Raw genomic sequence first — 55,723 nt, 5'->3', positions numbered from 1 at the left:
GGATGACGATGATGCTGTTGCCGCCCTCGTCGTCCACGGTGATGTGGGCGGTGCCGCTCGCGCCCTCGACGGTCCGCAGGCCCGCGGTGTCGATCCCGTCGGCGGTGAGCGCGGAGCGCAGCCGTACGCCGAACTCGTCCGTCCCGACCGCGCCGATCATCACCACCTCCCCGCCGGAGCGGGCGGCCGCGACGGCCTGGTTGGCGCCCTTGCCGCCGGGGACCGTGCGGAAGGACCGGCCGGTGACGGTCTCCCCGAGGCGGGGGGCCTTGGGGACGTAGGCGACGAGGTCCATGTTCGTACTGCCGAGCACGGCGATTGCCGTCATGAGCGTGCTGCCTCCTGTGCGGTGAGGTGGGCGAGGGTGTCGAAGCCGATGCCGTCGAAGCCGGGGACGGTGGTGGCGAGACGGTTCTTGAGCGGGGCGGTCCAGCGGTCCGGGAGGGCGCCGGGGGAGCCGGCGAGCAGTGCGGCGAGGGCGCCGGCGGTGGCCCCGTTGGAGTCGGTGTCCCAGCCGCCGGACACGGCGCGGCAGACGGAACGGGTGAAGTCCCCGTCGGCGTGGGTGAGGGCGGCGGCGAGCAGGGCCGTGTTGGGGACGGCGTGCACCCAGTGGTAGTGCCCGTAGCGGGCGTGCAGCCGGTCGACGACGAGGTCGAAGTCCGGTTCGTCCGCGGCCGCCCGGATCCCGAGGCGGACGGCCTCGGCGAGGCGGGAGCGGGGCGGTACGACGGCCAGCCCGGCCCGGAGCGCGGTGTGGACGTCGGCCCGGCCGGTGGCGGCCTCGGCGGTGGCGGCCGCGACGAAGAGGGCGGCGTAGACGCCGTTGCCGGTGTGGGTGAGGGTGGCGTCCCGGTAGGCCTGGGCCGCGGCGGCCGCCGGGTCGCCCGGGTTGGTCCAGCCGTGGACGTCGGCGCGGATGAGGGCGCCGATCCATTCACGGAAGGGGTTGTGGTGGGTGGCGGTGGCGGGCGGCTCCAGTCCGAGCAGGAGGTTGCGGTACGCGACGCGCTCGGCGGTGAAGGTGCGCCCTGCGGGCAGTTCGTCGAGCCAGAGGCGGGCGACGTCGGCGGTGGTGAAGCCCTTGCCGTGGCGCCGGAGGAGGACCAGGCCGAGCAGGGGGTAGTTGAGGTCGTCGTCCTCGGGCATGCCGTCGATGTTCTCGGCGAGCGAGGTGGGGGCGGAGCGGCGGTTCCAGGGGTAGGCGGCCAGTACCTCCGGCGGTACGCCGCGTTCGCTGAACCAGTCGTTCAGCGGCCAGTTGCCGGTGGCGCGGGCCAGCGCCCGGATCCCCTCCAGGGGGAGCTTCTCGACGGGCTTGCCGAGCAGGCAGCCGGCGGCCCGCCCGAGCCAGGCGGCTTCCAGCCGGGTCCGCAGCTCCGGGTCCACCTCCGGGTCCGGGTCCGGGTCGTGCCCGGCCCGGGCGGGGTTCCGCTCTGCCGCCGAGACGCCCGGGCCGCCTCCGCCGGGGGACCGGACCTGTCCGGCGGCCTCCGGCCGGGGCCGTGCGTCACGGGCGGCGGGGGCTGGGTCCCGCTCGGTGGCCGGGGCGCCCGCGCGCGGGGCCGGGCCGTCCGCGCAGGGATGCGCGTCCTGCCCGGCGGGGGCCGGGTCCCGTTCGGTGGGCGGGGTGCCGGGGCGGGTGGCGCCTCGGCGTGTGGGGGTGCGGCGCGGCCAGTCGGGACAGGCGGCGACGATCGCCCGCCAGGGCTGGGGTTCGGCGGCGGACAGGGGGGACTTCTGCGCGGCGAGTTCGTCCAGCAGGCCGACCGCGAGGGCCCGCAGCTCCGGCGGGGCCGGGTTCGGGGAGGCGCCGGCGCGGTCCGGGGCCGGGCTGCCGCCCGCCGCCAGCCAGGCGCGCCGGGCCGGCTCCGGGTTCCGGCCGTCCTCGGCCGCCTGGCGCAGCTCGTGCCCGACGAGGTCCTCGGGCTGGGCCCACGTGAGCCGGACGCAGTCCCGGGCGCAGGCCGCGGACGCCGTCACCGCGGGGCCGAGATCGAGGTGAAGGCCGACTCGTGGGCCCGGCGGCGGTCCCGGTCGAGCGCGAAGACCTCCCGGGCCACGGCGGCCATGGCCAGCGCCGGGGCGTGCAGGTCGAGGCGGCTGGCCTCGGCGACCTGCTTGGCCCACACGGCCGGCACCACGGCCTCGCCGCCGAGGGCCCCGGCGATCGCCCCCGCCATGGTGGCGATGGAGTCGCAGTCGCGGCCGTAGTTGACCGCGCCGAGCACCGAGGGCTCGTACGCGCCGTCCGCGACCAGCAGCATGCCCAGCGCGATCGGCAGTTCCTCGATGGAGTGCAGTCGGGAGGGGCGGCGGGCACCGAGCGAGGGGGCGCGGTAGTCCGGGCCGACCGAGTCGTACGGGGCCACGGCCGCCCGCAGCGGGGCCAGCGCCGACTCGAAGTCCCGGTGGCCGGCGGCCACTTCGCGGACGGCGGCGATCGCGGCGCGCGTGCCGTCCTTGGCCAGGGACAGGGCCGTGTCCACCACCGAGGCGGCCGTCGCGCCGGGCACGCACGCGGCCGCCACCGCCGCCGCGAACACGCCCGCCGCCTCCCGCCCGTACGAGGACTGGTGCGCGCCGGCGATGTCCAGCGCCTCCGCGTACGCGCCCGCCGGGTTGCCCGCGTTGGCGAGGCCCACCGGAGCCATGTACATCGCGGCCCCGCAGTTGACGATGTTCCCGCTGCCGGCCTCGCGGGGGTCGACGTGCGCGTAGTGCAGCCGGGTGACGATCCACTTCTCGGCGAGGAAGATCCGCTGCAACGGCAGTGCCTCGGCCTCCAGTTCGGGGATCCACCGCGGGTTGTTCATGAGGTCCGGGACCAGGTGTTCGGCGATCGCGTGGGAGTCGAGGTGGTCGCGTACGGCCTCGTACACGCGGACCAGCGCGTGCGTCATCAACGTGTCGTCCGTGACGTGCCCGTCACCCTTGTGGTACGGGGCGATGGGGCGGGCCGTGCGCCAGTTCTCGTGCCACGGGCCGACGATGCCGTGCACGCGGCCGCCGTACCGTTCCACGATCTGGTCCGGGGTCCAGCCCTCCACGGGGCCGCCGAGCGCGTCGCCGACGGCGGCTCCGACGAGAGCGCCGCAGGCCCGGTCCTCCAACGTGAGCGTCATGTCCGAATCATCCCCTGAGGTTTGGGTGAGGTGAGTTCCGTGCGCGCGAGGAGCGCGGCGAGTTCCACGAGGTCGGTGCCGGCGAGGCGGGGGAGGGCGCAGCCGGAGAGGGTGCGGCAGGCCTCGCGCCAGGCGGCGGGGATCGAATCGCCGCCGCCGAGCACGCCGGTGAGGGCGCCGGCGAGGGCGGGGGCGGAGTCCGCGACGCGGGACAGGCAGGCGGCCGCCGGGACGGCCTCGGTCACCCTGCCGCGGGCGGCGGTCGCGAGGGCGAGGGCCACGGGGACGGTCTCGGCGGCGGCGATCCCGTAGCTGTAGACGTGGTCCACGATCTCGTGTTCGAGGATGGGGACGATGGCGAAGGCGCCGCCGCCGTCGGTGCGGGTACGGGCGAGGTTGACGGCGTGACGGGCGTTGCGGCCGATCTCGGTGGCCTCGGGGAGCTGGGCGAGGGCGGCCTCCACGGCGGCGTCGACGTCCGCGGTGGTGAGGGCGGTGGCGATGGCAGCGGCCATGGCACGGGCGCCGTGGACGCCGTCGCCGTCCTGGGTGTAGCGGGCGTCGAACTCGGCGAGGTCGGCGGCGGCCGCGGCGTCGCCCGGGTGGACGACGGCGAGCACGCAGGCGCGGACGCAGGCGGCGTCGTCGAAGTAGTGCGGGTTGTCGTGGCCGGTGGCGGGCGGGCGCAGGCCGGTGGCGAGGTTGCCGAGGCCGGCGCGTACGGAGATCCGGGCGCGCAGGGGGAGGACGGCGGACTCGACCTCGGGCGCGCGTTCCGCTGCCGCGGCGACCTCGGAGGCCAGGGCGTTCCACGCGAGGTCGATCGCGGCGCGCATGCGGCGGGACCGGGAGAGGTCGCTGAGCAGGACGCCGGCGGCGGTGAGCACGGACTCGGCGGCGAAGGCGGCCCACTCGGCGTCGTCGGACGGGCCGAGGCGCAGGGGTTCGGGGGGCTGGTTGAGGGCGATGGGGACGGGGAGGGTGGTGGTGGCGTTCTGCTCGGCGAAGGTGTCGAGCTCGCGGGTGAGGCGGCGGGTCCACTCGGGCATCCGGCTGGCGCGGTGGCGGGCGGCGGGCCACCCGGCCGCGTCGCCTGCGGCGAGCCCGAGCAGCAGCCCCTCGATCCGCCGGGCCCCTGCGGGGGGCTCGGCGGGCCTGGCGGGCGCCGGGGGCAGCTCGACGATCCGGACCCCGGCGATCCGGAGCCCGGGCCCTGCGCCGACCACCCCGAAGCCCACCCCCCCACCCCACCCGACGGTGACCGCAGCCCCAACCACCGCCCCACCCCCGCCCAGCGGCCCGCCGCCGGTTGTGGGTACGCCCCCGGCCCCGGCCAGGGGCCCGCCCCCGGTTGTGGCTACGCCTTCGGCCCCGGCCAGGAGCCCGGCCCCGGTTGTGGCTCCGGCTCCGGCTTCGCCCCCGGGCAGGGCACGGGCCCCGGTCGACACCTCGGCTTCGGCCCCGGCGCGGGCTCGGCCCCCGGCCCCGGCCGGGGGTGCCGCGGCTACGCCTCCGGCCCAAGCCAAAGGCCCGGCTCCGGCCCCAGCCTGGAGGCCGCCCCCGGCGAGGGCGCGGGCCTCGGCTCCGGCCGGGGCCCCGGTCAGGGGGCTGCCCCCGGCCCCGGCTCCGGCCCCGGCCAGGGGCCCGGCCCCGGCCGGGGGTGCCGCGGCTACGCCTCCGGCCCAAGCCAAAGGCCCGGCTCCGGCCCCAACCTGGAGGCCGCCCCCGGCGAGGGCGCGGGCCTCGGCTCCGGCCGGGGCCCCGGTCAGGGGGCTGCCCCCGGCCCCGGCTCCGGACACGGTTGCGGCCCCGGCCAGGGGCTCGGCCGCCCGGGTGGCGGCTTTGGCTGCGGTTGGGGGGCGGTCCTCGGGGGCTTCGGGTGGTCCTGGGACAGGAGGCGGGGTGGGGGGCGTCATCGGGGGGCCTCGTATTCGGGGGTGAGGAGGTCCGCGATGTCGAGGACGTGGTAGCCCCGCATCGAGGGGAGGCAGCTGCCGCGGACCGGGCCGATGGCCGAGGACCAGGCGGCGGGGATCTCGGCGGCGCCCGACATCGCGCCGGCGAGGGCGCCCGCCACCGCCGCCGTGGTGTCCGCGTCACGGCCCATGTTGACCGCGGTCAGGACCGAGGACGGGAAGTCGCCCCGGCAGGCGGCGAAGGCGCCGAAGGCGAGGCCGACGGCCTCGGGTGCCAGGTCCGTCCACGGGTAGCCGCCGATGACCACCGCCGAGCGCACGGCCCGTTCCCCGCGCGGGGCGGTGGTGACCGCCCGGCGCAGGGAGCGGGCCGTCCAGGAGTCGGACGGGATCACGGACAGGGCCGCGGAGACGACGGACGCCGGGCTGCCGCCGGCCATGGCCGCCGCCACGCCCGCCGCCACCGCCTGGCCGCCATAGATGCCCTCGCCGTCGTGGCTGACCGAGCCGTCGATGGCGACGAGCCGGGCCGCTTCGGCGGGCCGGCCCGCCGCGAAGACGCCGAAGGGGGCCGCCCGCATCGCGAGACCGTCCGACCACGCGTGCCGGTGCTGGGCGGAGATGGGGGCCGCGAGCCCCCGGCGCAGGTTCTCCAGCGTGCCGCGCTCCGAGAAGCCCGCGCCCCGGAAGGGGCCCTCGTCGAGGTCCGCGATCCAGTGGTGCCAGGCCCGCTCCACGTGGGAGACCGTGAGCGCCGAGCCATGGCGGGCCAGCAGCAGCCCGGAGAAGATCGCGTACTCGGTGTCGTCCGTGCCCGCCGGGTCCTCCGACACGAAGCCCTCGATGCGGCCCCATTTCGCCCGGATCTCCGACGGCTTCATGTTCTCCGCCGGGGCGCCCAGCGCGTCGCCCACCGCGAGCCCGAGGAGAGCGCCCCTGGCCCGTTCGAGGAGGACCTGCGGATCGCATGCAATCAGCTTCACCGGCTCCATGGCGCGCCTCTCCACATTGGATGGGGCTCATCATGAGCCCTTGGGGGATTTGTGCCATGGCATGTGGTTTGTCGCTCGTCGCAAAACACCCCGCGAAGCCGGTCGTCACCCGGTCGCCGACCCGCAAAACCGCAGGTAAGTACGGCCTTCCTTGCTGGCGGGCGGCGGAAATCGTGCGTAGTTTCGAGGTGTTCGGGGGGAGCGGGGTGTCTCGCGGCACCCGTTGGCACAAATGGGGAGGTATCTCAACATGTCCATCATCGACATCGAAGCACCGCTGCACACCGCGCACCGGGACAACCACACCCATCGCGACGTCAATGGCGGATGGCTGCGGCCGGCCGTCTTCGGTGCCATGGACGGGCTCGTCTCCAACCTCGCCCTGATGACCGGCGTGGCCGGCGGCGCCGTCGCCCCGCAGACCATCGTCATCACCGGACTGGCGGGCCTCGCGGCCGGCGCCTTCTCGATGGCGGCCGGCGAGTACACCTCCGTCGCCTCGCAGCGCGAACTGGTCCTCGCCGAACTGGACATAGAGCGCCAGCAGTTGCGCAAGCACCCGGTGGACGAGATGGAGGAGCTGGCCGAGCTCTACGTCTCCCGGGGCGTCGAGCCCGCGCTCGCCCGCGAGGTCGCCAAGCAGCTGTCCCGCGACCCCGAGCAGGCGCTGGAGATCCACGCCCGCGAGGAGCTCGGGATCGACCCCGACGACCTGCCCTCGCCGATCGTCGCCGCGGTCTCGTCCTTCGGCTCCTTCGCGCTGGGCGCGCTGCTCCCCGTACTGCCGTACCTGCTCGGCGCCACCGCCCTGTGGCCCGCGGTGCTGCTCGCGCTGGTCGGCCTCTTCGCCTGCGGCGCGGTCGTCTCCCGGGTCACCGCCCGGTCCTGGTGGTACAGCGGTCTGCGCCAGCTCGTCCTCGGTGGCGCGGCCGCCGGTGTGACGTACATCCTGGGAACCTGGATCGGCGGAGCCATAGGCTGACCGGCCTCGGAGTGAGACACTATGCAGCGCACCACATAAGTAGTCCGTTACTCGGCGGTTTCGATCCCGTGTCCGCCGGGAATCAGTCCAGGACTCCGGGCAACGATGCCCGCCCTGCATCCGGGACCTTCGCCTCGTGCTGCGTCGGTCTGCGTTCGTGGAACGCCGCGAAAGTCCCCTCTTTCTGCTTCGCGCAGTGTCCGCATGCTGGAATGGCATATCCGCTTCTCGGGATTGTCGTCATCATGTAATCTGCACGAAATTTCGCAGAGGGCCAACGTCGTCCCTCGGCTATGCACATATGCCACGACGACGACGGGAGAGCCGATGCGTTCCGCATCCACGCACTCCGCGACCGGCCCCAGCACCAACGCCTGGTCGCCCATGGACGGTCGCCCCGCCCAGCAGGGCATGTACGACCCGCGCAACGAGAAGGACGCCTGTGGCGTCGGATTCGTGGCGAACCTCACCGGCGAGGCCACCCACACTCTCGTTGAGCAGGCCCTGACCGTATTGCGGAACCTCGAGCACCGCGGCGCGACCGGCTCCGAGCCGGACTCGGGCGACGGCGCCGGAATCCTCAGCCAGGTCCCGGACGCGTTCCTGCGCGAGGTGGCCGGCTTCGAGCTCCCCGAGGCCGGCGCGTACGCCGTCGGCATCGCCTTCCTCCCCGCCGACGGCACCGCACAGGCCGTCGCCGTGGAGCAGATCGAGGCCATCGCCGCCCAGGAGAACCTCACGGTCCTCGGCTGGCGCGAGGTCCCGGTCACCCCGGACCTGCTCGGCAACGGCGCCCGCGCCACCATGCCGGCCTTCTCCCAGCTCTTCGTGAGCAACGGGACGACGGGCATCGAGCTGGACCGCAAGGCCTTCGTGCTGCGCAAGCGCGCCGAGCGCGAGGCCGGGGTCTACTTCCCGTCGCTCTCCGCGCGCACCATCGTCTACAAGGGCATGCTGACCACCGGCCAGCTCGAGCCCTTCTTCCCCGACCTCTCCGACCGTCGCTTCGCCTCGACGCTCGCGCTGGTCCACTCGCGGTTCTCCACGAACACCTTCCCGTCCTGGCCGCTCGCCCACCCGTACCGCTTCGTCGCCCACAACGGCGAGATCAACACGGTCAAGGGCAACCGGAACTGGATGAAGGCCCGCGAGTCCCAGCTGGCCTCCGAGGCCTTCGGCGACGGCGTGCTGGACCGGATCTTCCCGATCTGCACCCCGGACGCCTCCGACTCGGCCTCCTTCGACGAGGTCCTGGAGCTGCTCCACCTCGGCGGCCGCTCGCTCCCGCACAGCGTGCTGATGATGATCCCGGAGGCGTGGGAGAACCACACCTCCATGGACCCGGCCCGCCGCGCGTTCTACAAGTACCACTCCACCCAGATGGAGCCCTGGGACGGCCCGGCCTGCGTCACCTTCACCGACGGCACCCAGGTCGGCGCGGTCCTCGACCGCAACGGTCTGCGCCCCGGCCGCTACTGGGTGACCGACGACGGCCTCGTCGTCCTCGGCTCCGAGGTCGGCGTGCTCGACATCGACCCGGCCAAGGTCGTCCGCAAGGGCCGCCTGCAGCCCGGCAAGATGTTCCTCGTCGACACCGCCCAGAAGCGGATCATCGAGGACGACGAGATCAAGAACGAGCTGGCCGCCGCCGCCCCGTACGCGGAGTGGCTGGAGACCGGCGAGATCGAGCTGTCGGACCTGCCCGAGCGTGAGCACATCGTGCACACCCACGCCTCGGTCACCCGCCGCCAGCAGACCTTCGGCTACACCGAGGAAGAGCTGCGCGTCATCCTCGCGCCGATGGCCCGTACGGGCGGCGAGCCGCTCGGCTCCATGGGTACGGACTCCCCGATCGCGGCCCTGTCCGAGCGCCCCCGGCTGCTCTTCGACTACTTCACCCAGCTCTTCGCGCAGGTCACCAACCCGCCGCTGGACGCCATCCGCGAGGAGCTCGTCACCTCGCTGCTGTCCTCGCTCGGCCCGCAGGGCAACCTGCTGGAGTCGACCGCCGCGTCCTGCCGCAGCGTCACCCTGCCCTTCCCGGTGATCGACAACGACGAGCTGGCCAAGCTCATCCACATCAACGCCGACGGCGACATGCCGGGCATGAAGGCCGCCACGCTCTCCGGCCTCTACCGGGTCTCCGGCGGCGGCGAGGCGCTGGCCGCGCGGATCGAGGAGATCCGGGGCGAGGTCGACGCGGCCATCGCGAACGGCGCGCACCTCATCGTCCTCTCGGACCGCCACTCGGACGCCGAGCACGCGCCGATCCCGTCGCTGCTGCTCACCTCCGCCGTGCACCACCACCTCATCGCCACCAAGCAGCGCACCCAGGTGGGCCTGCTGGTCGAGGCCGGTGACGTCCGCGAGGTCCACCACGTCGCGCTGCTGATCGGCTACGGCGCCGCCGCGGTCAACCCGTACCTGGCCATGGAGTCCGTCGAGGACCTCCTGCGCGCCGGTACCTTCCTGACCGGCCTGGAGCCGGAGCAGGCCATCAAGAACCTGATCTACGCGCTCGGCAAGGGCGTCCTGAAGGTCATGTCCAAGATGGGCATCTCCACCGTCGCCTCCTACCGCGGCGCCCAGGTCTTCGAGGCCGTCGGCCTCAACGAGGACTTCGTCGGCACCTACTTCGCGGGCACCGCCACGAAGATCGGCGGCGCCGGCCTGGACGTCATCGCCAAGGAGGTGGCCGCCCGCCACGCCAAGGCCTACCCCGTCTCCGGCATCGCGGCCACGCACCGCGCGCTGGAGATCGGCGGCGAGTACCAGTGGCGCCGTGAGGGCGAGCCGCACCTGTTCGACCCGGAGACGGTCTTCCGCCTCCAGCACGCCACCCGCAACCGCCGGTACGACATCTTCCGGCAGTACACGGACCGCGTGAACGAGCAGTCCGAGCGCCTGATGACGCTCCGCGGCCTGTTCGGCTTCAAGAGCGACCGCCCGTCGATCTCCATCGACGAGGTCGAGCCGGTCTCCGAGATCGTCAAGCGCTTCTCCACCGGCGCGATGTCGTACGGCTCCATCTCCAAGGAGGCGCACGAGACCCTCGCCATCGCCATGAACCAGCTGGGCGCCAAGTCCAACACCGGTGAGGGCGGCGAGGACCCGGACCGCCTGTACGACCCGGCGCGGCGTTCGTCGATCAAGCAGGTCGCCTCCGGCCGCTTCGGCGTCACCTCCGAGTACCTGGTCAACGCGGACGACATCCAGATCAAGATGGCGCAGGGCGCCAAGCCCGGCGAGGGCGGCCAGCTGCCCGGCCACAAGGTCTACCCGTGGGTCGCCAAGACCCGGCACTCCACCCCGGGCGTCGGCCTGATCTCCCCGCCGCCGCACCATGACATCTACTCCATCGAGGACCTGGCTCAGCTGATCCACGACCTCAAGAACGCCAACCCGGTCGCCCGCATCCACGTGAAGCTGGTCTCCGAGGTCGGCGTGGGCACGGTCGCCGCGGGCGTCTCCAAGGCGCACGCGGACGTCGTCCTGATCTCCGGCCACGACGGCGGTACGGGTGCCTCCCCGCTCACCTCGCTCAAGCACGCGGGCGGCCCCTGGGAGCTCGGCCTCGCCGAGACCCAGCAGACCCTGCTGCTCAACGGGCTGCGCGACCGCATCGTCGTCCAGACCGACGGTCAGCTCAAGACCGGCCGCGACGTGGTCATCGCCGCACTGCTCGGCGCCGAGGAGTTCGGTTTCGCGACCGCGCCGCTCGTCGTCTCCGGCTGCGTCATGATGCGCGTCTGCCACCTGGACACCTGCCCGGTGGGCATCGCCACGCAGAACCCGGTCCTGCGCGAGCGCTTCTCCGGCAAGCCCGAGTTCGTCGTCAACTTCTTCGAGTTCATCGCGGAGGAGGTGCGCGAGCTCCTCGCCGAGCTGGGCTTCCGTACGATCGAGGAGGCCGTCGGCCACGCCGAGCTCCTCGACACGACGAAGGCCGTCACGCACTGGAAGGCGCAGGGTCTCGACCTGGAGCCGCTCTTCTACGTGCCGGAGCTGCCCGAGGGCGCGGTCCGCCACGCCCTGATCGAGCAGGACCACGGTCTGGAGAAGGCCCTCGACAACGAGCTGATCGAGCTCGCGGCCGACGCGCTGAACGCCGAGTCCGCCGAGGCCGCCCAGCCGGTCCGCGCCCAGGTCGCGATCCGCAACATCAACCGGACCGTCGGCACCATGCTCGGCCACCACGTCACCAAGAAGTTCGGCGGCGCGGGTCTGCCCGACAACACGATCGACCTGACCTTCACCGGTTCGGCCGGCCAGTCCTTCGGCGCCTTCGTGCCGAAGGGCATCACCCTCCGCCTGGAGGGCGACGCCAACGACTACGTCGGCAAGGGCCTCTCCGGCGGCCGGATCGTGGTCCGCCCGGACCGCGGCGCCGACCACCTCGCCGAGTACTCCACCATCGCCGGCAACACCATCGGCTACGGCGCCACCGGCGGCGAGATGTTCCTGCGCGGCCGCACCGGCGAGCGCTTCTGCGTCCGCAACTCCGGCGCCCTGGTCGTCTCGGAGGGCGTGGGCGACCACGGCTGCGAGTACATGACCGGCGGCACCGCGGTCGTCCTCGGCGAGACGGGCCGCAACTTCGCGGCCGGCATGTCGGGCGGCGTCGCGTACGTCGTCGACCTCGACCCGAACAACGTCAACGTCGGCAACGCGGGCGCGGTCGAGGCCCTGTCCGACACCGACAAGCAGTGGCTGCACGATGTGGTGCGCCGCCACGAGGAGGAGACCGGCTCGACCGTGGCCGCGAAGCTCCTGGCCGACTGGTCCGTCTCGGCGGACCGCTTCAGCAAGATCATCCCCACCACGTACAAGGCAGTGCTCGCCGCCAAGGACGCCGCTGAGCTCGCCGGACTCTCGGAATCCGAGACCACGGAGAAGATGATGGAGGCGGCGACCCATGGCTGACCCGAAGGGCTTCCTCACCACCCCGCGCGAGACCGCCTGCACGCGTCCTGTCGCCGACCGGCTGAAGGACTGGAACGAGGTCTACGTTCCGGGCTCGCTGCTCCCGATCATCAGCAAGCAGGCCGGCCGCTGCATGGACTGCGGCATCCCGTTCTGTCACAACGGGTGCCCGCTCGGGAACCTGATCCCCGAGTGGAACGACTTCGCCTACCGCGACGACTGGTCGGCGGCGAGCGAGCGCCTGCACGCCACGAACAACTTCCCGGAGTTCACGGGCCGTCTGTGCCCCGCTCCGTGTGAGTCGGCGTGCGTGCTGGGCATCAACCAGCCCGCCGTCACGATCAAGAACGTCGAAGTCTCGATCATCGACAAGGCCTGGGACAACGGCAACGTCACCCCGCAGCCGCCGGAGCGCCTCTCCGGCAAGACGGCCGCCGTCATCGGCTCCGGCCCGGCGGGCCTCGCCGCGGCCCAGCAGCTGACCCGGGCCGGGCACACCGTGGTGGTGTACGAGCGCGCCGACCGCGTCGGCGGCCTGCTGCGCTACGGCATCCCCGAGTTCAAGATGGAGAAGGTGCACATCAACCGCCGCATCGAGCAGATGCGCGCGGAGGGCACCAAGTTCCGTACCGGCATCGAGGTCGGCCGCGACATCACCGCCACCGACCTGCGCAAGCGGTTCGACGCGGTGGTCATCGCGGCGGGCGCCACGGTCTCCCGCGACCTCCCGGTCCCGGGCCGCGAGCTGAACGGCATCCACTTCGCGATGGAGTACCTGCCGCTCGCGAACAAGGTGCAGGAGGGCGACTTCATGGCGCCCCCCATCACCGCCGAGGGCAAGCACGTGGTCGTCATCGGCGGCGGCGACACCGGCGCTGACTGCGTCGGCACCGCCCACCGCCAGGGCGCGGCCTCCGTCACGCAGCTGGAGATCATGCCGAAGCCGTCCGAGGACCGCCCCACCGGGCAGCCCTGGCCGACGTTCCCCATGCTCTACAAGGTCACCTCGGCGCACGAGGAGGGCGGCGAGCGGGTCTACTCCGTCTCCACCACCCACTTCGAGGGCGACGAGGACGGCAACGTCCAGGCGCTGCACCTCGTCGAGGTCGAGTTCAAGGACGGCAAGCTGGAGCAGAAGCCGGGCACCGAGCGGGTCCTCCCGGCCCAGCTGGTCACCCTGGCGATGGGCTTCACGGGCACGGACCAGGCCAACGGCCTGGTCGACCAGTTCGGCCTGGCGCTGGACGCCCGCGGCAACATCGAGCGCGACGCCTCCTACGCGACCAACGTCGACGGCGTCTTCGTCGCCGGCGACGCGGGCCGCGGCCAGTCGCTCATCGTCTGGGCCATCGCGGAAGGCCGCTCGGCCGCCCGCGGCGTGGACCGCTTCCTGACCGGCACCAGTGCCCTCCCGTACCCGGTCAAGCCGACGGACCGCTCGCTGACGGTGTAACACCCGCAGCACCCCCGCCCTTCGGGGCGGGACCCCTCATACGGTCCGTACAACGGCGTACGGAACTCCGACACCGCGCCCGCCACGTCCCCGACCAGGGGTGGCGGGCGCGGTGGCGTTCTGTGGTCATATCAATGCGTTCCGTTGTTCCGGCGTCGCGGCGAGGACTACGCTCTTTCGCGGAGTGCGGGCACTGCGGAAGCGGGGAGTTGGCTCATGGCCAAGCCGAAGGACGAGGGTGGCGCGGAGACTCCGGAGGAGTTCGCCCGCGAGGAACTGCGGGGGAAGCGCGAGGCGGCGGGGTTGACCCAGGAGGGACTGGGCGAGCGGATCTTCGCTACAGGGTCGTACGTCGGGATGATGGAGAGCGGGCAGCGTCGACTGCGCCCTGAGATCGCGAAACTGATCGACAGGGAGTTGAACACGGGGGACTACTTCTTCCGCATGGCCAGGGCCTTCAAGTCCAAGCACATCGAGTACTTCGCCGCCGTGGCCGAGTTGGAAGGCGTGGCGACCGCCACCTACGAGTACGCCTGCACGCTGGTTCCCGGTCTGCTTCAGACGGAGGACTACGCCAGGGCCGTGATCCGGGCTGCCAGTCCGACGGCGCTTGCCGAGCGCGTTGAAGCCCTGGTCGCAGCACGTATCGAACGAGCGCGGCTCCTCGCCGATCCGGAGACCCCCGAGATGTGGGTCGTCCTGCACGAGTCGGTGCTGCGGACCGTGGTCGGGGGACCTGCTGTGATGGCCGCCCAGTTGAGGCACATCGCGTCGTACGTCCGGGCCCATCGGATCACCGTGCAGGTGGTGCCGTTCTCGGCCGGCGCCCATGGGGCGCTGAATTCGCTCGTGCGCATCCTGCAGTTCGCCGACGCACCCGACGTCGCCTACACGGAGGGGCCCCACGCGGGGCAGTTGCTCGACTATCCGGCGCTGGTCCAGCGGTACTGGAGGTCATACGATCTTGCCAGGGCCGCTGCGCTGTCGCCGGAGATGTCCCTGACCTTGATCGAGTCGGTGGCGGAGGAGTACGCGACATGCGCGCAGACCTGAACGGTTTGTCCTGGCGGAAGTCCTCGTACAGCAACGGAGAGGGCGGAGACTGCGTGGAGGTGTTCGACGACCTCCCCGGTGTGGTCCCCGTGCGCGACAGCAAGCTCGCGGGCGCGGGCCCGGTGCTGATGTTCCCGGCCGCCGCGTGGGCGCCGTTCATCGAGGCCGTGAAGCACCGAGCCTGATCCGCCGCGACCTATGACTGAGGATCGGCTCGCCTTCCGCGAGGTGTAGCTGCTCTCGTTCGTCGCCGGCCGGCGTCCGCGCGGTCACTTCTCCACGACCCGTACGCCCACGTGCCCGAGCGCGGCCAGGTCGAGCATCCGGGCGAGACCGGTTCACCCCCAAGCCAACGCAACTGGCTTCGGCCGCTACCGGCGTCCCCTCCGGGACGACCCCCGGTGGGCGAGGGCCGTAGCCCGCCGAACGACGGGGCCGAGCCCGATTCGCTCGTGCGGGTGATGCCCGGCGGTGCCGGGACGCCCGGGGGGCGGTGCCCGGCCACGCGGGCCCGCCAAGATCCGGAAGGGACGGTCTAGGCCGGACGGTCCATCTGCGCGCCGCGGAGGTGCAGTTGAGGGACTTCTCGTCTGGTAACCATCTCCAGCATGGCCCCCACCCGAACCCTGCTGAGCGGGCTGCTCGGCGCCGCCGCCCTGCTGCTGTCCGTCCAGTCCTCCGTAGCCGCCGCCGACCGGCAGACCGTCGACTACCACGGGCTGCGCCTCACCGTCCCCGCCGACTGGCGGGTCGTCGACCTCGACCGTGATCCCGCCGCCTGCCTCCGGCTCGACCTGCCCACCCTGTACCTCGGCCACGCCGGCACCCAGAGCGAATGCGCCGGCCGGGCCGTCGCCGACCGCGCCGACACCCTGCACCTCGAACCGCTCGACGGGGCTCCCGAACGCGCCGACGTCCCCACCGTCACCGTCGAGACCGCCCCCGCCCTGCCCGAAGCCCCCCACTCCTCCGCCAGCAACGAGCTGCGCTACGCCCTGCTCCGGCCCGGGGTCATGGCCACCGTCTCCTACGGGGACGCGCCCGACGCCGTACGCAGGGTCCTCACCCGGGCGCGCGCCCTGAGCGCGCACCCGGGCGCGGCCACCCCCGACCCGCGCCCCGCGACGCCCGCCGTGGCCCCCGGCGGGGGGAAGCACCGCGGGGTTCAGGACGCCTACAAGGGCGAGGGCTTCGACGCCTGCACCGCCCCGACGCAGCATGCCATGGACACCTGGCGGGCCGATTCCCCCTTCCGCGCGATCGGCGTCTACATCGGCGGCCGCGCCCGGGCCTGCGCCCAGCCGCGGCTCACGGCCCGCTGGGTCGAGCGGCAGGCCGCCGCGGGCTGGCACCTGATGCCGATCTGGGTGGGCCCGCAGCCCTGGAACAGCTCCAGCACCGGCCTGTCCACCGACCCCTCCGCGGCCAACGGGCAGGGCCGGGAGGCAGCCGAGGGCGCGGTGGACGCCGCCCGGTCCCTCGGCATGCCCGAGGGCACGCTGCTCTACAACGACCTGGAGAACTACACGGACCGCGCCACCTGGGACGCTCCGGTCGTCGCCTACCTGACCGCCTGGACGGAGCGGCTGCACGAGCTGGGCTTCCGCTCCGCCGCCTACGTCTCGGTGAGCTCCGGGGTCAAGGCGCTGAGCGCCCACTACCACCAGGCCCCGCAGGCCATGCCGGACGTGCTGTGGGCCGCCCGCTGGAACCTCTCGGCCTCCGTCGGCGACGCCGACATGGGGCTGCCGGCGGGCACGGCACAGTGGGCCGGGCCGCGCCGGGCCCACCAGTTCCGCGGCGACCACGACGCCACCTACGGCGGGGTCACCATCAACATCGACCGCAACTGGGTGGACGTGGACCCGGCCGCCCTCGGCCCGATCGGCGGCCTGCCCCCGCTCAGCTAGCCGAACCCTCAACCGGTCGAACCCCTCAGCCGGCGCCGAACCGCTCAGCCGGCCGCGCCGCCCGGTGCCGGCTCACCCGGCTCCGGGTCCTCGCGCGGCGGCTCGTCGTCGTTGCCCCGGCGGACGGTGTGCACGCCGCGCGCCGGGGTCCACGACCGCAGCACCAGGTCATCGCCTTCCACGCCGATGTGGACGACCTCCGCCAGGTCGGCGTAGAAGAGGTGGAACGGATGCGGGGTCTCCGTCTCCTCCGCGTACCGGTGCAGCTCGGGCGGGTCCACCAACTCCACCGCCCGCCCGGAGATCCGTACGTCCCCGTCGGGCATGTCCTCGCCCACGCCCGGATTGGTGTGCAGGGCGAAGCGCGGGTCGTGCTGGAGGTCCCTGGCCTTCATCGACCCCGCCATCATGCCGAGCCACAGCTCACCGCCGCGGATGTCGACGTTCAGCCCGGACACCCGGGGGGAGCCGTCCTTGCGGAGGGTGGCCAGGACGTGGTGCGGGTACTGCGCGAAGCGCGCCTGGACGGCCGCCGCGAACTCCGGCTCCGCCTTCTCGAAGACTGCCCAGCTGGTGTGCGTCATACGTCCATGAAAGCGCGTGGCCGGGGCGGTCCCGGGTCAGGCGCGCACGATGCCCGCGCCGCGCGCCGCCGCCAGCCAGGCCGGGAACTCCCCGACCAGCCGGTCGTACAGTTCCGCGTCCGGGACGGTACGAGGATCCAGGCCGGCGTGGAAGTAACCGGCGTTGTCCACCACGCGCCGGGACGGGACGGGCAGTTCGTCCAGCCGGCGCAGGAAGTCGAACTGGGTGCTGCGCGTGTTGCCGAAGCCGACGAACTGCCAGAACAGCGGCAGTCGGGCCGCCTTGCACAGGTACCTCTCCGCCGCGATCTTGCTGAGTGGACCGCCGTCCGTCTGGAAGACGACCAAGGCCGGGTCCGTCGCACCCGAGTCCAGGTAGTGGTCGATCACGGCGTCCATCGCCGCGTCGTAGGCCGTCTTGCCCATGTGGCCGAGACGGGAGGCGATCTCGGTGACCCTCCCCTCGTGCCCGGCCAGGGAGATCTCCTCCACCGCGTCCACCTCCGTGGAGAAGAAGACCACCGGTACGCGGCCGTCGTCGTCCAGGTGCGCGGAGAGTCCCAGCACCCGGTCGGCGAGGGCCTGAACACTGCCGTCGGCGTAGTACGGGCGCATCGACCCGGAGTAGTCCAGCACCAGGTAGACCGCGGCGCGCCCGCCCTCCAGGCCGTACTTGCGCAGGGAGACCCCGGCGCTCTTGTAGAGGTTCACGAGGGCCGGAGCCGTCTGCTCGACCTTGCGGAGGTCTATCGCGCTGCCCGTCATGGGGCGAGGGTACGGCAGAGCGCCCCGCCGAAACCGACGTCTGCGGCAAGCCGGACCCGCTGCGCGGCCGGTGGGCCGCAGGGGAGGGCGGAGCCGTGGGCCCGCCCGTGAGCGGGCCGGCTTGGCGGCGGCCGCGAGCCGCGGCGGGGCGTCGGCGGCGGCCGCTACGTGGGCGAGCCCCCCGGCCGTTCCCACCGCGGTGTGTGTGTCGGCGAGCCGGTGCTTCACCACCTGGAAGGCGCCGATGGGCCGGCCGAACCGGATGCGGTCCTTCGCGTAGCGGACCGACACCTCCAACCGCCCGCACTCCAGGACACGTTCGCGGGCGTGCCCTGGCGTGCGGGCGGCAACAGCACACCCGCGCTCCGCCGCAGCTGTACTTCCGGCGCTCCTACGGCAGCTCGCCGAGCTCCCCCGGCCTGCCGGGCCCGTCGAGCCCTGCGAGCTCGTCGATGTCTTCGAGCATCTTCGCCGCGAGGTCGCGCTCGGAGGTGTAGTACCGCTCCGCCCACTTGAGGGTGAGCGTCGGGTACGCCCACGCCGCCTCCGCCTCCGCGCCCTCCACGTCGGCCACCGCGCGCCGGCGCATCTGCTCCGCGAACTCCTGCTGACGTACGAGCACTTCGCGCATCTGCTCCGGCTCCAGCAGGTGGCCCAGCCACAGCCGCAGCATCGGCCCGTGCTTGAGGACGGGCGGGTCGACGGGGGCCTCGCGGGCCCATTCCCGTACGGCCGTCATGCCCTCGTCGGTGATCCGGTACACCCGCTTGTCGCGGGTCCCGGTGTCCTGGGCGACCATCCGCGAGGAGGCGTAGCCGGCCTTCTCCAGGCGCTTGAGCTCGCTGTAGATCTGGCTGAACGACGGGCTCCAGTAGAAGAACCGCAGCGACGCGTCCGACCACTTCTTCAGGTCGTAGCCGGAGAGCTCCTCTCCGAAGGAGAGCAGTCCGAGCACTGCCCAGCTGGTCGCGGGGAGCGCGCGCTTGTTCGTCTCGTCTGCCACGCAGCGCAGTCTACGACCGGTCCTAGCGGCGGCCTTCCCCCTGCAAGACATGACTGCTAGAAGTATTTCGATTAGAAATACAGCGCTCTGATCCCACGGAGGCCCCGTGAAGTTCTCGATGATCTTCGAGGCGCAGCTCGTCGACCCGACCCCGGCGCGCGAGCGCCAGGTCATCCACGACTGCGTCGAACAGGCCGTCTTCGCCGAGGAGATGGGATTCGACCGCATTTGGGCGGTCGAGCACCACTCCCTGACCCGGTACGCGCACATGAGCGCCTCCGAGATCTTCCTGACCTGGGTGGCCGCCCGTACCCGGCGGATCCGCATCGGCCACGGCGTCGTCACCATGCCCTTCGGCTATCAGCACCCGGTGCGCGTCGCCGAGCGCGCGGCCATGCTCGACGTGCTCTCCGGCGGCCGCGTCGACATCGGCGCCGGCCGCGGGGCCACCCGCCGGGAGATGTCCATGTTCGGGGTCCGGCCCGAGGACACCTACCCGCAGATGGAGGAGGCGCTGCGGATCTTCTCCGCCGCCTGGCGGGAGCCGGAGTTCGAATGGCACGGCTCCCTCGACATCGGGCCGGGCGCGATCCTGCCCCGCCCGGTCCAGGACCCGCACCCGCCGCTCTTCATGGCCTGCTCGAAGCACGACACGCTCAAGCTGGCCGCCGAACTGGGCACCGACGCCCTCGTGATGGGCTTCGCCGGAGCCGACGACGTACGCGCCATGCGCAAGGTCTACGACGAGGCCATCGCCACGCGCACCGGTGAGCGCCTGGTGTCGTCCGAGGTCAACGACCACCTGTCCGCCCTCTGCCCGACCGTCGTCCTCGACGACGCCGAGCGGGCCCTGCGGCTCGGCACCCGCGGCCAGCGCTTCTTCGCCGAGGCCATCGCGCACTGGTACGGCAACGGACCCGTGCCCAGCGCGCACGCCGAGGAGGACGACCACGTGGGGGCGCTGGCCAAGGGCCGCGAGGAGCTCGTCGCCCGCCTGCACGAGGCGAACATCCCGGCCCGCCCGGTCGACACGGGCACCTACAACGCGGACCACGCGTACGGCAGCGCCGAGACCGCCATCGCCTACGTCGAGCAGCTGCGCGGGATCGGCGTCGACGAGGTGATGTGCCTGATCCAGATGGGCACGGTGCCCCAGGAGGCGTGCATGGAGACCATCCGCCAGTGGGGCGAGAAGGTCATCCCGCACTTCCGCGCGCTGGAGGGCTGAGCCGTGGGTGTCTCCCTCGAAGGGAAGGTCGTCGTGGTCACCGGCGCCGGGCGCGGCCAGGGCGCCGCCGGCGCCCGGCTGTTCGCGCAGGCGGGGGCGCGGGTGGTCGTCACGGACGTACGGGAGGACGAGGGCCGGGCGGTGGCCGCGGAACTCGGCGACCAGGGTCTGTACGTCCGCCACGACGTGGCCGACGCGACGAGCTGGGCGACGGTGGTGAGGGAGGCCGTCCGTGCCTTCGGCGCCGTGTCGGCGCTGGTCAACAACGCCGCCCTGTGGCGCACGGCCCACGTGGAGCAGCAGCGGCTCGACGACTTCGAGGCCCTGCTGCGGGTCAACCTGCTGGGGCCGTTCCTCGGCATCCAGGCCGTGGCGCCGGTGCTGCGGGCGGGCGGGGGCGGCTCCGTCGTCAACGTCTCCTCCACCGCCGGACTGGTCGGGATACCGGGCCACGCGGCCTACGGTTCCACCAAGTTCGGGGTGCGCGGACTGACCCGGTCGGCGGCGCTCGACCTGGCCGGGGACCGGATCCGGGTCAACTCGGTGCACCCGGGGGCCATCGACACCCCCATGGTGGCCGAGGCGGTGGCGGGCCGCGACTGGTCGCACCTGCCGCTGGGGCGGATGGGCCGGCCGGAGGAGGTCGGGGAGCTCGTCCTCTTCCTCTGCTCGGACGCGTCCTCGTACGTGACGGGCGCGGAGTTCACCGTCGACGGCGGGATGACGACGGCATGAGCGACGCCCCCACGCACGACGACGGTACGGGTCACGAGGGCGCGGGCGATCCCCTGTCGCCGGCGGCCCGGCTGCTGTGCGACGCGATGACCGCGGGCTTTCCGGGGCCGGGCGACACGGCTGCCCTGCGGGCGGCGGCGGGGGCGGTGTCCGCCCGGCCGGGCCCGACCGTGGCCTCGGTGTCCGACACGGTCGCGGGCGGGGTCCCGGTGCGGATCTACGATCCCGCGCCGGGCGCGCGCGGGCGCCCCCTGGTCGTCTTCCTGCACGGCGGCGGCTGGGTGATGTGCGGCCTGGACACCCACGACGCGACGTGCCGCACGCTCGCGGCGGCCTCGGGCGCGGTGGTCGTCTCCGTCGACTACCGGCTCGCCCCCGAGCAGCCCTGGCCAGCGGCCGTGGACGACGCGCTCGCCGTCCTGCTGTGGGCCCGCGAGGAGGCGCCCGCACTCGGCTGCGACCCGGGCCGGGTGGTGGTGGCGGGGGACTCCAGCGGCGGCAACCTCGCCGCGGTGACCGCGCTGCGCGCGCCCGAACTCCTCGCGGGCCAGCTGCTGTTCTATCCGCCGCTGGACGCCTCGATGGGCCGCGCCTCGGTGGAGACGTACGCGGAGGGCTACTTCCACACCGCCGCCCACATGGCCTGGTACTGGGACGAGTACGGCGGAGACCCGCGGCATCCGCACGTCTCACCGCTGTGCGCCCCCGACCTCGCGGGCCTCCCGCCCGCGCTGGTCGTCCTCGCGGACTGCGACGTGCTGCGGGACGAGGGCCTCGCCTACGCCCGCCGACTCGCGGCGGCCGGCGTCGACTGCACGGTCCAGCTCCACCCGGGCGTCTTCCACGGGTTCCTGGGGCTGCCGCTGCCGGCCGGGCGGGCCGCCCTCGCGGCGGCCGCGGCCTGGCTGACGGCCACCCCTCGGCAAGGGGGCGAATAGGGGGCGGGGCGGCCGGATTCGAACCGGCGTCCTCCTCCATGCTGTGTAGGCGCACTACCTCTGTGCTACGACCCCGCCCTTGCCCCGGATCCTACGGGCGGCCGGGAGCGCAGCGCACCGGAGTTTCGCGGGGCATGATGTGTCCATGGCGGAACTGACACGACGGCTGGTCGGGGCGATCCTGCGCAACGGCCTCCTCCTGGTCGCGGAGTTCGGTGCGGTCCTGCTGCTGCGCGGGCCCGAGTGGGCCTGGGTCCCGGTCCTGCTGGCCGTCTTCGTCCTCGGCGCGGCCGTCCCCCACGGCACCGGTGCGGAGTTCGTCGCCCGCACCGCGGTCGCCCTCTTCGCGGTGGGGATCGTGGCGCTCGCCGGGATCACCTGGGACCGGCACACCCTCCACGAACGCGGCCGGGAGGAGACGGCGGTCGTCGCCTCGCGCACGATGGTGGAGGACGGCTCCGGCTACGCCCCGTCCCTGCGCCTGCGCACGGAGGCGGGCCGCGACCTGCCCGGACCGGTCACCCTGGACCTGCAGGTCGGAGCCCGTCTGACCGTGACGACGGACCCGGACGGCCCGTCCTGGTCCGTGGGCGGGCGCCCGGGCCGCCCGCTCTGGCAGGCGGCCGGCACCGCGGCCCTGCTCCTGCTCCAGAGCGCCACCCTCGGCGTGCTGTGCCTGCGCCGCCCCCGCGCCTGAACCGCGGCTACTCCTTGATGAGGTAGGAGCAGCCCTTCGTGTTCTTGACGCCGTCGCTCTCCGCGACCAGCTTGCCGTCGACCTTGATGGTGCACGGCGCCTGCTGGAGCTTGCCGTCGGCGCCCGTGACCGTGCCCGGGACGACATTCACCAGGTAGCCCACCTTCCGCTCCGCGGCCGTGAGTTCGGCGGTCCCCGACTTCGACCACGGCAGGGTCTGCTGCTCGAAACCGCTTCCGATGCCGCTGTACATGACCGCCGTCTTGCCGGTGCCGCCGACCTCCAGGGTCACCTCGTGCGTCGCGCCCCCGGACTTGGCCGGCGGCGCGGACGACGCGGGCGCCGGAGCGGCGGCAGTGGGCTTGCCGCTGTCGGCGGCCGGCTTCGGGGCGTCGCTGCCGCAGCCCGTCAGGAGAACCGCCGCCGCGCACAGCGTCATCGCGGACAGCGCGGTCTTCGTCCTTCGCATGTTTCCGGTACCTCGTTCTTGTTGCTCGTTTGCGTGATCGAAAACAATGGACGCATGACGACACGCGCCCGTTCCTTCGATTCCGCAGCCGCTCTGTACGCCGCGCACCGGCCGGGCTACCCGCCGGCCCTGTACGACGCCCTGGAGGAGCTCGCCGGGCGGCCCCTCGCCGGGGCGCGCGTGGCCGACGTGGGAGCGGGAACCGGGATCGCCACCGCGCTGCTGTACGAGCGCGGGGCCGAGGTCGTCGCCGTGGAACCCGGGGACGGGATGGCCGCCGAGTTCCGGCGGGCGAACCCCTCGATCCCGCTCGTGCGCGGGGACGGGGACCGGCTGCCGCTGGCGAGCGGCGCCTTCGACCTCCTCACTTACGCCCAGGCCTGGCACTGGACCGACCCGGCCCGCTCGGTCCCCGAGGCCCGCCGGGTCCTGCGTCCGGGCGGGGCGCTCGCCGTCTGGTGGAACGACACGGACTCCGGCGTGCCGTGGATCGCCGAGCAGGAGGAGCGGCTGCGCGTCTTCTTCCGGGTCACCGAGGGGGTGAACGGCTTCCGCACCCTGTTGGAGGGGCTGGGCGGGTTCACCACGCGCACCGTGCGGTGGTCGCGCCGGATCACGCTCGACGGGCACCTCGCCAATCTCGCGAGCCACTCCGCGTTCCTGGTCCTCGGCGAGGCCGGCACCCGCGAGTACTTCGCGGCGGAGCGGGAGCTGCTGGCGCCGCGCTTCCCGGACGGCACCGTCGAGGAGCAGTACGTCGTGACCCTCGCCGTCGCCCGCCCGTAACGCGGGGCCCCGCCCCGCACCCTCCCCCAGGCTCCGTCCGGGGGGACCCCGGGTGCGGCCCGCCTGGCCAGCGCGGCTCAAAGATCGGGGCTCCGCCCTGGACCCCGCTCCTCAATCGCCGGAGGGGCTGAATTGGTGCGGTCCGGCTGGCCAGTGCGGCTCAAAGATCGGGGCTCCGCCCCGGGCCCCGCTCCTCAAACGCCGGAGGGGCTGGATTTGCTCGGCTGAGGCTGGAGTGGTGCGGTACGGCTGGAGGGCGCGGCTCAAAGATCGGGGCTCCGCCCCGGGCCCCGCTCCTCAAACGCCGGAGGGGCTGGATTTGCTCGGCTGAGGCTGGATTTGCGCGGCGAGGCCGGATGGTGCGCCAGCACCGGGTGGCGGGGCGGGCCGGGTCGGTTGGGGTGGGGGTGGGTGTGTGTCGGGGTGATCCCCGCAGGGTGCCAAACGCACTCCCGCCGAGCTGTCCGACACCCCGACACGTTTGGCGCCCGAGGAGACGCCCCGGCGCGCGCCCGCCCCCACCCCAACCGACCCCCCTCCCGGCTAGGCCGCGCCGTGACAGGCCACCCACACCGCCCCGAGCGGCGCAGCCGACCCCCGCCCCCGCCCAAGTGGCACAGCCGACCGGCCCCCTACCCTTCCCGCCGCAAGACCTCCGCCCGGCAGGTCGACGGTGTGCCCCACGCGTCGCGTAGGGGGCGGGCCTTGCGGAGCCACAGGGAGAGGTCCAGTTCCTCCGTGTAGCCGACCGCGCCGTGCAGCTGGAGCGCGGTCATCGCGGCCCGGTGGCAGGCCTCGCCCGCCGACAGCTTCGCCGCCGCCACGTCCGGCGCGGCCGGTGACAGGGCCGCCGCCCAGACCAGCGGGCGGGCGAACTCCAGGGCGAGCAGGGTGTCCGCCAGGCGGTGCTTCACCGCCTGGAAGGACCCGATCGGGGTGCCGAACTGCGTGCGCTGCTTCGCGTACTCCACCGTCCTGGCCAGCAGCGCCTCGCCCACGCCCAGGCACTGGGCCGCCGTCAGCAGGCGCGCCCACCGCAGGGCCACCCCCGCCGCCGCCGCCACCGCCGGGCCCGCGGCCAGCAGTTCGCCGTCCGGGGCCGGCCGGTACAGCCGCCGCGCCGGGTCCGTCGAGGTGAGCAGTTCGCCGTGCCCGCCCGCCAGCCGCAGTTCGCCCGCCGGCGACACGGTGAAGCAGTGCGTGGCCGCGTCCGCGTCCAGGGCGTACGGGCCGCCGCCCGGCAGGGTCAGCGTGGCCGAGGACTCGCCCGCGACCAGACCCGGGACGAACCGTTTCGCCAGCCCCTCGTCACCCAGCTCCGACAGGAGGACCGACACGGCCGCGCTCTCCACCAGCGGCCCCGGCACCCCCGCCCGGCCCAGCTCCACGAAACCGAGGGACAGCTCCAGCGGGAGCAGCCCGAGGCCCTCGTAGGGCTCCGGCGCGGCCAGCGCGAACAGGCCCGTCCCCGCGAGCCGGGACCGCAGCTCCCGCCCCGGTCCGTGCTCGCCGCCCGCCCAGGCCCGTACCGCCGCCGGGACCTCCGCCGCGCCCAGCAGGGAGCGCAGCGTACGGGCGAAGTCCGACTGCTCGTCGGTCGGCAGGAAGCGCATCAGCGGCGGCCCTTCGGAAGGCCGAGCAGCCGCTCGGCGATGATGTCGCGCTGGATCTCGTTCGTCCCCGCGTAGATCGGCCCGGCCAGGGAGAACACCCACGGCTCGGCCCACTCGCCCTCCGCGAGCTCGGCGTCCGCGCCCAGCAGGTCCAGCGCCGTCTCGTGCAGGGCGATGTCGTACTCCGACCAGAACACCTTGTTCAGGCTGGACTCGGCCCCGAGGGGCTCGCCCGCCGCGAACCGGGCGGCGCCCGCCCAGGTGAACAGCTCGTAGGCGCGCGCTCCGACCACCGCGTCCGCCACCCGGTCCCGCAGCGCGGTGTCCGAGGGGTCCCCCTGCGCGCGCCACAGCGCGGCCAGCCGGTCCGCCGCCGCCAGGAAGCGGCCGGGGGAGCGCAGGGTCAACCCCCGCTCGTTGCCGGTCGTCGACATCGCGATCCGCCAGCCCTGCCCCGGCTCCCCGATCACGTCCCCGTCCGGTACGAAGACCCCGTCCAGGAAGAGCTCCGCGAAGGCCGGCTTGCCGTCGAGGCGGCCGATGGGCCGCACCGTGACCCCCGGCGCCCGCAGGTCGAACATCAGGTACGTCAGTCCCTGGTGCGGTTTCGGGGTGTCCGGGTCGGTGCGGAAGATCCCGAAGGCGCGGTCGGCGAAGGCCGCCCGCGAGGACCAGGTCTTCTGCCCGAACAGCAGCCAGCCGCCCTCCGTCCGCACCGCCCGCGACTTCAGCGAGGCCAGGTCGGAGCCCGACTCCGGCTCCGACCAGGCCTGCGCCCAGATCACCTCGCCGCTCGCCGTCGACGGCAGCACCCGGGCCCGCTGCTCGGCCGTCGCGTGGTCGAAGAGGGTCGGCGCGAGCAGGTTGATGCCGTTCTGCGAGACGCGGCCGGGCGCGCCCGCAGCCCAGTACTCCTCCTCGAAGACCAGCCACTTCACGAGGTCGACGCCCCGGCCCCCGTACTCCTCGGGCCAGGACACCACCGACCAGCGGTCCGCGTGCAGCAGCGCCTCCCATTCCCGGTGGGCCGCGAACCCCTCCCGCGTCTCGAGCGAGGGCAGCGGCCGCGCCGGTACGTGCTCGGCCAGCCAGGCGCGCGCCTCGGCCCGGAAGGCCTCCGTGTCCGCCGTGTGCACCAGCTCCATCAGCCGTTCGCCTCCTTCACAGACCGGGCCGCGCCACTCGTACAGCAGCACCACCGGGGCTTCGGGTATGCGGGATCCTTCCCTAACAAGTGTTTGGTAGGTTAACGTACGGCCATGAGCAGCGTCGAGGAGTTCCTCGGCCTTCCCCAGGAGGTACGGGCGTGAGCACCCCCGACTACGTCCCCGGGCACGGACTGCTGAAGGACCGCACCGCCGTCATCACCGCGGCCGCCGGGGCCGGGATCGGCGGGGCCACCGCCCGCCGCTTCCTGGAGGAGGGCGCCCGCATCGTCATCGGAGACGCCCACGCCCGCCGCCTCAAGGAGACCGAGGAGGCGCTCGCCGCCGAGTTCGGCGCGGACCGGGTCGCCTCACTGCCCTGCGACGTCACCGACGAGGACCAGGTCGCCGCCCTCTTCGCGCTCGCCGAACAGACCCACGGCCGCCTCGACGTCGTCGTCAACAACGCCGGACTCGGCGGCACCGCCGCCCTCGTCGACATGACCGACGAACAGTGGGGCAAGGTCCTCGACGTCACCCTGAACGGCACCTTCCGCTGCACCCGCGCCGCACTGCGCTCGTTCAAGGCGTCCGGCGCGGGCGGGGTCGTCGTCAACAACGCCTCCGTCGTCGGCTGGCGCGCCCAGACCGGCCAGGCCCACTACGCGGCCGCCAAGGCCGGGGTGATGGCACTGACCCGCTGCGCGGCCCTGGAGGCCGCGGAGTTCGGCGTACGGATCAACGCGGTCGCCCCGAGCCTGGCCATGCACCCGCACCTGGTGAAGGTCACCAGCGCGGAGCTGCTGGCCGAGCTGACCGCCCGCGAGGCCTTCGGCCGGTACGCCGAACCCTGGGAGGTCGCCAACGTCATCGTCTTCCTGGCCAGCGGCTATTCCTCGTACATGACGGGCGAGACCGTCTCGGTCAGCAGCCAGCACGCCTAGCGGATGCCTTGGCCGAGAATGGGCGCGTGCCAACGAACCAGCCGAACCAGCCGACACCCAAGAAGAAGCCGCAGGTGACGGCCTCGCCCGAGCGGCGCCGTGAACTCCTCGACACCGCCGCCGAGGTCTTCGCCGCCCAGGGCTACAACGCCACCACCGTCCGCAAGATCGCCGACGCCGCCGGCATGCTCGCCGGCAGCCTCTACTACCACTTCGATTCCAAGGAATCGATGCTCGACGAGATCCTCTCGGCCTTCCTGACCGAACTGTGGGAGGGGTACGACACCGTCCTCGCCGCCGGTCTCGGCCCCAGGGAGACCATCGAGGCCCTCGTCACCGAGTCCTTCCGGGAGATCGACCGGCACCGCGCCGCCGTCGCGATCTACCAGAAGGAGTCCCGCACCCTCTCCGCGCAGCCCCGCTTCCACTACCTGTCCGACTCGCAGCAGAAGTTCGAGAAGGCCTGGCTGGGGACGCTGGAGCGGGGAGTCGCCGCCAAGGTCTTCCGGGCCGACCTCGACATCCGCCTCACCTACCGCTTCGTGCGCGACACGGTGTGGGTGGCGGCGTCCTGGTACCGGCCGGGCGGACAGCACAGCCCCGAGGAGATCGCCCGCCAGTACCTGTCGATGGTGCTGGACGGGATCGCCCTCCGCCCCACGTGACAGATCCGATCCGAGGAGTCCCGATGCCCGAGGCCTACATAGTCGACGCGGTACGCACCCCCGTGGGGCGCCGCAAGGGCGGACTGTCCGCCGTCCACCCGGCCGACCTGGGTGCGCACGTCCTGAGGGCGCTGGTCGAGCGGTCCGGAGTGGACCCGGCCGCCGTGGAGGACGTGGTGTTCGGCTGCCTCGACACGGTGGGTCCGCAGGCCGGCGACATCGCACGCACGGCCTGGCTGGCCGCGGGCCTCCCGGAGGAGGTCCCCGGGGTCACCGTCGACCGCCAGTGCGGTTCCTCGCAGCAGGCCGTCCACTTCGCGGCGCAGGGAGTGCTCTCCGGCACCCAGGACCTGGTCGTCGCGGGCGGCACCCAGAACATGTCGATGATCCCGATCGCCTTCGCCTCGCGGCAGGCGGCGGAGCCCCTGGGGCTCACGGAGGGCCCGTACGCGGGATCGGCGGGCTGGCGGGCCCGGTACGGCGACGCCCCGGTCAACCAGTTCCACGGCGCCCAGCTGATCGCGCAGAAGTGGGGGATCAGCCGGCAGGACATGGAGGAGTTCGCGCTCCGCTCCCACCGGCGGGCGGTCCGGGCCATCGACGAGGGCCGCTTCGCACGCGAGACGGTGGCGTACGGGGACGTGAGCGTCGACGAGGGCCCGCGTCGGGACACGACGCTGGAGAAGATGGCGACCCTCAAGCCGGTGGTCGAGGGCGGCACCATCACCGCCGCGGTCTCCTCCCAGGTCTCGGACGGCGCGGCGGCCATGCTGATCGCCTCCGAGCGGGCGGTACGGGAACACGGCCTGCGGCCCCGCGCCCGCATCCACCACCTCTCGGTCCGTGGCGAGGACCCGATCCGCATGCTGTCCGCGCCGATCCCGGCGACGGCGTACGCGCTGAAGAAGACCGGGATGTCGCTCGCCGACATCGACCTGGTGGAGATCAACGAGGCCTTCGCCCCGGTGGTGCTGGCCTGGCTCAAGGAGACCGGAGCCGACCCGGAGCGGGTCAACGTGAACGGCGGCGCCATCGCCCTGGGCCACCCCCTCGGAGCGACGGGGGTGAAGCTGATGACCACGCTCCTGCACGAGCTGGAGCGCACCGGGGGCCGCTACGGCCTCCAGACGATGTGCGAGGGCGGCGGCCAGGCCAACGTGACGATCATCGAGCGGCTCTGACCCCGGCCCCGGCGGGCCCTGACACCCCCGGCGGGGCCGGGGCCCCGCCGGCACGATTCACCCGGACGCAGCAGGTCACACGGTCGCGGCCACACCGACGCACGGAGGTGTGCTAGCTTAGAGCTCGTTGCAGTTGTGGTACCCATGAACTTTATGTGCGCCTGACGGGAATGATCCTCAGGCGCTTTTATTGTTTTGCCGGAATCTCCGGATGGGGCCCTTTGCCGCCTATTCAGGAGATTTAAAATGGCACTTGGCACCGTGAAGTGGTTCAACTCGGAAAAGGGCTTCGGCTTCATCGAGCAGGACGGTGGCGGCCCGGACGTCTTCGCCCACTACTCGAACATCGCCACCCAGGGCTTCCGTGAGCTCCAGGAGGGCCAGCGCGTGTCCTTCGACGTCACCCAGGGTCAGAAGGGCCCCCAGGCGGAGAACATCATCCCCGCCTAATTCCTTCAGCATGCCGGGGTCCGCACCGTGAGGTGCGGACCCCGGCTTGTCTGCTGTCTCGACCTAGTTGTACCTGCCGGTTTCAGGAGGGCATTTCCGCATGACCAGCTCCAGCTCCGCACGACCCAGCCGCCGCCCCACCCGGGGCCGAGGCGCGGCCCAGGGACGTCCGAAGGCTGGTGCGGGACGGCAGAAGTCCGCCCCCGTTGCCAGGCCCCAGGAATTCACCATGCCCGAACCGCTGACCCCGGCGCTCCCGCCGGTCGCCGCGTTCGAGGACCTGGACATGCCCGAGGCGCTGCTGAAGACCCTCGCCGCCCAGGGCGTCACCGAGCCGTTCCCGATCCAGGCCGCGACGCTGCCCAACTCGCTCGCCGCCCGTGACCTGCTCGGCCGCGGCCGCACCGGCTCCGGCAAGACCCTGGCCTTCGGCCTGGCGCTGCTGGCCCGTACCGCCGGCCACCGCGCGCAGCCGAAGCAGCCGCTCGCGCTGGTCCTCGTACCGACCCGTGAGCTCGCGCAGCAGGTCACCGACGCCCTGGCCCCCTACGCCACGGCCGTCAACCTGCGCATCGCGACCGTCGTCGGCGGCATGTCGATCAACCGGCAGTCCGGCGCCCTGCGCCGCGGCGCCGAGGTGCTCGTCGCCACCCCCGGCCGTCTGAAGGACCTGATCGACCGCGGTGACGCCGACCTCTCGCAGGTGGGCATCACCGTGCTCGACGAGGCCGACCAGATGACCGACATGGGCTTCATGCCGCAGGTCACCGCGCTGCTCAAGCAGGTGCGGCCCGAGGGCCAGACCATGCTCTTCTCGGCCACGCTCGACAAGAACATCGACAAGCTCGTCAAGATGTTCCTGCACGACCCGGTCGCCTTCTCCGTCGACCCGTCCGCCGGCGCGGTCAGCACGATGGAGCACCACGTCCTGTACGTCATGGACGAGACCGACAAGAAGGCCGTGGCGACGCGTATAGCCGCTCGCGACGGCCGGGTGATCATGTTCGTGGACACCAAGCGCGGGGTCGACCGCATGGTCAAGAAGCTCCTCGCGGACGGCGTCCGCGCCTCCGGCCTGCACGGCGGCCGCTCCCAGCCGCAGCGCAACCGCACCCTGGACTGGTTCAAGACGGGCGAGGTCACCGCGCTGGTGGCGACGAACGTCGCCGCGCGCGGCATCCACATCGACGACCTCGACCTCGTCGTCAACGTGGACCCCCCCACCGACCACAAGGACTACCTGCACCGCGGCGGCCGTACCGCCCGTGCCGGCGAGTCCGGCAGCGTGGTCACCCTGGTGCTGCCCGACCAGAAGCGGGAGATGACCCGTCTGATGTCGGACGCCGGGATCTCCCCGCGCACCGCGCAGATCAAGTCCTCCGACGAGGAGCTGTCCCGGCTGACCGGCGCCAAGGAGCCCTCGGGCATCCCGGTGGTGCTGGACGTGCCGCAGCCGACGCCGCCGAAGCCGCGCAACGGCGCCGGCTCCGGCTCCGGTTCGGGCTCCGGCTCGCGCCGCCGTTCGGGCGGGCCGCGCACCGGCTCCGCCACGGGCGGAGCCCAGCCGGCGGCCGGCGGTCGCGGCCGCCGTTCCGGTGGCGGTGCTTCCGGGCAGGCTCCGGCGGCCTCCGGGACGGGCCAGGCCCGGCGCGGCGGCCAGGGCGGCGGCGCGGCCGCCGGCTCCGGCGAGCGCGGCAGGCGTACCAGTGGGGGCGCCGCCTCCGGCGGTGCGGCCGCGGCCTCGGCGCGCAGCCGCGTCGGATCGGGCGGGCAGGGCCGCCGCCGCGCGGTCTGACGTACAGGTGACCACGACGCCGGGCCGTGCTTCTCGCACGGCCCGGCGTCGTGCCGTCCGCTAGCGGACCATCCTGTTCTGGAGCTTCGCCAGCGTCCGCAGGTCCAGGCCGAGGCCCTCGGTCAGGTAGCCGTAGAAGCTGCCGTAGTCGGCCTCCATCCGCGCCGTCGCCGCGTCCAGATAGTCCTGGCGGACCTCCTGAAGCGGGATCAGCAGGTCGGGGTTCTGCATGCGACCCGACTGCTTGAGGCCCGCCCGCAGCCGGGCGTCGTAGGCGGCGCGGAAGGTGTTCGACGCCAGGTAGTCGCGCTCGGCGGCGTCCTCGGGGACGGCCAGCGCGCGCAGCAGGACGTAACTCATCCAGCCGGTCCGGTCCTTGCCGGACGTGCAGTGGTAGAGGAGCGGGCCCTGGCCGCCGTCCGCGATCTCCCGCAGGGTCGCCGCGAACTGCGCCCGGTTCTCGGGGCCGGTCACGAACGTCCGGTAGATGTCGCGCATGTAGGCCTCGGCGCGGCCGCCGCCGAGCATCTGCTCCTGGGTGGCGGGGTCGCCGCTGGCGATCGCGCCGACGAGGGTTCCGTAGAGGCCCAGGTCGCTGACCGGGCGCGAGGTGGCGGTGAGCCCGGACGGCAGCCGGTCGGCGCCGTCGTACTGGAGCTCCATGGGAATGCGGAAATCGACGACCTTCGTGAGGCCGAGACCGGAGACGGTGGTGACGTCGGCGTCGGTCAGCTTGCTCAGCGCGTCGGAGCGGTAGACGAGTCCCTGGCGGACCTTGCCGCCGGTCCAGGTGCGGTAGCCGCCGAGGTCACGGACGTTGACGGCGCCCTGGAGGGGGATCTGACGAATCGTTTCTTCTTGTGGCTGGACCTGGTGGTGCCGGGCGCTGACCCCGGCTCCGGGCGCCGCCGCCGCGTACGCGGCGGCGGGCAGGGTCCCGATGGCGAGAGCGGCGGCGGCCGCCGCGGTCGCCAGGCGGATTCGGGCACGGCTCATGGAGGCGACTCCTGTGACGGAGAAGGGGGATCACCCTGGTGGTGGCAGGGTGCGGAGCGAGTGCAGTGCTTCGAGTGATTTCAGTGCCTGTTGTGCTTCGGCCATGACGCGGGAGACGAGCTCCGCGCAGGACGGGAGATCGTCGATCACCCCCGCGACCTGACCCGATGCCATGACGCCGAGGTCCGTGCGGCCCTCGACCATGGACGCCTTGAGGAGCATGGGGGTGTTCGCGGCGAGCAGGACCTGGCTCCAGGAGAGGTCCTTGCCGTGTTTCATCGCGAGGCCGTCGCGGACCATCTGCGGCCAGCTCAGCCCCGACAGCTTCCGGAAGCCGGCCGCGTGCCGGACCGCCCGGGCCAGTGCCCGGGTGCGGCCCGCCCGCTCCAGGGAGTCGACCAGCGCGGTGCGCAGCATCCGGTGCGGCAGCCCGTCCACGGCGGTGGTGACGGTGACGTCCTTGACCGTGGCCCTCAGGTACTCGGCCTTCACGGCGTCCGGGACGGTGGAGTCCGAGGTCAGCAGGAACCGGGTGCCCATGGCGATGCCCGCGGCCCCGTACGACAGGGCCGCGACCAGCCCGCGGCCGTCGCAGAAGCCGCCCGCCGCGACCACCGGGATGTCCACGGCGTCCACCACCTGGGGCAGCAGCACGGTCGTGGCCACGTCCCCGGTGTGCCCGCCGCCCTCGCCGCCCTGGACGATCACCGCGTCGGCGCCCCAGGCCGCGACCTTCTCGGCGTGCCGCCGGGCCCCGATCGAGGGGATGACGACCACGCCCGCCTCCTTGAGCCGCCCGATCAGCTCCCTGGAGGGCGCGAGCGCGAAGGAGGCGACCCGCACCCCCTCGTCGATGATCAGCTGGGCGCGCTCGGCCGCGTCCCCGGCGTCCGCGCGCAGGTTGACCCCGAAGGGAGTTCCCTCCGGGACGCGGGACTTGACCTCGTGGACCGCCGACCGCAGCTGGTCCGTGGTCATCGTCGCCGAGGCCAGGATCCCCAGCGCCCCCGCGTTCGCCGCGGCCGACACCAGGCGGGGGCCGGCGACCCAGCCCATGCCGGTCTGCACGATCGGGTGCTCGACGCCGACCAGCTTGGTGAATGCCGTCTCCATCGGATCAGCCCCGCACTTCGCGCTCGCGCAGCCCCTCGGGGTCGATCACCTCGCGGATCAGCCGCAGCTCGTCCGGCGTCGGCTCCCGCGTGTACGGGACCTCCTCGGCGGCGGCCAGCTCGAACCCGGTGGCCGCCCTGACCTCCCGGGCGGTGACCCCGGGGTGCACCGAGACCAGCCGCATCGCGTGGCCGGGGCCGCCGAAGTCGAGGACGCCGAGATCGCTGACCACCCGGGGGAGGTGGTGGAAGCGGGTCACCCCGGCCGCCTCGGCGCGGTCGTAGCCGACCCCGCTGACCATGTCCACGCGCGCGACGAAGACCCGGGGGGAGTGCTTGGGGATCCAGTAACTCACCGGATTGTTGAGGGTGTTGACGGGAGCGCCGCGCACCCCGAGGAGCTGGCGGGCCGGCCGCTCCCAGTCGCCGATGCAGGAGATGTTCTGGTTGCCGAAGCGGTCGATCTGGCTGGCGCCCATCATCACGTGCCGCCTGCCGCCGGTGACCATGGTCAGGTGGCGCCGGTACGGGAGCCAGCCCTCGGCCGTGCCGTCGAGGCCGACGAGCAGGGCCTCGCCGTCGGTCAGGAGCAGGTCGGGGGAGAAGGTCCGTTTCGCGAGCCGGGCCCCGAAGGAGGGGATCAGGCCCATCGGGCTGGCGAGGACCTCGCCGTTGTCGCGCCAGGCCTCGGCGCAGGCGATCACGCAGTACTCGGCGCGGGTGACGGTCGCGGTGGTGGGCGTGGTGGTCACGGCTGCTGCTCCTCGTGCCAGGTCCGGACGGCGGACTGGTAGTCGTGCTCGCCCGCTCCGGAGAGGAAGCGCTCGGCGAACTCGGGCCAGGGGGTGGTCGCGTAGAGCTTCTGGAAGGGCTCGTCGCGGCCGTAGTCGGGGACGCAGGAGGTGAAGTGCGCGCCGTTCGGGGTCTCCACGACCCCGGTGACGGAGTGGCGGCTGACGAGCAGGGACTGCGGGGGGCCGGCCTTGGCGAGCTCGGCGGTCTCGACGAGCTGCTCGCAGGAGACGTAGGCGGCGTCGGCGGCCTCGCAGAACAGGTCGTCGAAGTACGGGTCCGGGCCCAGGTACTGGGCGTTGCCGAGGCGGTCGGCCCGGTTCAGGTGGACCAGGGCGGCGTCCATCCGCAGCGCGGGGACGGCGACGAGCTCCTCGCCGTCGGCGTAGGGGGAGGTGACCGTGCGCAGCTCGGGGTTGACCCGCATCACGTCGGAGCCGAGGCCGGCGCGGACGGGGAGGAAGGGGAGCCGGTTGGCGGCGGCGTGCAGGCCCCACATGAACATGGCCTCGTCGAGCTCGGTGAGGGCGAAGGCGGCACGCTCGCGGGCGGCCCGGAAGTGGGGCTCCAGGGGGATGGAGTCGAGGGTGGCGAAGGGGGCGACGAGCCGGCGGACGCGGCCGGCGGCGGCCAGCAGGCCGACGTCGGGGCCGCCGTACGAGATCACGGTGAGATCGGTGATCTCGGAACGGAGCAGTGCCCGCACCAGGGCCATGGGCTTGCGCCGGGAGCCCCAGCCGCCGATGCCGAGGGTCATCCCGCTGCGCAGCTGTCCGACCACCTCCTCGGGGGTCATGGACTTGTCGGTCATGAGCGCTCTCCCTTCCCGAAGGTGTCGCGGACCCGGTCGGCCACTCCGCTGAGGTTGGCCTCGAAGGTGAAGCCCTGCTCGAAGCGGTAGCTGCGGCGGACGTCCACGGGGTCGATGCCGTTGATGGCCGCCTTGGCCAGCCGGATCAGGTAGCCGTCCTTCCGGGCGATCTCGGCGGCCAGTTCCACGGCGGCGGCGCGCAGTGCGCCCGGCGGGACCACCTTCCAGACCGAGCCGTGCGCGTGCAGTTCGGCGGCGGTGGCGGTGCGCGAGGTGTAGTACAAGGCCCGCATCAGGTGCTGCGGGACCAGGCGGGCCAGGTGGGTGGCGGCGCCGAGCGCACCCCGGTCCAGCTCCGGCAGGCCGAAGACGGCGTCGTCGGAGGCGACGATCGCGTCGGCGTTGCCGACGAGACCGATTCCGCCGCCCAGGCAGAACCCGTTCACGGCCGCGACGACCGGCACCTCGCACTCGTAGACGGCGGCGAAGGCCTCGTAACAGCCCCGGTTGGCACCGATGAGGGCGGCGTGGTCGCTGTCGCGCTGCATCTCCTTGATGTCGACCCCGGCGTTGAAGCCGCGGCCCTCGGCGGCGAGGACGACGCACCGGACCTCGGGGTCGCGGCCGGCGGCGCGGAGGGCGTCGGCGAGGTCGTACCAGCCCCGCACGGGCAGCGCGTTGACGGGCGGGAAGTCGACGGTGACGAGCGCGATGCCCTTGTCCGGGCCGGAGGTGGAGACACCCATGAGCGGATCAGCTACCTTTCCACCAAACATTTGTTAGGTGAGGAAGGTAGCAGCCCATGGAGCTCGACGGGAGGGTCGTCGTCGTCACCGGAGGAACCCGGGGCGTCGGAGCCGGGATCGCCCGCTCGTTCCTCGCGGCCGGCGCGGAGGTCGCCGTCTGCGCCCGGCGGCCGCCGGAGGAACCGGTCTCGGCGGACGGCCGGAAGGCCTCCTTCAGCGCCGTCGACCTGCGCAATCCCGTCGCCGTACAGGACTTCTTCGGCGCCGTCGCCAGGCGGTACGGGCGCCTCGACTGCCTGGTCAACAACGCCGGCGGCACCCCGTACCGGCTGCTGGGAGAGGGGGAGGCGGAACGCCACGCGCGGGTCGTCGAGCTGAACCTGGTGGCGCCCATGACGGCCTCGCTCGCCGCGTACCCGTGGCTGCGCGAGGCCCGCGGCTCGGTGGTGATGATCGGCAGCGTCAGCGGCACCCGGCCCTCACCGGGGACGGCGGCGTACGGGGCGGCGAAGGCGGGCCTGGAGAACCTGGCCCGGTCCATGGCCGTGGAGTGGGCGCCCGAGGTACGGGTGAACTCGCTGGTCCTGGGCATGGTGCGGACCGAGCTGACGCACCTGCACTACGGGGACGAGGCCGGGGTCGCGGCCGTGTCCGCGACCGTCCCGCTCGGGCGGCTGGCCCAGCCCTCGGACGTGGGGGAGGCGGCGGTGTTCCTGGCCTCCGGCCGGGCGGCGTACGTGAGCGGGGCGAGCCTGCTGGTGCACGGCGGCGGGGAGCGCCCGGCGTTTCTGGATGCGGCAACTGTCAACAAGGGGAGCTGAGATGGCGGGACTGTGCGAGGGCCGGGTCGTGATCGTGACGGGCGCGGGGCGGGGGCTGGGCCGGGCCCATGCGCTGGCCTTCGCGGCCGAGGGGGCGCGGGTCGTCGTCAACGACCTGGGCGTCGGTCTGGACGGGCTGCCCGGGCCGGACGGTCCGGCGGCGCGGGTGGTCGCCGAGATCGAGGCGCTCGGCGGGGAGGCGGTGGCGCACGGCGGGGACATCGCGACCTCCCGGGGCGCGACCTCCCTCGTGGAGACGGCGCTCGGCGCGTTCGGGCGGCTGGACACCCTGGTCAACAACGCCGGGTTCCTGCGGGACCGGATGCTGCTCAACCTGGACGAGGACGACTGGGACGCGGTCGTGCGCGTCCACCTGAAGGGGCACTTCCTGCCGCTGAAGGCGGCGGCCCGGTGGTGGCGGGCGGAGGCGAAGGCCGGCCGGCAGGTCGCGGCCCGGGTGGTCAACACCTCCTCGGGGGCCGGACTGCTGGGCTCGGTCGGCCAGGGCAACTACAGCGCGGCCAAGGCCGGCATCCTCGGCCTCACCGCGGTCGCGGCGGCGGAGATGGGCCGGTACGGGGTTCAGGTCAACGCGATCGCCCCGGCGGCCCGGACCCGGATGACGGAGCAGACCTTCGCGCAGACCATGGCCGCCCCCGAGGAGGGCGCCTTCGACGCGATGGCTCCGGAGAATGTGTCCCCGCTGGTGGTGTGGCTGGGCTCGGAGGCCTCGGCCGGGGTCACGGGCCGGGTCTTCGAGGCGGAGGGCGGCCGCATCACGGTCATGGAGGGCTGGCGGCCCGGCCCCACGGCCGACCGCGACTCCCGCTGGACCCCCGCCGAGGCGGGCGAGGCCACGCTGAAACTCCTCGCCGCGGCGCAGGCTCCGCCGCCGGTGTACGGCGCGCGGTAGCGGGAGCCGGTCCGGTCCCGGCACCGGGGGCGGAGGCTAGGGTTCCTGGTCCGGGACACCAGCCGAAGGGACACGAACCGACGATGGCCGTCACGCCGACCCCGCAGAAGATCACCACGTTCCTGATGTTCGAGGGGCGGGCCGAGGAAGCCATGGGCTTCTACGTCTCGCTCTTCGACGACGCGCAGGTGCTCGCCGTCAGCCGCTACGGCCCCGACGAGACCGGACCCGGGGCCGGGCCCGAGGGAACCGTGCGGCACGCGACCTTCTCCCTGGCCGGCCAGCAGTTCATGTGCATCGACAGCCCGGCCAGGCACGCGTTCGGCTTCACGCCCGCGGTGTCGCTGTACGTCCAGTGCGCGGACGAGGCCGAGATCGACCGCCTCTACGGCGCGCTCGCCGAGCAGGGCCAGGAGCTGATGCCCCTCGGCTCGTACGGATTCAGCCACCGGTTCGGCTGGGTCAACGACCGCTTCGGCGTCTCCTGGCAGCTGAACGTCGCGGCCCCGCCCAGCGCGGACGGATGACGGGCCGGGCTCAGGCCCCGGCACCGCCCGGCCCGGGCTGCTCCAGGCCGAGCATCTCCAGGGCCGAGTCCATCTCCGCCTGGAACAGCACGCGGGGATTGGCCTCGGGGCCGAACTGGCCGTAGACCTCCAGCGCGACGGGACCGTACATGCGGCCCCACACGCGCAGCGAGGCCAGCAGCGCCTGCGGCGGGAGGTGGGGGAAGCACTCGCGGGCGAGGGCGGCGAGGGAGGGGACGAAGTCGCTCCACTGCGCCTCGGCCCGCTTGAGCTGCTCGGGAGCGGTGGGCCAGGCGGCATCGACCAGGCCGAGGAGGATCATGCAACATCGGCGGGCGGCCGCCACGACGATGTCGTGCGTCGGGGCGTACCCGGGGGAGCTGTCCCCGTAGGTGAGGCGGAACTCCGCCGGCCGGGTCCGGGCCCACTCCCGGAAGGTGTCCGCGACCGCGAGGAGCCGGGCCGCGGTCGCCTCCTCGGGGAGCGCGTCGCGGGCCAGCTCCTGCTGGTCGGCGAGCCGGTTGTAGGTGTCGGCCGCCAGGGTGGCGAGCAGGTCGTCGCGGGTGTCGAAGTAGCCGTACAGCGCCGCCGCGGTCATGCCCATCTCGCGTGCGATGCCGCGCAGGGTGATCCCGGCGACGTCGCCGGAGGCGAGCAGGGCGAGCGCCACCTCCTTGATCTCGGCGGTGGTCTCGATCCGAAGACGTTCACGGCGCGACAGGGTCTGCATGGCGGGGGCTCCTCCTCAGGGACACGGCGAGAGTGTCTTCTACCCCCGTACAAACACCGTTTACTTACCTTACCGTGTTGACGAACCGCAACTCGGCGGTCCTCCTGCGGCCTCTGGTGAGGGCGCACGCCACCAGCACCACCGCGAGGCTGCCCAGGCTCATCAGCAGCTGGGGCCGGGTCTGCGCGGTGAACAGCATCGAGCACAGGATCGCCGCAAAGGCCGCGATGACCAGCAGCGTCAGGTACGGGAAGCCCCACATGCGGAACGTCAGCAGGCCCGGGGCGGTGCGCTCGGTCCGGATCCGCAGCACGAACTGGGAGACGGCGATCCCCAGGTACATGATGATCAGCACCGCGCCGGTCGAGTTGAGCAGGAACGGGAAGGTCCGCCCGGGGCTGACCGCCTGGGCCGCGACGGCCCCGCCGCCCGCCAGGGTCCCGAGCAGGACCGCACGCCGGGGCACCGCCGCCCACCGGGGCGCGTCGCCGTGCCCGGCGAGGGTGGCCAGCATGCGCGAGGAGGCGTACAGCGTGGAGCCCAGCACCGACAGCAGCGCGGTCAGGATCACCGCGCTCATGGCGGTTCCGGCGAAGGGCACCCCGATCCGGGTCAGGGCCGTCACGTACGGGCTCTCGCCACCGCCGATCTGCGGCCACGGCACGATCGCGAGCACCAGCAGGACCGAGCCGAGGAAGAACACCAGGATCCGCCAGACGATCTGCCGGGTGGCGCGGGCCACGGCCCGGCCCGGGTCGGGGCACTCGGCGGCGGCGACCGCCACGATCTCGGTACCGCCGAAGGCGAAGACGGCGCCGACGGTGGCGGTGAGGACCGCGCCGAAGCCGTGCGGGGCGAAACCCCCGTAAGCCGTGAGGTTCCCCAGCGGCGGACCGGCCGGGCCCCCGCCCAGCAGGTACGCGGTCCCCAGGGCCAGGAAGGCGAGGATCGCGCCGATCTTGACGACCGCGAACCAGAACTCCGCGCTGCCGAAGGACCGGGAGGAGCGCAGGTTCACCGCCGTCAGCCCGCCGAGCAGGAGGAGGCTGCAGGTCCAGGCCGGCACCTGCGGCAGCCAGGCGTGGACGATCTGCCCGCCCGCGATCGCCTCGACGGCCACGATCGCCACGAAGGCGTACCAGTAGAGCCAGCCGACCGTGAAGCCCGCCCAGTCGCCGAGGGCGAGGCGGGCGTAGTCGGCGAAGGACCCGGCCATCGGGCGGGCGGCGACCATCTCCCCGAGCATCCGCATGACCAGCAGCACCAGCAGCCCGGCCAGCGCGTAGCTGACGAGGGCGGCGGGGCCGGCGGTCCGGATGGTCTGCGCCGAACCGACGAAGAGACCGGTGCCGACGGCGCCGCCCATGGCCATCATGGTCAGGTGGCGGCCGCGGAACACCTGCCCGGCGTCCTTGGTCGTCACGGCGCGACCGAGAGCTTGTGCCGGAACACGTCGTGCGGGTCGTAGGCGCGTTTGACCGCCCGCAGCCGCTCGTAGTTCTTCTTGTAGAAGAGCTCGTGCCAGGGGACGCCGGAGGTGTTGACCGCCGGGTCGGCCAGGTCGGTGTCCGGGTAGTTGATGTAGCAGCCGTCGGTCCCGCCGCCGGTCACGGGGACGCCGCCGGTCCCGGCGTAGACGTCGGCGTAGAAGGCGCGCAGCCGGGCCGTCTCCTTCTCGTCGTCCTGCGGGGCCGACCAGATCGACTGATAGAGGACCTTGAAGACGGAGTCGCGCTGGGCGGCGGCGGTGTCCGCCTCGCCGCGCGCGTTGATGGCGCCGCCGAAGGAGAGCAGGACCATGGAGGTGTCCGGGTTGTCGGTCCGCGACAGGTGCCGGTAGGCCGCCTTCAGCTGCTGCTCGGTGAAGTCACGCCGGTGGTAGGCGGACTTGAGGCCGACCCGGGCCAGCGGGTTGGCCCAGACCGGATTGGGCGAGCCGACCATGCGGGCCGCGTCCAGCCAGGGCAGCTCGCGGGGTGTGAACAGGTTCGGCATGGCCGCCAGTTCGCCGCTGGGCCGCTCGACGGGGCGCGGGGTCAGACCGGTGCCGTCCAGCAGGGCGGCCAGGTAGGCGTCGAGGGTGGCCCGGGAGGAGGACTGGGCGTAGTGGGCGAGGGAGCCGAACCGGCGGGAGTTGGCGTTGAAGAGGGTGGACAGGTGGCGGCCCGGCGAGTCGGGGCCGGAGTTGCGCTCGTGCCAGGTGCCGTAGTTCCGCAGGAGCCGTACGAAGCGGTCCTCGGTGAGCTCGCTCCAGGACAGGTCGATCGCCGAGGCGTGCAGCCGGGCCGGCGGGGCGGGCAGCTGCCGCTCCGGGGGCGCGTGTGCGGTGCCGGGGGTGCGGAACCAGTAGCGGGTGATCAGCCCGAAGTTGCCGCCGCCGCCTCCGGTGTGGGCCCACCACAGCTCGCGGTGCGGATCGCCGGCCTCGCGGGTGGCCACGACCGTGCGGGGGCGGCCGCCGCTGCCCGGGACGACCACCTCGACGGCGTACAGGTGGTCCACGACCAGGCCGAAGTCGCGGGAGAGGAGTCCGTAGCCGCCGCCGCTGATGTGGCCGCCGGCGCCGACGGAGTGGCAGACCCCGCCGGGCAGGGTGACCCCCCACCCCTTGTAGAGGGCCTCGTAGACGGCCATGAGGTGGGCGCCGGGCTCGACGAAGAAGGCGCGGCGGCGCTCGTCGTATCCGACGCCGGTCATCTCGGAGAAGTCGAGGAGGACCTCCACCTCCGGGTTGCAGGTGAAGTCGGCCAGGCAGTGGCCGCCGGAGCGGACGGAGACCCGCTTGCGGCCGGCCATCGCCTCGCGGAGCGCGTTCTCGGCGTCGCGGGCCGAGCGGACCAGCTTGACGTGGTCGGGCCGGGCCACGTAGCGGCGGTTGATGCCCGTCTGGAGGGAGGGGTAGCGGGCGTCGGAGGGCAGGACCCTCGGGCCCGCCGCCGCGGGGGCGGGGGCGGCGGCAGCGTCCGTGGCGGTGAGGGGGCCGGCGATCCCGGCGCCCGCGGTGACGGCCGAGGCGGCGAGGAATCCGCGGCGGTCCAGAGGCGGCATGACAGGTTCCCTTGCGTGGCGCGAGAGCGGTACGGGGCTGTGCGATGGAGGTCTGGCGGGGCTGGGCGGGGGCCGGGCCCCGGAGGGGAGCGGGGGGCTCGATGCGCCTCCGGGGCCCGGCGTCCAGGGGGTGGTGCGTCCCGCCGGTCAGGCGTTGGCGCCGCCGTCGACGGTCAGCGTGGTGCCCGTGACGAAGGAGGCCTCGTCGCTCGCCAGGTAGAGGACCGCGCTCGCGATCTCCGCGGCCCGGCCGTAGCGGCCGAAGACGTTCAGGCCGCGCTGGAAGTCGGCGGACGGGCCGTCGGCCGGGTTCATGTCGGTGTCGACGGAGCCGGGCGCCACCTGGTTGACGGTGATGGCGCGCTCGCCCAGGTCGCGGGCGAGGCCCACGGTCAGGCCGTGGATCGCCGCCTTCGACATGGCGTACGGGGTGAAGCCCGGGGCGGGGACCTGCGTGGCGAGGCAGGAGCCGACGTTGACGATGCGGCCGCCGTCGGGCATGGCCACGGAGACGGCCTGCGCGGTCAGGAAGGCGCCGCGGACGTTGACGTCGAGCGTCCGGTTGAGGGTGGCCAGCGGCACCTCCGCGAGCGGCGGGCAGGTCATGTCCGCGTAGCCGGCGTTGTTGACGAGGATGCGCACGGGGCCCAGTTCGCGCACGACCTGCTCCACCGCGGCCGTCACGGCCCCGGCGTCGGCGGCGTCGGCCTCGACGGCCACGGCGCGCCGCCCGAGGGCCCGTACCTGCCCGGCGACCTCCTCGGCCTGTTCCTTGTTGGAGCGGTAGGTGATCGCCACGTCGGCGCCGTGGGCGGCGAGCGTACGGGCGATCTCGGCGCCGATGCCGCGCGAGCCGCCGGTCACGAGGGCCACTCCGTGGAGGGTGGTGGTCACATTGATTCCTTTTCTGTGCGGGGGAGTGGGGCGAGGGGCAAGGGTGGCGGGCTCAGGCCGTGGCGGCCTGCGGCTCGGGGGCGGCCGTGGCGCCGCCGCCGTCCTTCTTGGCGCGCAGGTCCGGCAGGAGGGTGAACAGGCCGAGGAAGGCCATGATCACGCCGAGTACGAGCGGGGCCCGGAGCCCGTAGGCGTTGATGCCGACACCGCCGAGCCAGGAGCCGATGACGATGCCGAGAGTGATGAAGGAGGAGTGCACGGTGTTGACCAGCGGGCGGGCATTCGCGGTGCGCTGGACCCGGGTGATCATGCAGGGGTTCATCGTGACGCCGACCAGGCCGATGCCCATCATGAAGATCAGCGCGGGCGCGGTGACCTCCGCGAAGACGGCGAAACCGGCCAGGAAGACCATGTTGAGGCCGAGCCCGACGAGCTGGGTCACGATGGTGTGCTTGTCGGCGAAGCGCCCGACGATGTTGTTGCCGACGACGGTCGCGGCTCCGTAGGCGACCAGCAGCCAGGGGACCGAGCCCTCGCTGAAGCCGGTGAGCTCGGTGAGGATCGGCGTGAAGTAGCTGAAGGCGGAGAAGGTGGCGCCGATGATCAGCGTGGAGGTGGAGAACACCAGCCACAGGCGCGGGTTCTTGAAGGCGCGCATCTCCTCCTTCACCGAGGGGCCGTGCGCCCCTTCGGCGCCGGTCACGGACGGGACGCCGGCGATCGTGGCAAGGGCCGCGAGCACGGTCAGCCCCGAGATCGCCCAGAACGCCGCCCGCCAGCCGAACTGGCCGCCGACGAAGGTGGAGATGGGCAGGCCGAGCAGGGTGCCGAGCATCAGCCCGTTCATGGCGGCGCCGATCGCCTTGCCGCGCATCTCCGGCTTGGTGATCTCGGCGACGACCGAGAGCGAGACGCCGAAGAAGGCGGAGGAGGCGACGCCCGTGATGACGCGCCCGATGGCCATCGTCACGTAGTCGGTGGACAGGGCGGCCAGGACGTTGCCGGCGAGGAAGACCGCGAACAGCACCATCAGGGCGCTCTTGTGCGGGAGTTTGAGCACGGCGGTGGCCAGGAACGGCCCGCCGAGGGCCATGGCCACGGCGAACGCGGTGATCAGATAGCCGACTTGGGGAATGGTGGCCCCGAGTCCCTCGGAAATCTGGGGCATCAGGCCGGCCACCACGAATTCGCTGGTGACCATGGCGAAGATGCCGAGGGCGAGGACGTACACGGCCTTGGGCACGGCCGTCACCACCTTTCTATAACTAAACGATCGTTCCAGAACTTGGGCAGGCGCGACCCAGGGGCAGAGCACGGTGATTGCGGGTCAGTCAGTCAGTCAGCCGGTCGGCCGGTCGGACCGCCGGGCCGGACGTCGGACGGGTGTCAGCCGGTACAGGACAGGCCCTTGAGGGCCTCGTCGACGACCTGGGTCAGGTAGGCCCGGTCCGCCGCCCGCTCCATGACGCGCAGCCCCTGGGTGAGGGTGACCAGGAGGCGGGCGGTGGAGCGCACGTCGGTGCCGGGCGCGAGCTCCCCGGCCACCCGGGCCCGCAGCAGGAGGTAGGCGAAGGCCTCCTCCAGGGAACCCAGCGCTCCGCCGAGCCGTTCGGCGGCCTTCGCGTCCCCCGGCAGCCGCTCCAGCACGCCGTGGGTGACCATGCACCCGCCGCGCAGCGGATCGGCCAGCGCGGAGTCCACGTAGGAGAGGAGGAAGGCGCGCAGGACCGGCAGGGCGGGACCCTCGTCGGACTCGGCGAGGTTCTGCCGGGCCCGGTCCGCCTCGACGGCGCAGTACAGGTCCAGCGCCTTGAGGTAGAGGTCGTGCTTGGAACCGTAGGCGGCGTACATGCTGGAGCGGTTGATGCCCAGCGCGTCCACCAGGTCCTGGATCGAGGTGGCCTCGTACCCCTGGCGGCGGAAGAGCTCCATGGCCGCCACGAGGGCGGTCTGCGGGTCGAACTCCTTGGGCCTTGCCATGAGCACGAGGCTACCCCATTCCCAACCGTTCGTTTCAGAAAGGCGGCACGACCGTCCGGTCTCAGTCGAAAGCGGCCGGAATCACGCCGTACCGCGCCCCCACCTCGGCCACCCCCGGAGGGTCCTCCACCGGCACCGGCACACCCGGAGTGGGCTCCGTACCGGCCTCCAGGAAGAAGTTCTCCACCCCGCCCGGCGTGAAGATCAGCAGCAGTTTCGCCGTGTGCAGGGAGTGGTTGTGGAACTGGTGCGCCGTGCCCCGCGGCACGAACACGAAGTCGCCGGTGGCCGCCTCGTACGTGTTCGCGCCGACGCGGATGGTCAGCCGGCCGTCCAGGACGTAGAAGGCCTCGTCCTCGTCGGCGTGGCGGTGCGGCGGAGGCCCGCCGCCGGGCGGTACGGACGCCTCCAGCACGGCGATGGAACCGCCGGTCTCGACCGCGCCCGCCTTGACGCTGTAGACGTCACCGGACAGCCAGGTGGCCTTGCCGCCACCGGCCGGGACGTGCAGGACCCGCCGCACCTCGGTGGGCACCTCGGCCTGCTGCGTCGCTTCGAACAAAGACATCTCTCAACCCACCGTCGTCGCTTCGCCGAGGAGCGCGAGGGCCGGGTCGTCGACCGCCACCTCGCGTCCACCGCATTCCACCGTGACCAGCCGCAGCCACTCGCCGTCCGCGCACGCCACGTACAGCCCGCCGCCGTGGCGCACCAGCGCGCCGGGCGGCCGCCCACCGGGCGCGGGCCCGCCGCCCTCGCCGTACGCCGCCGACAGCAGCCGGATGCGCTGCCCGCCGGGGGCGGTGAACCAGGCACCGGGATGGCGGTAGGCGGCCCGTACGTGGCGTTCCACCACGGCGGCGGGCAGGCCGAAGTCGAGCCGGTAGTGCTCGTCGCGGGGCCGCCCGTAGTAGGAGCGGCGGGACAGGTCCTGGGGCGTGCGCTCCAGGGTGCCCTCCACCAGGTGCGGGATCAGGTCGAGCAGCATCAGGACGTTGGCGCGCTCCTGCATGGTGCGCAGCTCCAAGCCGGTCTCACGGCCCGAGAGCGGGATGTGGTGCTGCATCAGCAGGTCACCGTCGTCGAGTTCGACACCCATCTCGATGGCGGAGACCGAGCTCTCCGCGGCCCCCTCGCGGACCATCCAGTAGAAGGGCGCCAGCCCCGCGAACTCCGGCAGCGGCGAGGGATGGAAGTTGACCGCGGTGCGGCGCGGCAGGGCGAGCAGCGGAGCCTTCAGCAGCTGCTGGAAGTTGCCGACGAGGAAGTAGTCGGCTTCCAGGGCGGCCAGAGCCTCCACGGCGTCGGGGTCGTTCACCGAGCGCGGGCGCAGGACGCGTACGCCCAGGGCGCGCGCCTGGTCGGCGACGTCGACGGCTTCCTCGTCATCGGTGAAGTACGCGCACAGCTTCCCGGGCGGCGAGGTGACCAGGGCGGCCAGCTCCACGTTCGGGTGGCCGTGCAGGATGCTCAGGAAGGGTGATCCGAGTTTGGAGTTGACTTCGGTGAACAGCACAACACGTATGGAATCCATGACGGTCGGACGCTTCTCTCGTCTCGGTCTCTAGAAGAACGGGGAGGTGGAGGAACCGCCCAGCAGGACCTTGCCGGTGAGCTGGAGGACGGAGTCCTGGGCGACGGCGTGCTGGCACATGGTGTTGGCGTCGCGCAGCCACCGGTCCAGCGGGTTGGGCTTGTAGACGGACGACCCGCCGACGAGGTCGAAGAGCTCGTGGACGATGGAGCGCGCCGTCCGGAAGGCGTGGCGCCGGGCGATGGCCGTGGCCACGCGGGCGTCGTCGCTCAGCACGTCCCCGGAGGCGAGCGCGTCCCACTGCACCCGCAGGGTGGTGTACACACCGGCGCGGGCGGCGATCAGCTCGCCCTCCAGGCGGGCGATCGCCGACTGGATCCGGTAGTCCTCGCGCCACGGCACACCGGTCTCGCGGTCGGTCCGCTGTGCGGCCAGCTCGCGTACGTGGTCCAGCGCGGCGCGCGCCATGCCGAGCGGGATGCCCGGCATCTTGCGCAGGATGGCGTCCGGGGTGGCGTGCAGCGGGCCGGTCCGCCTGGGCTCGGAGAAGGAGAAGGAGCGCTCCTCGGGCACGAACAGGTCGGTGCAGGAGTAGTCCTGCGAACCGGAACCGGCCAGGCCGGTGGTGTGCCAGGTGTCGTGGAACTCGTAGTCGCCGGGGCGGGCGATCATCACCCGCCAGTGCCGCGCGGCGCCGGTCACCGGGTCGGCCTCCGGCTCGCCGTCCTCGCCGAAGACGTGGACGCCGGCGCCCAGCCAGTCGCAGTGCGAGGAGCCGGAGCCGAACTTCCAGCGGCCGGTGACCCGGAAGCCGCCGGGCACCCGGACCGCCTTGCCCTGCGGATAGATCCAGCCGGAGTTGGCCATGTCGAGCGTGGGCCACATGCCGCGGGCGACCTCGTCGTCGAGGTAGCCGGAGTAGATGCCGGAGTCCATGCCGATCATCGCGCACCAGCCGACGGAGACGTCACCGGCGGAAAGGATCTCCAGCAGCTCGGCCTGCTGCATCGAGGTCAGCTCCGGGCCGCCCCAGGTCTTGGGCATGGCGGCACGGAACACACCGGCCCCGCGCAGCAGTTCGACGATGTCCTCGGGCAGCCGGCGCTCGGCCTCGATGCGCGGGGAGCTCTCCCGCAGGACGGGCACGAGCGCACGGGCGCGGTCGAGGATCGCTTCGGCGGTGTCGGGTACGTACGGCGTCGTCGTCATCACGTTCTCATCAGGGGTGCGGGGCGGGCGGGACGGGGCGGCGGTCATGCGTAGCGGCCGGCAGCCATGACCCCGTGCGGGTCGACGGCCTCGCGCAGGGCGCGCTGGAGGGCGGTCTCGGCGGTCTCGGCGGTCGCGGCCGTACCGGTGGCCGCCCGGGAGTGGCCGGAGTCGAGCCGGTAGGGGCGCAGGCCCGCCTCGCCGAACCAGAGGTGGGCGAGGTCGAGTGCCCGGTGGGCGGCCTCGGTCTGGGTGGCGCGGTCGAAGGGGAAGGACACGACGAGGTCGATGACGTCGGCGTCGAGGGCGTTGACCGTGGAACCGGGCCGGATGCCGGTGGCCAGGTGGATGCGGTCGAGGATGTCCAGGGCCCGGACCACCGAGGCGCCGTCGAAGGGAAGGAACGGCAGGAAGAACAGCCAGCCGTTGCCGTCGGCGTCCACCCGCCCGGCGGCGGCGCCGGTGGCCGAGGCGAGCATCCGTTCGTTGTGCGCGACCGAACCGCTGTAGGCCGCGTGCACCACGTGGGCGACGACGTCCTCGTCGGCGGGCGGCTCCTCGTCGCTGGAGGTGACCGAGGTGAACAGGCCCGTCTCGGCCATCTCGGCCAGCAGGGCCGCCTTGAGGGCGGCGGCCGAGCGCTCGGTGCCCTCCACGCTCAGGTGGGCGACGTAGCCGCCGGCGGTGTCCCCGCCGCCGTACGTGGCGGTCGAGGCGGTGTCGTACACCTTGATCACGCCGGCGATCAGGCCGTTCGCCTTCCAGACGCGCAGCGCGTCGACGGCCCGGTGCAGCGTCTCGCGGTGGAATCCCGCGCGGACGGTGCTCTGGCGCTGCGGGCGTGGCAGCAGCCGGACCACGGCGGCGGTGACGATGCCGAGGTCGGACTGGGTGAACAGGTGCAGCAGGCTGGGGCCGAGGCCCAGCGGGTTGAAGCCGTCGCCCTTGCCGTGCGCGGCGTCGCCGGGCCACCAGCCGATGTGCGCGACCGCGCCGTCGGGCAGGACGACCTCCAGGCCGAGCAGGTCCTCGGTGCGCTGGTGGCGCAGGCCGACCCCGCGGTCCACGGTGTTGCCGAGGACGCTGGTGTGGCCGGAGGACGCGGTAACGTTCAGCATCCGCCCGGTGCCGGACAGCAGTTCGGAGAGTTCCTTCTGGGTGACGCCCGGCTCGACGACCGCGTAGCCCGCTTCGGTGTCGAGTGCGCGCAGGGCGTCGAGCCCGTCCAGTTCGACGCGTACGACGGGGCCGGCGGCCGGCTCCTTGGAGCCGAGTCCCCAGTTGCGGCCGGTGGAGACGGGCTGGAGGCCGGGGAGTTCGCTGCCCGAGGCCTTGGCCCGGTGGAAGGCGCCGACCAGGGCGCGTACGTCGGCGACGGAGCCGGGGCGCAGGACGGCACGGGTGTCGCGCGGGGCGAACGCGGAGACGTTGGGGTCCGGCGGCAGCGGTCCGGCGGCGGCGTCGTGCCGCACGCGCTCCGCGCCGAGGGCCTGCCGGAGTTCTTCCAGCACGGCCTTGAGATCCGGGTACAGGTACGGGTCTGGCATGCCTCGACCTCGATCGTGATGTGGGTGGTCGGTGAGGTGGACGACGGGTGGGACTGACTACGCGGGGGACTGTGCGGGACGGGTGGGCGCGGAGTCCCCGAGGTAGACGGGCGCGAGCGGGCCGCACGAGGTGACGTGGGCCAGGACGCGTACGGTGCGGGCCGGCGCGCCGGCCCAGGCGGTGTCGGCCGCGCACAGCGCGGGCACCTCCCAGCCGTCCTCGCGCAGGGCGAGGGCCGGGGTGTCGCTGGTGAGGTCCGGGCTGCAGGTGAAGAGCAGACTGATGACGGCCTCGCGCTCCAGGCCGTTGCGGGCCAGGAGTTCGCCCACGAGCGCGCGGGTGGCGGCGGCGATGTGCCGGGGTGTGTCCTCGGCCACCGAGGTCGCGCCGCGAACGGCGCGTACGGCGGGTACGGCGCGTACGGCGGGTACGGCGCGTACGGCGGGTACGGCCGACGACGCGGCCCGTGCGGCGGGGGCGGCCGGTCCGGCCGCGGCCCCGCGGCTCACTCCGCGCCCGCCGGGGCGGGGGTGAGCCGGCCCCGGTGGAACAGCAGCGCCCCTCCGGTGTCCTCGCCGGGGCGCACGTGTTCGACGCGCCCGAGGAACAGCGTGTGGTCCCCGCCGGGGAACCGCTCCTCGATCCGGCAGCCGAGGGAGGCCAGGGCGCCGGGCAGGTACGGGCGGGCCTCCACGCCCTCGCCCTCGGTGGTGAAGTGCGTGTCCAGCTCCCGCCCGAACGGCTTGTCGCGGGAGGCGAACAGCCGCGCCAGGTCGCCCTGTCGGTCGGAGAGCAGGTGGACCTGGAACTCCCCGGTCGTGTCGATCGCCGGGTAGGTCCGGGAGGACTTCATGACGGAGACCAGGACGCGGGGCGGTTCGAGCGAGATCGAGACGAACGAGTTGGCGGTCATCGCCGCCGCGTGTGCGCCCTGTCCCGACGACAGCACGGTGACGCCGGTCGGGAACAGGCGCATCACCGACCGGAGATCGTCCGGTACGGGCATGGCGGGGCCCAGAGTTGTGGCCATTTCCCCCTCCTCAGGAGTTATCGGCAGAAGAAAACTTAACAGAGTTTAGTAACGATCGAAACCCAGGTCAGGGGGCTACTGACGGCCCTTAACGCAATCGAAACGGTCGTTGGACCATGGAGTTAACGGAGCGAGGCGGCTCGGCCCGGAGCGGCGACAGGCTCTACGAGGGCCTCGACGCGCGGGACGCGCAGGAGGTACGGCTGCCTGCGGTGGCGCGGTGCACGCACCCCGGCCGGGGCGCGACGGGCTGGGCGGTCGGCGGTCCGGTGGCGCAACGAGGCCCCCGGCCGCGCGGATCCCGTACGGGTGAAGGGGCTGTCGGGCAGGACGCGCGGCCGCTAGCTTCTCCGGCAAAGCGCTTGCTGCGCACGGCAACCGGTTCGGGAAGCGGGGCTGGGCCCATGTCCGACACCATCACGCTCGCCGTCGTCGGGGCGGGGGACCGGGGGAGCGGCCACGCCGGATGGGCCCTGGCCCATCCGGACCGGGCCCGGGTGGTCGCGGTCGCCGAACCGCGCGCGCCGCGGCGGGAGCGGCTGGCCGCCGCCCACGCCATCGACGCCCGGCACGTGCTCGGCGACTGGCGGGAGCTGGCCGCCCTCGGCCGGATCGCGGACGCGGTGCTCGTCTGCACCCTGGACCGCGACCACCTGGAGCCCGTCCTCGCGTTCGCCGCGCTCGGCTACCACATCATGCTGGAGAAGCCGATGGCCCTCACGGAGGACGAGTGCCGGCGCATCGTCGACGCCGTCGAGCGGGCCGGCGTGATCCTCTCCGTCGGGCACGTCCTGCGCTACACGCCCTACACGCGGACCCTCAAAGGCGTCGTCGACTCCGGCCGCATCGGCGACGTCGTGAGCGTCCAGCACCTGGAGCCGGTCGGTTTCTGGCACCAGGCCCATTCCTTCGTCCGGGGCAACTGGCGGCGGGCGGACGAGGCGACGACCATGCTGATGGCCAAGTCCTGCCACGACCTCGACTGGCTCCAGTACGTGCTGGGGCGCCCGCCCGTACGGGTCTCCAGCTTCGGCCGCCTCTCCCACTTCCGGCCCGAGAACCGGCCGCCGGGTGCGGCGGACCGCTGCCTGGACTGCGCGGTGGAGGCCGACTGCCCGTACTCCGCGGCACGCGAGTACGGGGACCGGCTGGCCGACGGCCGCCACCGCTGGCCGCTGAGCGTGCTGGTCGACGAGTTCACCCCGCAGGCCCTGGAGACCGCCCTGCGGGAGGGGCCCTACGGGCGGTGCGTGTACGCGTGCGACAACGACGTCGTCGACCACCAGGTGGTGGCCATGGAGTTCGACTCCGGGGCGACGGCCACCTTCACCATGACCGCCTTCACCGAGCGGGCGGACCGCCAGACCCGGATCTTCGGAACCCGCGGCGAACTGCGGGGCGACGGCCGAGGCATCACGGTCTACGACTTCCTGACCCGCACCGAGGAGCAGGTCGCCATCGGCGAGGGCGGCCCGATGGACGCCGCGGGCGGCCACGGCGGCGGCGACGCCGGACTCATGGACGCCTTCGTGGCGGCTGTCGCCACCGGCGACCCGGGCCTGGTCAGGTCGGGCCCGTGGGAGTCGCTCACCAGCCACCTGACGGTGCTGGCCGCCGAACGGGCCCGCTGCTCCGGCACGGTGGAGCCGGTGGAGCCGGTGGAGCCGCCCGTCCAGGAGCCGTAAACGAAGCGGGCCCGGCCCCCTGGCGAGGGGTCGGGACCGGGTCTTCGTTTCTTGCGGTGGGATAGGACTACCCGCTCCATCCACTCGCTGAACCGCAGCCGGCCCACATGTTGTCCCTCGCCTGTTCCGAGACCGCCGGCTCCAGGCCCTGCGACCGTTCGAAGACGGCCCGCGCCGCCGGCTCGGCGCGCGGCGCGAGCGGCCTGATCGGCGTCCGGTCCGTGCGCGGCCGCAGGCCCCGGGCCGGGGCGTGCTCCACCGCCCCCGGGTCGCCGAAGGCGAGGATCGCCGTGCCTGCGGCCGTGGAGCGGGCGGGCATCCGGCCGCCGACCCGGGAGGGCACCGGGCAGACCACCTCGGCCCCGTCCGGCACCGCGCGGCGCTCGAACCCTCGGGGGTCAGGACAGTTTGCCGTTGTAGTCCGGCAGCTTGACGGTGCGCTCGGCGTGACCGCCGACGAGGTCGGTGGGGCTGTTGCCGATGTTGGCGATGATCGTGTAGCCGCGGGCCTCGATCTCCGCGCGCTTGCCCGTCTTGTAGGCGCTCACCTCGTCGAACAGGTCGGGCAGGTCGCGGACGTAGAGCCCCGAGACCGGGTAGCCGACGGCCTTGAGGTTGCGCTCGGTGAGGGAGTGGATGATCCCCGGGCGGGCGGTGACGAAGAAGACGGCGACTCCGTGGGCGTTCGCGTACTGGGTCAGGTCGCGCACCTTGGCGATGGCCGGGGTCGGGAACGTCCAGAACCAGTGGAAGTCCGTCTCCAGCGAGGTGTTGTCGATGTCGAGGACGAGGGCCGGCTTCTCGCCGGCGGGCGAGGCGGCGATGCGCTGCTCGATGGCGGGGCGGGCCGCGTCGACGGCGGCGGCCACGGCCCGCTGCCAGGTGGCGTAGTCGATGCCGAGGATCGCCGCGTTGCCGCCGGGGGCGGACGCGGACGCGGACCCGGACGCGGAGACGGCCACGGGCGCCGGGGCGGGCGCGGCGGCGGGGGCCGCCTGGGCGGCGGTGGCCGGAACCAGCGTCATGACGGTGGCTACCGCGGCCACGCCGACGGCGGTGGTACGGGACATACGGGTGCGGCGGGTGCTGCGCATGGGGGGCGCTCCTCGGTCACGAATTGACGTGTACGCGACCAGAGTTGGCGAGATCCGCTCCCCTGTCTACTGGCCGGTAAGAAACTTTTCGTGGCCGACCGGTGAATGAAGATCGTCCGGATACCCCGGGTTGCTAGGTCTCGCAGTCGAGGACGGTGCGGCACAGGCCGCACCGGGCCCGGAGTCGCCCGCGCACGGGCAGCCGCAGCCGCTGCCCGCACACCGGGCACGGGAAGCTCACCCGCACCCCGGGCCCGGAGTCCTCGCGCTCGAAGCGGTACGGGGCCCCCTCGGCCGGTCCGGCCGCCGGCCCGTCCCCCGGGGTGGCTCCGGTGCGCCGGGCCTTCGCGTACCGCCGCCGCGCCAGCGGGCCCGCGGCCGCCAGCGGGGGTCGCCGGTGGTCCCGCTCGGCTTGCGCGCGCCCGCGCACGTACGCCTCGTACGCCTGCGGGCTGGTGAACCACGTGGAGGGGTCCTCGTCGAACAGGGCGGCCCGTCGGGCGAGGACGTAGCCGAACTCCTCCGGTGTGAGGTAGCCGAACTTCTGGTGGGTGAGCGCGTCCTCGCGGTAGGCGTCGAGCAGCAGCCAGCCCGCCCCGAGGTAGACGGCGGCGGTGTCGGTGAGGATCTCGTTCGCCGCGGTGCCGGGGAAGCGCAGGCCGAGCCGGTGCAGCAGGACGTGGGTGACCTCGTGGGACAGGGCGGCCGCAAGGTCCCGGCGGTGGGTACGGAAGCGGTCGCTGACCTCCACGAAGTACTCGGGGCCCGCGGCCAGTTCCACGGTGGCCGCCTGCTCCATCGGCCGGAAGGCGACCACCATGCGCGCATCGGGCAGCCGGAGGGCGCGCACCATCGCCGAGGCCACCCGCTGCGCGCCCAGGTGCAGGTCGTCGGCGGCGTCGAAGGCGGCGTCGGCGGGCGCGACGCTCGTGGCGTAGGCGCGGATCCCCTCCGCCGACAAGCGGCGGAAGAGCGCGGTGATCGAGGCGCGCACCGTCGCCAGATGCGGAAATCCGTGCTCGATCGGACCTCCGGGCCCACCGTTGTGCGTCATCGCGTCCCCTTCGCCGCAATCCCTGCCGTCCGAACGGATGATTGGCCGAAAATGCGTTCTTGATGGCGCCCATACCGCTGATGTGTCATGGACCCGTCATTCACCCGATGACACGCACGGCCCAACCCCCCACGAAAGGCAGTGTGTTGACTGTGACCACCCTTGTGCAGTTCATGAAGCGCAGCCTCGCCGTCGGAGCCGTCGCCCTCGCGGCGGTCAGCCTCCAGCCCGGCTCCGCCTCCGCCGGCACGGCCCCCGTCGTCGGCGGCACCCGTGCCGCCCAGGGCGAGTTCCCCTTCATGGTGCGCCTCTCCATGGGCTGCGGCGGCGCCCTCTACACCCAGCAGATCGTCCTCACCGCCGCCCACTGTGTGAACGGCTCCGGCAACAACACCTCCATCACCGCCACCGCCGGAGTCGTCGACCTCAACAGCTCCAGCGCCATCAAGGTCAAGTCCACCAAGGTCCTCCAGGCCCCCGGCTACAACGGCAAGGGCAAGGACTGGGCCCTGATCAAGCTCGCCAAGCCCATCAACCTCCCCACCCTCAAGATCGCCGACACGAAGGCCTACGACAACGGCACCTTCACCGTCGCCGGCTGGGGCGCCGCCCGCGAAGGCGGCGCCCAGCAGCGCTACCTCCTGAAGGCCAACGTCCCCTTCGTCTCCGACGCCAGCTGCCAGTCCTCCTACGGCAGCGACCTCGTCCCCGCCGAGGAGATCTGCGCCGGCCTGCCCCAGGGCGGCGTCGACACCTGCCAGGGCGACTCCGGCGGCCCCATGTTCCGCCGCGACAACAACAACGCCTGGATCCAGGTCGGCATCGTCAGCTGGGGCGAAGGCTGCGCCCGCCCGAACTACCCCGGCGTCTACACCGAGGTCTCCACCTTCGCCGCCGCGATCAAGAGCGCCGCGGCGAGCATGTAGCACTCCCGCGTCCTTCCGACCGGGCGCGCACGGCGCGACCCGGCCGGAAGGACGCGCGGGCTCGGTCCAAGCGCCGTGCGGTCGCGGGCCGACGCACGCACCGGCGGCAGCGGCGGGCGAGAGCGGGGCAGGCGGCGCGCGGCGATCAGCGAGGTCGTCGCGGAGCACCGTCCCGACGGCCCCGAAGCGACCCGGCGCCGGTCCGGCAGCGACACTCCGCACATCGTCCTCCTCACCACCCGCGGCACTCCACGGCGGAGTCCGGCTTCCTCCTGAAGGACGCCAGCCCGGCCATGCCGGTTGAAGCGGTCCGCGGGGCGACTCCCTCGTCCCGCCCGCCCTCTGCGCCGACGGCCCGGCTGGCCAGCCCGGCGCAAAGCCCGCGGCCCCGCCCCTCAATCGCCGGCGAGCGGCCCAGCCGGACGGTGCGGCTCAAGAACCGGAGCTCCGCCCCGGACCCCGCGCCTCAAACGCCGGCGGGGCTGAATGGGTGCGGCGGAGGCCGGATGGTGCGGCACGGCTGGACGGTGCGGCTCAAAGATCGGGGCTCCGCCCCGGACCCCGCGCCTCAAACGCCGGCGGGGCTGAATTTGCGCGGCGAGGGCTGGATCGGTGCGGCGGAGGCTGGATGGTGCGGCACGGGTGGGTGGTGCGGCACGGGTGGGTGGTGCGGCGCAGCCGAGGGGTGCAGGGGTTGGGGGGGTCAGCCGGGTCGGTTGGGGTGGGGGTGGGTGTGTGTCGGGGTGATCCCCGCAGGGCGTCGAACGCACTGCCGCCGCGCTGTCCGACCCCTCGTCACGTTCGGCGCCCGAGGAGACGCCCCGGCGCGGGGGGGGGGGGGGGGGGGGGGGGGGGGGGGGGGGGGGGGGGGGGGGGGGGGGGGGGGGGGGGGGGGGGGGGGGGGGGGGGGGGGGGGGGGGG

At 73.2% G+C, this 55,723-nt stretch carries 52 protein-coding genes, 1 tRNA gene and 1 pseudogene (1 of these 54 cut by a window edge); 21 read left to right on the top strand and 33 right to left on the bottom strand.

From position 1 onward, the window contains the following. The 5 genes from rbsK to ACZ6JT_RS07670 form a co-directional block, all read right to left on the bottom strand. On the bottom strand, positions 1-328 hold the 5' portion of the coding sequence (gene rbsK / locus ACZ6JT_RS07690) for a ribokinase (RefSeq protein ID WP_469208357.1). Its footprint begins 584 nt before the window's first position; 328 of the gene's 912 nt are visible here — the first part of the coding sequence; the start codon lies at positions 326-328; its stop codon lies off the left edge, out of view. Beyond that, complete coding sequence (locus ACZ6JT_RS07685; RefSeq protein WP_469209576.1) at positions 325-1,905, bottom strand: ADP-ribosylglycohydrolase family protein; 1,581 nt, start codon at positions 1,903-1,905, stop codon at positions 325-327. Before ACZ6JT_RS07685 ends, rbsK begins: the two co-directional genes overlap by 4 nt. Positions 1,906-1,979: 74 nt before the next feature. Then, positions 1,980-3,125 carry an ADP-ribosylglycohydrolase family protein gene (locus ACZ6JT_RS07680; protein ID WP_469208355.1) on the bottom strand — a complete coding sequence of 382 codons (1,146 nt, stop codon included), beginning with the start codon at positions 3,123-3,125 and terminating at the stop codon, positions 1,980-1,982. Next, positions 3,122-4,309 (bottom strand): ADP-ribosylglycohydrolase family protein, encoded by a 1,188-nt coding sequence (locus tag ACZ6JT_RS07675; protein ID WP_469209574.1) that lies wholly within the window; start codon positions 4,307-4,309, stop codon positions 3,122-3,124. The genes ACZ6JT_RS07680 and ACZ6JT_RS07675 overlap by 4 nt, the downstream gene beginning before the upstream one ends. 728 nt (positions 4,310-5,037) lie before the next feature. Next, entirely contained in the window at positions 5,038-6,024 is a 987-nt protein-coding gene (locus ACZ6JT_RS07670) for an ADP-ribosylglycohydrolase family protein (RefSeq protein ID WP_469208354.1), read from the bottom strand. Positions 6,025-6,283: 259 nt separating this feature from the next. Between ACZ6JT_RS07670 and ACZ6JT_RS07665 the strand changes: the two genes are divergently transcribed. The 6 genes from ACZ6JT_RS07665 to ACZ6JT_RS07640 all read left to right on the top strand — a co-directional run bounded on the left by ACZ6JT_RS07665 (position 6,284) and on the right by ACZ6JT_RS07640 (position 16,354). Further along, positions 6,284-7,015, top strand: coding sequence for a VIT1/CCC1 transporter family protein (locus tag ACZ6JT_RS07665; RefSeq protein WP_469208352.1), 732 nt, complete (start codon positions 6,284-6,286; stop codon positions 7,013-7,015). 384 nt (positions 7,016-7,399) lie between these two features. Then, positions 7,400-11,938: a glutamate synthase large subunit gene (gene gltB / locus ACZ6JT_RS07660; RefSeq protein WP_469209572.1), complete on the top strand. Its 4,539-nt coding sequence runs from the start codon at positions 7,400-7,402 to the stop codon at positions 11,936-11,938. Then, a complete protein-coding gene (locus ACZ6JT_RS07655) occupies positions 11,931-13,391 on the top strand; it encodes a glutamate synthase subunit beta (protein ID WP_469208350.1) in 1,461 nt (486 codons plus the stop codon). Before gltB ends, ACZ6JT_RS07655 begins: the two co-directional genes overlap by 8 nt. A 216-nt stretch (positions 13,392-13,607) precedes the next feature. After that, positions 13,608-14,444 carry a helix-turn-helix domain-containing protein gene (locus ACZ6JT_RS07650; protein WP_469208348.1) on the top strand — a complete coding sequence of 279 codons (837 nt, stop codon included), beginning with the start codon at positions 13,608-13,610 and terminating at the stop codon, positions 14,442-14,444. Next, positions 14,429-14,629, top strand: a complete 201-nt coding sequence (locus ACZ6JT_RS07645) for a DUF397 domain-containing protein (RefSeq protein WP_469208346.1) — start codon at positions 14,429-14,431, stop codon at positions 14,627-14,629. Before ACZ6JT_RS07650 ends, ACZ6JT_RS07645 begins: the two co-directional genes overlap by 16 nt. Positions 14,630-15,052: 423 nt before the next feature. Then, positions 15,053-16,354 (top strand): DUF1906 domain-containing protein, encoded by a 1,302-nt coding sequence (locus ACZ6JT_RS07640; RefSeq protein ID WP_469208345.1) that lies wholly within the window; start codon positions 15,053-15,055, stop codon positions 16,352-16,354. Between the two features lie 44 nt (positions 16,355-16,398). Here ACZ6JT_RS07640 and ACZ6JT_RS07635 read toward each other — a convergent pair whose 3' ends face one another. The 4 genes and pseudogenes from ACZ6JT_RS07635 to ACZ6JT_RS07620 form a co-directional block, all read right to left on the bottom strand. Beyond that, complete coding sequence (locus ACZ6JT_RS07635; RefSeq protein WP_469208342.1) at positions 16,399-16,938, bottom strand: pyridoxamine 5'-phosphate oxidase family protein; 540 nt, start codon at positions 16,936-16,938, stop codon at positions 16,399-16,401. Between the two features lie 36 nt (positions 16,939-16,974). After that, complete coding sequence (locus tag ACZ6JT_RS07630) at positions 16,975-17,703, bottom strand: VWA domain-containing protein (protein ID WP_469209571.1); 729 nt, start codon at positions 17,701-17,703, stop codon at positions 16,975-16,977. 168 nt (positions 17,704-17,871) lie between these two features. Further along, positions 17,872-17,994, bottom strand: a pseudogene (locus ACZ6JT_RS07625) (acyl-CoA dehydrogenase family protein); the annotation flags it as partial. Positions 17,995-18,094: 100 nt separating this feature from the next. Continuing rightward, positions 18,095-18,757, bottom strand: a complete 663-nt coding sequence (locus ACZ6JT_RS07620) for a helix-turn-helix transcriptional regulator (protein WP_469208340.1) — start codon at positions 18,755-18,757, stop codon at positions 18,095-18,097. A 55-nt stretch (positions 18,758-18,812) separates the two neighbouring features. Here ACZ6JT_RS07620 and ACZ6JT_RS07615 point away from each other — a divergent pair, with 55 nt between their 5' ends. The 3 genes from ACZ6JT_RS07615 to ACZ6JT_RS07605 are packed head-to-tail and all read left to right on the top strand — an operon-like array spanning position 18,813 to position 21,607. Beyond that, positions 18,813-19,934, top strand: coding sequence for an LLM class flavin-dependent oxidoreductase (locus ACZ6JT_RS07615; protein WP_469208338.1), 1,122 nt, complete (start codon positions 18,813-18,815; stop codon positions 19,932-19,934). Positions 19,935-19,937: 3 nt separating this feature from the next. Further along, positions 19,938-20,669 (top strand): glucose 1-dehydrogenase, encoded by a 732-nt coding sequence (locus tag ACZ6JT_RS07610; protein ID WP_469208336.1) that lies wholly within the window; start codon positions 19,938-19,940, stop codon positions 20,667-20,669. Then, a complete protein-coding gene (locus ACZ6JT_RS07605) occupies positions 20,666-21,607 on the top strand; it encodes an alpha/beta hydrolase (RefSeq protein WP_469208334.1) in 942 nt (313 codons plus the stop codon). The genes ACZ6JT_RS07610 and ACZ6JT_RS07605 overlap by 4 nt, the downstream gene beginning before the upstream one ends. A 2-nt stretch (positions 21,608-21,609) precedes the next feature. Here the strand turns inward: ACZ6JT_RS07605 and ACZ6JT_RS07600 are convergent. Further along, positions 21,610-21,684, bottom strand: a tRNA-Ala gene (locus ACZ6JT_RS07600). 68 nt (positions 21,685-21,752) lie between these two features. Here ACZ6JT_RS07600 and ACZ6JT_RS07595 point away from each other — a divergent pair. Then, entirely contained in the window at positions 21,753-22,304 is a 552-nt protein-coding gene (locus ACZ6JT_RS07595) for a hypothetical protein (protein WP_469208332.1), read from the top strand. A gap of 7 nt (positions 22,305-22,311) precedes the next feature. Here the strand turns inward: ACZ6JT_RS07595 and ACZ6JT_RS07590 are convergent, their stop codons facing one another. Further along, positions 22,312-22,773, bottom strand: coding sequence for a hypothetical protein (locus ACZ6JT_RS07590; protein WP_469208330.1), 462 nt, complete (start codon positions 22,771-22,773; stop codon positions 22,312-22,314). Positions 22,774-22,827: 54 nt separating this feature from the next. On the opposite strand from ACZ6JT_RS07590, the gene ACZ6JT_RS07585 reads away from it, so the two are divergent. Next, the gene (locus ACZ6JT_RS07585; protein ID WP_469208328.1) at positions 22,828-23,559 is read left to right on the top strand and encodes a class I SAM-dependent methyltransferase; all 732 of its coding nucleotides are present in this window, start codon (positions 22,828-22,830) and stop codon (positions 23,557-23,559) included. Positions 23,560-24,191: 632 nt separating this feature from the next. Here ACZ6JT_RS07585 and ACZ6JT_RS07580 read toward each other — a convergent pair. Next, on the bottom strand, positions 24,192-25,172 hold the full coding sequence (locus ACZ6JT_RS07580; RefSeq protein WP_469208326.1) for an acyl-CoA dehydrogenase family protein: 981 nt from the start codon (positions 25,170-25,172) through the stop codon (positions 24,192-24,194). Then, positions 25,172-26,317: an acyl-CoA dehydrogenase family protein gene (locus tag ACZ6JT_RS07575; RefSeq protein ID WP_469208324.1), complete on the bottom strand. Its 1,146-nt coding sequence runs from the start codon at positions 26,315-26,317 to the stop codon at positions 25,172-25,174. The genes ACZ6JT_RS07580 and ACZ6JT_RS07575 overlap by 1 nt, the downstream gene beginning before the upstream one ends. Before the next feature lie 161 nt (positions 26,318-26,478). Here ACZ6JT_RS07575 and ACZ6JT_RS07570 point away from each other — a divergent pair, with 161 nt between their 5' ends. The 5 genes from ACZ6JT_RS07570 to ACZ6JT_RS07550 all read left to right on the top strand — a co-directional run bounded on the left by ACZ6JT_RS07570 (position 26,479) and on the right by ACZ6JT_RS07550 (position 31,352). Further along, positions 26,479-27,261, top strand: coding sequence for an SDR family oxidoreductase (locus tag ACZ6JT_RS07570; RefSeq protein ID WP_384341926.1), 783 nt, complete (start codon positions 26,479-26,481; stop codon positions 27,259-27,261). Positions 27,262-27,287: 26 nt separating this feature from the next. Beyond that, the gene (locus tag ACZ6JT_RS07565) at positions 27,288-27,926 is read left to right on the top strand and encodes a TetR/AcrR family transcriptional regulator (RefSeq protein ID WP_351289559.1); all 639 of its coding nucleotides are present in this window, start codon (positions 27,288-27,290) and stop codon (positions 27,924-27,926) included. 23 nt (positions 27,927-27,949) lie between these two features. Beyond that, the gene (locus tag ACZ6JT_RS07560; RefSeq protein ID WP_469208322.1) at positions 27,950-29,107 is read left to right on the top strand and encodes an acetyl-CoA C-acetyltransferase; all 1,158 of its coding nucleotides are present in this window, start codon (positions 27,950-27,952) and stop codon (positions 29,105-29,107) included. 246 nt (positions 29,108-29,353) lie between these two features. Next, entirely contained in the window at positions 29,354-29,557 is a 204-nt protein-coding gene (locus tag ACZ6JT_RS07555; protein ID WP_030010141.1) for a cold-shock protein, read from the top strand. A gap of 100 nt (positions 29,558-29,657) precedes the next feature. Then, on the top strand, positions 29,658-31,352 hold the full coding sequence (locus tag ACZ6JT_RS07550) for a DEAD/DEAH box helicase (protein WP_469208319.1): 1,695 nt from the start codon (positions 29,658-29,660) through the stop codon (positions 31,350-31,352). A 60-nt stretch (positions 31,353-31,412) separates the two neighbouring features. Here ACZ6JT_RS07550 and ACZ6JT_RS07545 read toward each other — a convergent pair whose 3' ends face one another. Genes ACZ6JT_RS07545 through ACZ6JT_RS07525 form a run of 5 tightly spaced genes read right to left on the bottom strand, consistent with a single transcriptional unit; the run spans position 31,413 to position 35,809 of the window. Then, the gene (locus ACZ6JT_RS07545; protein ID WP_469208317.1) at positions 31,413-32,348 is read right to left on the bottom strand and encodes a tyrosine-protein phosphatase; all 936 of its coding nucleotides are present in this window, start codon (positions 32,346-32,348) and stop codon (positions 31,413-31,415) included. Between the two features lie 30 nt (positions 32,349-32,378). After that, positions 32,379-33,461, bottom strand: coding sequence for an NAD(P)H-dependent flavin oxidoreductase (locus tag ACZ6JT_RS07540; protein WP_469208315.1), 1,083 nt, complete (start codon positions 33,459-33,461; stop codon positions 32,379-32,381). Positions 33,462-33,465: 4 nt separating this feature from the next. Then, a complete protein-coding gene (locus ACZ6JT_RS07535; protein WP_469208313.1) occupies positions 33,466-34,212 on the bottom strand; it encodes a CoA-transferase subunit beta in 747 nt (248 codons plus the stop codon). After that, positions 34,209-35,063, bottom strand: a complete 855-nt coding sequence (locus tag ACZ6JT_RS07530; RefSeq protein ID WP_469208310.1) for a CoA transferase subunit A — start codon at positions 35,061-35,063, stop codon at positions 34,209-34,211. Before ACZ6JT_RS07530 ends, ACZ6JT_RS07535 begins: the two co-directional genes overlap by 4 nt. Beyond that, entirely contained in the window at positions 35,060-35,809 is a 750-nt protein-coding gene (locus ACZ6JT_RS07525) for an enoyl-CoA hydratase family protein (protein WP_469208308.1), read from the bottom strand. Before ACZ6JT_RS07525 ends, ACZ6JT_RS07530 begins: the two co-directional genes overlap by 4 nt. Before the next feature lie 56 nt (positions 35,810-35,865). On the opposite strand from ACZ6JT_RS07525, the gene ACZ6JT_RS07520 reads away from it, so the two are divergent. From ACZ6JT_RS07520 to ACZ6JT_RS07510, 3 genes are all read left to right on the top strand, one after another. Beyond that, positions 35,866-36,630 (top strand): SDR family oxidoreductase, encoded by a 765-nt coding sequence (locus ACZ6JT_RS07520; protein WP_469208306.1) that lies wholly within the window; start codon positions 35,866-35,868, stop codon positions 36,628-36,630. Between the two features lies 1 nt (position 36,631). Continuing rightward, entirely contained in the window at positions 36,632-37,543 is a 912-nt protein-coding gene (locus ACZ6JT_RS07515; protein WP_469208304.1) for an SDR family oxidoreductase, read from the top strand. Positions 37,544-37,626: 83 nt separating this feature from the next. After that, positions 37,627-38,070: a VOC family protein gene (locus ACZ6JT_RS07510; RefSeq protein WP_469208302.1), complete on the top strand. Its 444-nt coding sequence runs from the start codon at positions 37,627-37,629 to the stop codon at positions 38,068-38,070. 10 nt (positions 38,071-38,080) lie between these two features. Here the strand turns inward: ACZ6JT_RS07510 and ACZ6JT_RS07505 are convergent, their stop codons facing one another. The 12 genes from ACZ6JT_RS07505 to ACZ6JT_RS07450 all read right to left on the bottom strand — a co-directional run bounded on the left by ACZ6JT_RS07505 (position 38,081) and on the right by ACZ6JT_RS07450 (position 50,043). Then, positions 38,081-38,800 carry a TetR/AcrR family transcriptional regulator gene (locus tag ACZ6JT_RS07505; RefSeq protein ID WP_469208300.1) on the bottom strand — a complete coding sequence of 240 codons (720 nt, stop codon included), beginning with the start codon at positions 38,798-38,800 and terminating at the stop codon, positions 38,081-38,083. 64 nt (positions 38,801-38,864) lie between these two features. Continuing rightward, positions 38,865-40,223, bottom strand: coding sequence for an amino acid permease (locus ACZ6JT_RS07500; protein WP_469208298.1), 1,359 nt, complete (start codon positions 40,221-40,223; stop codon positions 38,865-38,867). After that, a complete protein-coding gene (locus ACZ6JT_RS07495; protein ID WP_469208296.1) occupies positions 40,220-41,848 on the bottom strand; it encodes an FAD-binding oxidoreductase in 1,629 nt (542 codons plus the stop codon). The genes ACZ6JT_RS07500 and ACZ6JT_RS07495 overlap by 4 nt, the downstream gene beginning before the upstream one ends. A gap of 147 nt (positions 41,849-41,995) precedes the next feature. Next, entirely contained in the window at positions 41,996-42,748 is a 753-nt protein-coding gene (locus ACZ6JT_RS07490; RefSeq protein WP_469209569.1) for an SDR family NAD(P)-dependent oxidoreductase, read from the bottom strand. Between the two features lie 46 nt (positions 42,749-42,794). Then, entirely contained in the window at positions 42,795-43,985 is a 1,191-nt protein-coding gene (locus tag ACZ6JT_RS07485; protein WP_469208294.1) for an MFS transporter, read from the bottom strand. A 143-nt stretch (positions 43,986-44,128) separates the two neighbouring features. Further along, entirely contained in the window at positions 44,129-44,722 is a 594-nt protein-coding gene (locus ACZ6JT_RS07480) for a TetR/AcrR family transcriptional regulator (protein WP_385814969.1), read from the bottom strand. A gap of 61 nt (positions 44,723-44,783) precedes the next feature. Further along, on the bottom strand, positions 44,784-45,290 hold the full coding sequence (locus ACZ6JT_RS07475) for a cupin domain-containing protein (protein WP_469208291.1): 507 nt from the start codon (positions 45,288-45,290) through the stop codon (positions 44,784-44,786). A gap of 3 nt (positions 45,291-45,293) precedes the next feature. Continuing rightward, complete coding sequence (locus ACZ6JT_RS07470) at positions 45,294-46,256, bottom strand: methionyl-tRNA formyltransferase (RefSeq protein ID WP_469208289.1); 963 nt, start codon at positions 46,254-46,256, stop codon at positions 45,294-45,296. Positions 46,257-46,286: 30 nt separating this feature from the next. Next, positions 46,287-47,465, bottom strand: a complete 1,179-nt coding sequence (locus tag ACZ6JT_RS07465; RefSeq protein WP_469208287.1) for an acyl-CoA dehydrogenase family protein — start codon at positions 47,463-47,465, stop codon at positions 46,287-46,289. Between the two features lie 44 nt (positions 47,466-47,509). Next, positions 47,510-49,012 (bottom strand): FAD-binding oxidoreductase, encoded by a 1,503-nt coding sequence (locus ACZ6JT_RS07460; protein WP_469208285.1) that lies wholly within the window; start codon positions 49,010-49,012, stop codon positions 47,510-47,512. 57 nt (positions 49,013-49,069) lie between these two features. Beyond that, the gene (locus ACZ6JT_RS07455) at positions 49,070-49,522 is read right to left on the bottom strand and encodes a chorismate mutase (protein ID WP_469208283.1); all 453 of its coding nucleotides are present in this window, start codon (positions 49,520-49,522) and stop codon (positions 49,070-49,072) included. After that, positions 49,519-50,043 carry a flavin reductase family protein gene (locus tag ACZ6JT_RS07450; protein WP_469208281.1) on the bottom strand — a complete coding sequence of 175 codons (525 nt, stop codon included), beginning with the start codon at positions 50,041-50,043 and terminating at the stop codon, positions 49,519-49,521. Before ACZ6JT_RS07450 ends, ACZ6JT_RS07455 begins: the two co-directional genes overlap by 4 nt. A gap of 404 nt (positions 50,044-50,447) precedes the next feature. Here ACZ6JT_RS07450 and ACZ6JT_RS07445 point away from each other — a divergent pair, with 404 nt between their 5' ends. Further along, a complete protein-coding gene (locus tag ACZ6JT_RS07445) occupies positions 50,448-51,728 on the top strand; it encodes a Gfo/Idh/MocA family protein (RefSeq protein ID WP_469208278.1) in 1,281 nt (426 codons plus the stop codon). Positions 51,729-51,795: 67 nt separating this feature from the next. Here the strand turns inward: ACZ6JT_RS07445 and ACZ6JT_RS07440 are convergent, their stop codons facing one another. The 3 genes from ACZ6JT_RS07440 to ACZ6JT_RS07430 form a co-directional block, all read right to left on the bottom strand. After that, complete coding sequence (locus ACZ6JT_RS07440) at positions 51,796-52,071, bottom strand: hypothetical protein (protein ID WP_469208277.1); 276 nt, start codon at positions 52,069-52,071, stop codon at positions 51,796-51,798. 55 nt (positions 52,072-52,126) lie between these two features. Next, positions 52,127-52,822 carry an HAD family acid phosphatase gene (locus ACZ6JT_RS07435; protein ID WP_469208275.1) on the bottom strand — a complete coding sequence of 232 codons (696 nt, stop codon included), beginning with the start codon at positions 52,820-52,822 and terminating at the stop codon, positions 52,127-52,129. Positions 52,823-52,955: 133 nt separating this feature from the next. Continuing rightward, positions 52,956-53,876, bottom strand: a complete 921-nt coding sequence (locus ACZ6JT_RS07430; RefSeq protein ID WP_469208273.1) for a hypothetical protein — start codon at positions 53,874-53,876, stop codon at positions 52,956-52,958. Positions 53,877-54,049: 173 nt separating this feature from the next. Between ACZ6JT_RS07430 and ACZ6JT_RS07425 the strand changes: the two genes are divergently transcribed. Further along, positions 54,050-54,802, top strand: a complete 753-nt coding sequence (locus ACZ6JT_RS07425; protein WP_469209567.1) for a serine protease — start codon at positions 54,050-54,052, stop codon at positions 54,800-54,802. Positions 54,803-55,723 lie beyond the last annotated feature (921 nt).

It is taken from the genome of Streptomyces sp. NPDC046308 (assembly GCF_055588065.1).
The sequence above is the reverse complement of the archived record's forward strand: the minus strand, read 5'-3'. Positions and strand labels throughout refer to the sequence as shown.

Bases quoted from the DNA above. Each gene is read 5' to 3' on its own strand.
- ACZ6JT_RS07680 (WP_469208355.1), bottom strand. From the start codon at position 3,125: ATGACGCTCACGTTGGAGGACCGGGCCTGCGGCGCTCTCGTCGGAGCC.
- ACZ6JT_RS07665 (WP_469208352.1), top strand. From the start codon at position 6,284: ATGTCCATCATCGACATCGAAGCACCGCTGCACACCGCGCACCGGGAC.
- gltB (WP_469209572.1), top strand. From the start codon at position 7,400: ATGGACGGTCGCCCCGCCCAGCAGGGCATGTACGACCCGCGCAACGAG.
- ACZ6JT_RS07655 (WP_469208350.1), top strand. From the start codon at position 11,931: ATGGCTGACCCGAAGGGCTTCCTCACCACCCCGCGCGAGACCGCCTGC.
- ACZ6JT_RS07650 (WP_469208348.1), top strand. From the start codon at position 13,608: ATGGCCAAGCCGAAGGACGAGGGTGGCGCGGAGACTCCGGAGGAGTTC.
- ACZ6JT_RS07645 (WP_469208346.1), top strand. From the start codon at position 14,429: ATGCGCGCAGACCTGAACGGTTTGTCCTGGCGGAAGTCCTCGTACAGC.
- ACZ6JT_RS07640 (WP_469208345.1), top strand. From the start codon at position 15,053: ATGGCCCCCACCCGAACCCTGCTGAGCGGGCTGCTCGGCGCCGCCGCC.
- ACZ6JT_RS07635 (WP_469208342.1), bottom strand. From the start codon at position 16,938: ATGACGCACACCAGCTGGGCAGTCTTCGAGAAGGCGGAGCCGGAGTTC.
- ACZ6JT_RS07630 (WP_469209571.1), bottom strand. From the start codon at position 17,703: ATGACGGGCAGCGCGATAGACCTCCGCAAGGTCGAGCAGACGGCTCCG.
- ACZ6JT_RS07620 (WP_469208340.1), bottom strand. From the start codon at position 18,757: ATGTCTTGCAGGGGGAAGGCCGCCGCTAGGACCGGTCGTAGACTGCGC.
- ACZ6JT_RS07605 (WP_469208334.1), top strand. From the start codon at position 20,666: ATGAGCGACGCCCCCACGCACGACGACGGTACGGGTCACGAGGGCGCG.
- ACZ6JT_RS07595 (WP_469208332.1), top strand. From the start codon at position 21,753: ATGGCGGAACTGACACGACGGCTGGTCGGGGCGATCCTGCGCAACGGC.
- ACZ6JT_RS07590 (WP_469208330.1), bottom strand. From the start codon at position 22,773: ATGCGAAGGACGAAGACCGCGCTGTCCGCGATGACGCTGTGCGCGGCG.
- ACZ6JT_RS07585 (WP_469208328.1), top strand. From the start codon at position 22,828: ATGACGACACGCGCCCGTTCCTTCGATTCCGCAGCCGCTCTGTACGCC.
- ACZ6JT_RS07580 (WP_469208326.1), bottom strand. From the start codon at position 25,172: ATGCGCTTCCTGCCGACCGACGAGCAGTCGGACTTCGCCCGTACGCTG.
- ACZ6JT_RS07575 (WP_469208324.1), bottom strand. From the start codon at position 26,317: ATGGAGCTGGTGCACACGGCGGACACGGAGGCCTTCCGGGCCGAGGCG.
- ACZ6JT_RS07560 (WP_469208322.1), top strand. From the start codon at position 27,950: ATGCCCGAGGCCTACATAGTCGACGCGGTACGCACCCCCGTGGGGCGC.
- ACZ6JT_RS07555 (WP_030010141.1), top strand. From the start codon at position 29,354: ATGGCACTTGGCACCGTGAAGTGGTTCAACTCGGAAAAGGGCTTCGGC.
- ACZ6JT_RS07550 (WP_469208319.1), top strand. From the start codon at position 29,658: ATGACCAGCTCCAGCTCCGCACGACCCAGCCGCCGCCCCACCCGGGGC.
- ACZ6JT_RS07545 (WP_469208317.1), bottom strand. From the start codon at position 32,348: ATGAGCCGTGCCCGAATCCGCCTGGCGACCGCGGCGGCCGCCGCCGCT.
- ACZ6JT_RS07540 (WP_469208315.1), bottom strand. From the start codon at position 33,461: ATGGAGACGGCATTCACCAAGCTGGTCGGCGTCGAGCACCCGATCGTG.
- ACZ6JT_RS07530 (WP_469208310.1), bottom strand. From the start codon at position 35,063: ATGACCGACAAGTCCATGACCCCCGAGGAGGTGGTCGGACAGCTGCGC.
- ACZ6JT_RS07525 (WP_469208308.1), bottom strand. From the start codon at position 35,809: ATGGGTGTCTCCACCTCCGGCCCGGACAAGGGCATCGCGCTCGTCACC.
- ACZ6JT_RS07520 (WP_469208306.1), top strand. From the start codon at position 35,866: ATGGAGCTCGACGGGAGGGTCGTCGTCGTCACCGGAGGAACCCGGGGC.
- ACZ6JT_RS07515 (WP_469208304.1), top strand. From the start codon at position 36,632: ATGGCGGGACTGTGCGAGGGCCGGGTCGTGATCGTGACGGGCGCGGGG.
- ACZ6JT_RS07510 (WP_469208302.1), top strand. From the start codon at position 37,627: ATGGCCGTCACGCCGACCCCGCAGAAGATCACCACGTTCCTGATGTTC.
- ACZ6JT_RS07505 (WP_469208300.1), bottom strand. From the start codon at position 38,800: ATGCAGACCCTGTCGCGCCGTGAACGTCTTCGGATCGAGACCACCGCC.
- ACZ6JT_RS07495 (WP_469208296.1), bottom strand. From the start codon at position 41,848: ATGCCGCCTCTGGACCGCCGCGGATTCCTCGCCGCCTCGGCCGTCACC.
- ACZ6JT_RS07480 (WP_385814969.1), bottom strand. From the start codon at position 44,722: ATGGCAAGGCCCAAGGAGTTCGACCCGCAGACCGCCCTCGTGGCGGCC.
- ACZ6JT_RS07475 (WP_469208291.1), bottom strand. From the start codon at position 45,290: ATGTCTTTGTTCGAAGCGACGCAGCAGGCCGAGGTGCCCACCGAGGTG.
- ACZ6JT_RS07470 (WP_469208289.1), bottom strand. From the start codon at position 46,256: ATGGATTCCATACGTGTTGTGCTGTTCACCGAAGTCAACTCCAAACTC.
- ACZ6JT_RS07465 (WP_469208287.1), bottom strand. From the start codon at position 47,465: ATGACGACGACGCCGTACGTACCCGACACCGCCGAAGCGATCCTCGAC.
- ACZ6JT_RS07460 (WP_469208285.1), bottom strand. From the start codon at position 49,012: ATGCCAGACCCGTACCTGTACCCGGATCTCAAGGCCGTGCTGGAAGAA.
- ACZ6JT_RS07450 (WP_469208281.1), bottom strand. From the start codon at position 50,043: ATGGCCACAACTCTGGGCCCCGCCATGCCCGTACCGGACGATCTCCGG.
- ACZ6JT_RS07445 (WP_469208278.1), top strand. From the start codon at position 50,448: ATGTCCGACACCATCACGCTCGCCGTCGTCGGGGCGGGGGACCGGGGG.
- ACZ6JT_RS07435 (WP_469208275.1), bottom strand. From the start codon at position 52,822: ATGCGCAGCACCCGCCGCACCCGTATGTCCCGTACCACCGCCGTCGGC.
- ACZ6JT_RS07430 (WP_469208273.1), bottom strand. From the start codon at position 53,876: ATGACGCACAACGGTGGGCCCGGAGGTCCGATCGAGCACGGATTTCCG.
- ACZ6JT_RS07425 (WP_469209567.1), top strand. From the start codon at position 54,050: ATGAAGCGCAGCCTCGCCGTCGGAGCCGTCGCCCTCGCGGCGGTCAGC.